The sequence below is a fragment of the Streptomyces sp. PA03-3a genome (assembly GCF_033792735.1).
GTDB lineage: Bacteria > Actinomycetota > Actinomycetes > Streptomycetales > Streptomycetaceae > Actinacidiphila.
Map to the genome: position 1 here is coordinate 1 of NZ_JARAVM010000049.1, position 44,823 is coordinate 44,823.

Annotated in this window: 31 protein-coding genes; 18 read left to right on the forward strand and 13 right to left on the reverse strand. The window is 71.6% G+C overall.

Annotated elements, in window-relative coordinates:
- Positions 1–250: 250 nt before the first annotated feature.
- From PV342_RS36745 to PV342_RS36760, 4 genes are all read left to right on the forward strand, one after another.
- Complete coding sequence (locus tag PV342_RS36745) at positions 251–892, forward strand: PadR family transcriptional regulator (protein ID WP_400807892.1); 642 nt, start codon at positions 251–253, stop codon at positions 890–892.
- 82 nt (positions 893–974) lie between these two features.
- The gene (locus PV342_RS36750; RefSeq protein WP_400807894.1) at positions 975–1,931 is read left to right on the forward strand and encodes an ATP-binding cassette domain-containing protein; all 957 of its coding nucleotides are present in this window, start codon (positions 975–977) and stop codon (positions 1,929–1,931) included.
- Positions 1,932–2,002: 71 nt separating this feature from the next.
- Positions 2,003–2,731 (forward strand): ABC transporter permease, encoded by a 729-nt coding sequence (locus PV342_RS36755; RefSeq protein WP_400807979.1) that lies wholly within the window; start codon positions 2,003–2,005, stop codon positions 2,729–2,731.
- Between the two features lie 607 nt (positions 2,732–3,338).
- A complete protein-coding gene (locus tag PV342_RS36760; protein ID WP_500320491.1) occupies positions 3,339–4,757 on the forward strand; it encodes an OFA family MFS transporter in 1,419 nt (472 codons plus the stop codon).
- A gap of 265 nt (positions 4,758–5,022) precedes the next feature.
- Here the strand turns inward: PV342_RS36760 and PV342_RS36765 are convergent, their stop codons facing one another.
- From PV342_RS36765 to PV342_RS36775, 3 genes are all read right to left on the reverse strand, one after another.
- Complete coding sequence (locus tag PV342_RS36765; RefSeq protein WP_396348534.1) at positions 5,023–5,718, reverse strand: GntR family transcriptional regulator; 696 nt, start codon at positions 5,716–5,718, stop codon at positions 5,023–5,025.
- 222 nt (positions 5,719–5,940) lie between these two features.
- Entirely contained in the window at positions 5,941–7,413 is a 1,473-nt protein-coding gene (gene pntB, locus PV342_RS36770; RefSeq protein WP_500320492.1) for a Re/Si-specific NAD(P)(+) transhydrogenase subunit beta, read from the reverse strand.
- A 6-nt stretch (positions 7,414–7,419) separates the two neighbouring features.
- Positions 7,420–8,967, reverse strand: coding sequence for a Re/Si-specific NAD(P)(+) transhydrogenase subunit alpha (locus PV342_RS36775; RefSeq protein WP_386986094.1), 1,548 nt, complete (start codon positions 8,965–8,967; stop codon positions 7,420–7,422).
- A 328-nt stretch (positions 8,968–9,295) separates the two neighbouring features.
- Between PV342_RS36775 and PV342_RS36780 the strand changes: the two genes are divergently transcribed.
- Both PV342_RS36780 and PV342_RS36785 read left to right on the forward strand, forming a co-directional pair.
- Complete coding sequence (locus PV342_RS36780) at positions 9,296–10,270, forward strand: 2-dehydropantoate 2-reductase (RefSeq protein WP_018562003.1); 975 nt, start codon at positions 9,296–9,298, stop codon at positions 10,268–10,270.
- A gap of 366 nt (positions 10,271–10,636) precedes the next feature.
- Entirely contained in the window at positions 10,637–11,569 is a 933-nt protein-coding gene (locus PV342_RS36785; protein ID WP_018562004.1) for a LysR family transcriptional regulator, read from the forward strand.
- On the opposite strand, the gene PV342_RS36790 is transcribed toward PV342_RS36785, so the two are convergent.
- On the reverse strand, positions 11,562–13,196 hold the full coding sequence (locus PV342_RS36790; protein WP_500320494.1) for a FadD7 family fatty acid--CoA ligase: 1,635 nt from the start codon (positions 13,194–13,196) through the stop codon (positions 11,562–11,564). The genes PV342_RS36785 and PV342_RS36790 overlap by 8 nt on opposite strands.
- 258 nt (positions 13,197–13,454) lie before the next feature.
- Here PV342_RS36790 and oxc point away from each other — a divergent pair, with 258 nt between their 5' ends.
- Complete coding sequence (gene oxc, locus PV342_RS36795) at positions 13,455–15,206, forward strand: oxalyl-CoA decarboxylase (protein ID WP_400807907.1); 1,752 nt, start codon at positions 13,455–13,457, stop codon at positions 15,204–15,206.
- 89 nt (positions 15,207–15,295) lie between these two features.
- The gene (gene frc / locus PV342_RS36800) at positions 15,296–16,552 is read left to right on the forward strand and encodes a formyl-CoA transferase (RefSeq protein ID WP_400807908.1); all 1,257 of its coding nucleotides are present in this window, start codon (positions 15,296–15,298) and stop codon (positions 16,550–16,552) included.
- 172 nt (positions 16,553–16,724) lie between these two features.
- Here frc and PV342_RS36805 read toward each other — a convergent pair whose 3' ends face one another.
- Positions 16,725–17,171 (reverse strand): PAS domain S-box protein, encoded by a 447-nt coding sequence (locus PV342_RS36805; protein ID WP_449707988.1) that lies wholly within the window; start codon positions 17,169–17,171, stop codon positions 16,725–16,727.
- An 802-nt stretch (positions 17,172–17,973) separates the two neighbouring features.
- Between PV342_RS36805 and PV342_RS36810 the strand changes: the two genes are divergently transcribed.
- Entirely contained in the window at positions 17,974–20,205 is a 2,232-nt protein-coding gene (locus PV342_RS36810) for a M4 family metallopeptidase (RefSeq protein WP_500320520.1), read from the forward strand.
- A gap of 137 nt (positions 20,206–20,342) precedes the next feature.
- Positions 20,343–22,778 carry a helicase-associated domain-containing protein gene (locus PV342_RS36815; protein ID WP_500320496.1) on the forward strand — a complete coding sequence of 812 codons (2,436 nt, stop codon included), beginning with the start codon at positions 20,343–20,345 and terminating at the stop codon, positions 22,776–22,778.
- An 18-nt stretch (positions 22,779–22,796) separates the two neighbouring features.
- Here PV342_RS36815 and PV342_RS36820 read toward each other — a convergent pair whose 3' ends face one another.
- The 4 genes from PV342_RS36820 to PV342_RS36835 form a co-directional block, all read right to left on the reverse strand.
- On the reverse strand, positions 22,797–23,234 hold the full coding sequence (locus PV342_RS36820; RefSeq protein ID WP_400807918.1) for a ribosomal maturation YjgA family protein: 438 nt from the start codon (positions 23,232–23,234) through the stop codon (positions 22,797–22,799).
- Positions 23,235–23,310: 76 nt separating this feature from the next.
- Positions 23,311–23,469, reverse strand: a complete 159-nt coding sequence (locus PV342_RS36825; protein WP_326571573.1) for a hypothetical protein — start codon at positions 23,467–23,469, stop codon at positions 23,311–23,313.
- 782 nt (positions 23,470–24,251) lie between these two features.
- Complete coding sequence (locus PV342_RS36830) at positions 24,252–24,578, reverse strand: hypothetical protein (protein ID WP_500320498.1); 327 nt, start codon at positions 24,576–24,578, stop codon at positions 24,252–24,254.
- 105 nt (positions 24,579–24,683) lie between these two features.
- Entirely contained in the window at positions 24,684–26,069 is a 1,386-nt protein-coding gene (locus PV342_RS36835; RefSeq protein WP_500320500.1) for an FAD-dependent oxidoreductase, read from the reverse strand.
- 73 nt (positions 26,070–26,142) lie between these two features.
- On the opposite strand from PV342_RS36835, the gene PV342_RS36840 reads away from it, so the two are divergent.
- The 8 genes from PV342_RS36840 to PV342_RS36875 all read left to right on the forward strand — a co-directional run bounded on the left by PV342_RS36840 (position 26,143) and on the right by PV342_RS36875 (position 36,868).
- Positions 26,143–27,066, forward strand: coding sequence for a cupin domain-containing protein (locus tag PV342_RS36840; protein ID WP_500320502.1), 924 nt, complete (start codon positions 26,143–26,145; stop codon positions 27,064–27,066).
- Positions 27,067–27,251: 185 nt separating this feature from the next.
- Positions 27,252–27,911 carry a nicotinamide riboside transporter PnuC gene (gene pnuC, locus PV342_RS36845; RefSeq protein WP_500320503.1) on the forward strand — a complete coding sequence of 220 codons (660 nt, stop codon included), beginning with the start codon at positions 27,252–27,254 and terminating at the stop codon, positions 27,909–27,911.
- Positions 27,908–29,011: an AAA family ATPase gene (locus PV342_RS36850; protein WP_500320505.1), complete on the forward strand. Its 1,104-nt coding sequence runs from the start codon at positions 27,908–27,910 to the stop codon at positions 29,009–29,011. The genes pnuC and PV342_RS36850 overlap by 4 nt, the downstream gene beginning before the upstream one ends.
- A 568-nt stretch (positions 29,012–29,579) precedes the next feature.
- Positions 29,580–30,050, forward strand: coding sequence for a hypothetical protein (locus PV342_RS36855; RefSeq protein ID WP_386998005.1), 471 nt, complete (start codon positions 29,580–29,582; stop codon positions 30,048–30,050).
- Positions 30,020–31,438, forward strand: coding sequence for a hypothetical protein (locus PV342_RS36860; RefSeq protein WP_400807937.1), 1,419 nt, complete (start codon positions 30,020–30,022; stop codon positions 31,436–31,438). Before PV342_RS36855 ends, PV342_RS36860 begins: the two co-directional genes overlap by 31 nt.
- On the forward strand, positions 31,435–32,886 hold the full coding sequence (locus PV342_RS36865) for a VWA domain-containing protein (protein WP_500320506.1): 1,452 nt from the start codon (positions 31,435–31,437) through the stop codon (positions 32,884–32,886). The genes PV342_RS36860 and PV342_RS36865 overlap by 4 nt, the downstream gene beginning before the upstream one ends.
- Before the next feature lie 80 nt (positions 32,887–32,966).
- Positions 32,967–34,085 (forward strand): ATP-binding protein, encoded by a 1,119-nt coding sequence (locus tag PV342_RS36870; RefSeq protein ID WP_500320508.1) that lies wholly within the window; start codon positions 32,967–32,969, stop codon positions 34,083–34,085.
- Positions 34,082–36,868, forward strand: coding sequence for a DUF5682 family protein (locus PV342_RS36875; RefSeq protein ID WP_500320510.1), 2,787 nt, complete (start codon positions 34,082–34,084; stop codon positions 36,866–36,868). Before PV342_RS36870 ends, PV342_RS36875 begins: the two co-directional genes overlap by 4 nt.
- A gap of 91 nt (positions 36,869–36,959) precedes the next feature.
- Here PV342_RS36875 and PV342_RS36880 read toward each other — a convergent pair whose 3' ends face one another.
- The 4 genes from PV342_RS36880 to PV342_RS36895 all read right to left on the reverse strand — a co-directional run bounded on the left by PV342_RS36880 (position 36,960) and on the right by PV342_RS36895 (position 44,469).
- Positions 36,960–38,072, reverse strand: coding sequence for a DEAD/DEAH box helicase (locus tag PV342_RS36880; protein WP_500320512.1), 1,113 nt, complete (start codon positions 38,070–38,072; stop codon positions 36,960–36,962).
- Positions 38,069–39,904: a DrmB family protein gene (gene drmB, locus PV342_RS36885; RefSeq protein ID WP_500320514.1), complete on the reverse strand. Its 1,836-nt coding sequence runs from the start codon at positions 39,902–39,904 to the stop codon at positions 38,069–38,071. The genes PV342_RS36880 and drmB overlap by 4 nt, the downstream gene beginning before the upstream one ends.
- Before the next feature lie 14 nt (positions 39,905–39,918).
- Positions 39,919–43,047, reverse strand: coding sequence for a helicase-related protein (locus tag PV342_RS36890; protein ID WP_500320516.1), 3,129 nt, complete (start codon positions 43,045–43,047; stop codon positions 39,919–39,921).
- Positions 43,048–43,116: 69 nt separating this feature from the next.
- Entirely contained in the window at positions 43,117–44,469 is a 1,353-nt protein-coding gene (locus PV342_RS36895) for a hypothetical protein (protein ID WP_500320518.1), read from the reverse strand.
- Positions 44,470–44,823: the final 354 nt, after the last annotated feature.

A 44,823-nucleotide genomic window follows, 5' to 3' on the forward strand; every position in this document is an offset into this window, starting at 1 on the left:
GGGAAGGGCCCACGTCCTCGACTGCGACGAGAACCGGCTGTCGCTTCTACACCTATGACGCTACCGACGAATAGCAGTGTAGATCTCAGTGGGCGCCGGAACACTAAAAAAAAAACGACGGGCACCGGCCGGCGGCGACGGCCGCCGGGGCGCCCGCAGCAACCCCGCGGGCTGACCGGACGAGGGACGGACGAGAGACGGGTGCGGGGCGCGTACGGCGCCCCGCACCCGTCCGCCTAACCTGGACGGCATGTCAGCGATCCGTCTCCTCGTCCTGGGCGCGGTCCGCCAGCACGGGCGGGCCCACGGCTACCAGGTGCGCAACGACCTGGAGTACTGGGGCGCGCACGAGTGGTCCAACGCCAAGCCCGGATCCATCTACCACGCCCTGAAGCAGATGGCGAAGCAGGGACTGCTGCGCGCCCACGAGATCGCCCCCTCGACGGCCGGCGGACCGCCCCGCACCGAGTACGAGATCACGGACAAGGGGACCGGGGAGTTCCTGCGCCTGCTGCACGAGTCGCTGGTCGCGTACGACCAGAAGATGGACATCCAGTCCGCGGCCATCGGCTTCATCGTCGACCTGCGCCGGGACGAGGCGCTGGGTCTGCTGCGGCAGCGGATCCGCGGGATCGAGGAGTGGCGGGCGGCTGTCACCGAGCACTACATCCCCGAGGACGGCCCCGCTCAGCTCGGGCACATCGGCGAGATCATGAACCTCTGGGTGCACACCGCCGACTCGGACGCGGCGTGGACCCGCGGGCTCATCGAGCGGATCGAGGGCGGCGCGTACACCTTCGCCGGGGAGGGCGAGCCGTTCGTGGGCGTGCTCGCGCAGGGCGAGGAGAACCCGTACGCGACAGGGGTGGCGCACCCCGGCGACGTGCGCTGAGCACATTTGACGCAGGGATTCCGCGCGCACTACCTTGCGCCGGTAGTCAAGTTTGACTAGACGACCCGGTAGAGGAGTGGCCGTGACCGGCACAGCGATCACCGTCGAAGGGGCACACAAGAAGTACCGCGGCAGACCGGCGCTGGACGGGCTGGACCTGGAGGTCGCGCGCGGCACCGTGCACGGGGTGCTCGGCCCGAACGGCGCGGGCAAGACGACCCTGGTCCGGATTCTGTCCACCCTGCTCCGGCCGGACCGCGGCCGTGTCGAGGTGGCCGGGCACGACGTGGTGACCCAGGCTCCGGCGGTACGGTTCCGGATCGGCCTGCTCGGGCAGCACGCGGCGCTCGACGAGCAGCTCGGCGGCCGTCAGAACCTGGAGATGTTCGCCCGCCTCCACCATCTCGGCGCCCGCCGGGCGCGCGAGCGCGCCGACGAGCTCCTGCTGCGCTTCGGCCTCGCGGACACCGGGCGCAAGGCGGTCGGGCAGTACAGCGGCGGCATGCGGCGCCGGCTCGACCTCGCCGCGTCCCTCGTCACCGATCCCGAGGTGCTGTTCCTCGACGAGCCGACGACCGGCCTCGACCCCCGCGGCCGGGCCGAGGTGTGGGCCTCCGTCCGCTCCCTGGCCGACGGCGGTACGACGGTCCTGCTCACCACGCAGTACCTGGAGGAGGCCGACCAGCTCGCCGACCGCATCTCGGTCGTCGACCACGGCCGGGTGATCGCCGACGGCACGGCGGACGAACTCAAGGCCCGCACGGGCGGCGACCGCATCGACGTGGTGCTGCGCGACGCCGGCCAACTGGCCGCGGCCGGGGCCCTGCTGCCCGCGTCCGGGGGCGAGGTCTCGGTGGACGCCGACCGGCGGCTGGTCAGCGCCCCGGTCGCCGACCGCATGGCGGCGCTCACGGGGGTGGTCCGCGCCCTGGAGTCGGCCGGCATCGAGGCGGAGGACATCGCCCTGCGCCGCCCGACCCTCGACGAGGTGTTCCTGCACCTGACCGGAAACGACCACCGCACGAAGGAGACCGCGTGAGCGCCGCGTACACCACCCGGGGCCCGGCCCGGCGCGGGCGGGGATCGTACGTCCTCGCCGACTGCTGGACCATGACCCGGCGCGAACTGGCCCACTGGGCCCGGCAGCCGGTCCAGGTGCTGGTCGGCCTCGTCTTCCCGGTGATGCTGCTGCTGATGTTCGGCTACCTCGTCGGCGGCGGTCGTGAGGTGACGGGCGACTACCTCGGCTATCTCGTGCCCGGCATGCTCGCCCTCACCATGGCCTTCGGCCTGGAGGGCACGATGCTCGCCGTCACCCAGGACCTCGACAAGGGCGTGATCGACCGCTTCCGCTCGATGCCGATGACCAACGGCGCGGTTCTCGTGGGCCGTTCGGCCGCCGACATGCTCCAGTCGGCCGCCGGCCTGGCCGTCCTGATCGGCGTCGGCCACGCGCTCGGCTGGCGCACCCACGGCGGGGCCGCCGCCTTCCTCGGCGCCGTGGGCCTCCTGCTGCTGTTCCGCTTCGCGATGCTGTGGATCGGCATCCAGCTGGCCCTGGTGGCGGGGAAGCCGGAACTGGTGCAGGCCGTGCAGATCCTGGTCTGGCCGGTCGGCTTCCTCTCCAACGCCTTCGCCACCCCCGAGGCCATGCCCGGCTGGCTGGGCACGGCCGTCCAGTGGAACCCGATGTCCCAGACGGCGACGGCGGTACGCGACCTGTTCGGCGGCCCCGGTGGCGAGCCCGGTCACGTCTGGGCGGCCGTGGCCTGGCCGTTGGCCCTGCTGGCGGTCTTCCTGCCGCTGGCGGTACGGAGGTTCGGGCGCCTGAGCGCGTAGCGGTTCCGGTCCCGGGGCGGCAGGCCCGCCCCGGGACCGTCCGGCACCGGACTTTGCGTGCTCGTGGCCTTCCTTGCCGGCCCTTTACCCGCGCCTCGCGCGTCCGGCCGCACGGAGGTATCAGGTGCCGCAGGCAACCATTCGGCGGGCAGCCGGACTTACCTCACCGACCAGCGACAACGCGCCCTGGAGCGGCTGGAGTCGGCCGTCCGGGCGGGTGCGGAGCGGGCCCCACCGGTTGGTAATGCACTGGTCAATCTTCCCGACATCCCCTGGACACCCCGAATCGACGGTCCATACCGTATGCAATCTCCAGTATGGAGAATCGCGCTGACCAGCTGAATGTTCGTCTCGACACCCCCTGAGCACGGCCGCTTCGGCGTGCCCGGGGTCGTACCACGTCGTACCACGCCGTACCACCGTGTCACCCGACTGCGCGCTGTCACGATCCGGGTCTGCCGCCCCGGACCTCAGCTGCCCGGACGGCGTACCACCGGGCCCGGCCATGCCGGGCCGAGCCGCAGGGATGGTCCGCTCCACCCCTCCGCATGAAGAGAAGGGCCCAGGGGGCGCACGCCAGGTTCTTTTCAGGCAAGGGAAGGCACCGATGTCAGCAACACAGCACGTGGTTCCCGGGCAGTACCGGGAGGTCAGCGACGCGAACGGTCGCGTCTACCGGGTCGGGGAGACCGACCGCTCCCTCCTGGGGAGGCCCCGGGCCTGGATGGTCTGGCTCCCCTGGATCGCGATGATGGGCGTCAGCGTCTACGAGTACGGCTACAGCTCCGCCGAGGCGGTGCTCGAGCACGCCCACGGATGGACCCTGACCGAGACGTTCTGGATCGCCAGCATCTGGGCGGTCTTCCAGGCGGGCGTCGCGTTCCCCGCAGGACGGCTGCGGGAGACCGGGGTCCTGCCGGCCAGGACGGCCATGCTCGCCGGAGCGGTCTTCTCCGGACTGGGTTTCCTGGCGCTCTCGCACCTGAGCAACCCCTACGTGGTGATCGCCGGTTACTCGGTGCTGGGCGGCACGGGCGCCGGCCTGGTGTACGCGACCTGCATCAACATGGTCGGCAAGTGGTACCCCGACAACAAGGGAGCCCGCACCGGGTTCGTGAACGGCGGCTTCGCCTACGGAACCCTGCCGCTGATCTTCGTCTTCAACTACTGGTTCCACCCGTCCAACTACAAGATGGTCCTCGACCTGATCGCGCTGGGCATGGTGCTGGTCGTCGCCTTCTGCGGCATGTTCTTCCGCGACCCGCCGAAGAGCTGGTGGCCGCACGACGTCGACCCCCTGAACCGGGGCGTCAGCGAGGACGCGCGCCGGGTGGCCAAGCGACTGGCCAAGAACCCGCCCGCCAAGGGCCAGTTCACCCCGATGGAGGCGATCAGGACCGGGCAGCTGCCGCTGATGTGGTTCGCCCTGGTCTGCATCGGCGGCGTGTCGCTCTTCGGCATCAACTTCCAGGTCCCGTTCGCCAAGAGTCTGGGCTTCGGCCCGCTGGTCGCGGCCTCCTCGGCGGGTGTGCTCGCCGTGGTCAACGGCGTCGGCCGGGCCATCGTGGGCTGGCTGTCGGACTACCTGGGCCGGCGTCAGACTCTGGGCCTGGTACTGGTGGTGGCGGGACTGGCGCAGTTCGGCGTGCTGTGGTCGGGCCAGGCGCACAACGAACCCCTGTTCCTGTTCTTCGCGTTCCTCAACGGCTTCGGCGGCGGGGCGTTCTACCCGCTGTTCGCCGCGCTCACCCCGGACTACTTCGGTGAGAACAACAACGCGCAGAACTACGGGCTCGTCTACAGCGCCAAGCTGGTCGGCGGTGTCGGCGGCGGCGGTGTGGCCGCCGGAGTGGTCGCCGCCTGGGGCTACGCCGGGGCGTACTACCTGGCCGGCGGCATCGCCTTCCTCTCCGCGCTGATCACGGTGTTCCTGCGGCAGCCCGGCGCCCCGCGCCGGAGCGGCGACGGGAGCCCGTCGGTCGAGGTGGGTGGCCGTACCCCCTCCCCCGCCGAGGCCACCACCTGACGGCTGCGGTACCGGGGCTCCGCGAGGAGCCCCCCACAGATCGTGCGCGGGCGAAGTCGCCCGGCCCGGGGCGGCGGCAGTCCCGGGCCAGGTGCCCGCGTCACGGAGGCGGGGCCGGCCGGTGGGGCGCGCCCCCTGGTCCGTCCGGCCCCGCCCGTCCCTCCTTCGCCGTGTCCTCCCGTTGATCCCGTTCCTCCCTCCCCCGAAGACGGTCCGGGTGCCCGCCCCAGGCACCCGGACCGTCGCCCGTTCCCGGCGGCGGGCCTCAGGCCCGCCCGGCGTCGACGGCGGCGGCGATCTGCCGGCAGTAGAAGTCGGTGGTGTTGCGGGTGTGGCGGCGCATCAGTTCCTCGGAACGCTCCGCGTCGCCCAGTGCGATGGCCTCGATGATCGTGGCGTGCTCGTTCCACGCGTCCCGGCCGCGGGGCCGGGCGATGGGCATGTAGTACCAGCGCACCCGCCGGTCGACCTGGAGGATCAGCTCGGCGAGGACCTGGTTGCGGGACAGTTCGGTGATGAAGCCGTGCAGCGCGGCGTTGGCCTCGACGATGCCGCGGGCGTCGTCCGCTGCGAGGGCGGTGATGCCCGCGTCCTGCAGGTGCCAGAGCCGGGCCACGTCCGCGCCCGTGGCGTGCAGCGCGGCGCCGTGCGCGGAGTGGGTCTCCAGCACGGCGCGCACGCTGAGCAGTTGGGTGGCCTCCTCCTGGGTGGGGGAGTGGACGAAGGCGCCCTGGGCGGGGCGCAGGTCGACCCATCCGTCGGTCTGCAGACGCTGCAGGGCCTCCCGCACCGGCTGGCGGCTGACGCCCAGGTGGTCGGCGAGTTCGGCCTCGACCAGGTGCTGACCCGGTCTGAGGGTGCCGTTGATGATCAGTTCGATCAGGGCCTCGTAGACGGCCTGGCGCAATGGTGCCGGCCGGGTGACCCGGACGGCGGCGGCCGCGGTACGTGTCTCGCGCATGAGCCCCCCTGTCGGCTGAGTTCTTTGCACAGTGCCAAGAATACAGATTTCGGTATGCAATGCAGGGCGCAGGGTTGGACACGGCTTTGCGGGACACGGCCGTCCGCGTGCGGATGCGTGCGGATGCGTGCGGATGCGCGCGGGCGCCGGCGCCGGTCGCACAGCGGACGGGGCGGGGGAAGCCGTGCTTCCCCCGCCCCACCGCCGCGGGCGGAACCACCGTCAGGCAGGCGCGGGCTGCTGGTCGGTGCGCACGCCGCGCGACGCCGCGGAACCGGTTTCCGGCGTGCTCAGCGAGCGCAGGATGGCGTCCACGCTCTCCTTGGCGTCGCCGAAGAGCATGCGGCTGTTCTCGCGGAAGAACAGCGGGTTCTGCACCCCCGCGTACCCCGAGGACATGGACCTCTTGAAGACGACGACGTTCTCCGCCTCCCACACCCGCAGCACCGGCATGCCGGCGATCGGGCTGGCCGGGTCCTCCTCCGCCGCCGGGTTGACGGTGTCGTTGGCGCCGATGACCAGCACCACCGTGGTGTCGCCGAAGTCGTCGTTGATCTCGTCCATCTCGAGCACGACGTCGTACGGAACCCTGGCCTCGGCCAGCAGCACGTTCATGTGCCCGGGCAGCCGGCCGGCCACCGGGTGGACGCCGAAGCGCACCCGCACCCCGCGCCGGCGCAGTGCCTGGGTCAGCTCCGCCACCGGGTGCTGCGCCTGCGCCACCGCCATGCCGTAGCCGGGGGTGATGATCACCGACGTGGCGTTCTCCAGCAGTTCGGCCGTCTCGTCCGCGGAGGTCTCGCGGTGCTCGCCCTGCTCGACGTCGCCGCTCGACGGCGCCGGTGCGCCGAAGCCGCCGGCGATCACCGACAGGAAGGAACGGTTCATCGCCTTGCACATGATGTACGACAGGTAGGCGCCGGAGGAGCCGACCAGCGCGCCGGTGACGATGAGCAGGTTGTTGTTGAGCAGGAAGCCCGCCGCGGCCGCGGCCCAGCCCGAGTAGCTGTTGAGCATCGAGACGACGACCGGCATGTCGCCGCCGCCGATCGACACGACCAGGTGCCAGCCGAGCGCGAGCGCCAGGACGGTGACGGCGATCATCAGACCGAGGTCCGGGCTCACCGTGAACCACACCGTGAGGGCGACGAAGGCGACCAGCGCCCCCACGTTGAGGGCGTTCTTCCCCGGCAGCGTCAGCGGACGGGACTTGATCCGCGCCGACAGCTTCAGGAAGGCGACGATGGAGCCGGTGAAGGTGACCGCGCCGATGAAGATGCCGATGAACACCTCGGCGTGGTGGATGCCGAGAAGGTCGGCGGCGACCCGGGTCTGCGCGTCGCCGTGCGCCTCCACCTCGTAGTAGCTGTTCCAGCCGACCAGCACCGCCGCCAGGCCCACGAGGCTGTGCAGCACGGCGATGAGCTCGGGCATCTGGGTCATCTCCACCCGGCGCGCCCGCCACAGGCCGACGGCGCCGCCGACGGCCGTGGCGGCGACGATCAGTACGACCGCGCTGCCGGGGATGTCCTGCGCCGCGGCGACGACGGTGGCGACCAGCGCCAGCGCCATGCCGCCGATGCCGTACGCCACTCCGGCGCGGGAGGTGCGGTGTTGCGAGAGTCCGGCCAGGCTGAAGATGAACAGCAGCGCGGCGACGATGTCGGCGGCCTGTGCGGCCGTGGTTGCGTTCATCGATCCTCAGCCCTTCGAGAACATGCCGAGCATGCGGCGGGTGACGGCGAATCCGCCGAAGATGTTCACGGTGGTCAGCATGATCGCCACGACCGACATCACGGTGACGGCCGGTCCGGCGTGGCCTATCTGCAGCAGCGCTCCGACCACCACGATCCCCGAGATGGCGTTGGTGACCGACATCAGCGGGGTGTGCAGGGCGTGGTGGACCTTTCCGATCACGTAGTAACCGATGACGACGGCCAGCGCGAACACCGTGAAGTTGCCCACGAGCTGGGCCGGGGAGAAGGCGATCAACAAGAACATCGCGAGCATGCCCGCGGCGATCAGTCCGTAGCGCGCGGCCGGGGTCAGGCGGGGCTCCTTCGGCGCGGGCGCGGTCGCCGCCGGCGCGGGGGTCTGCCCGGCGGCGGGTGCCGCCGTCACCTGGACGGGCGGTGGCGGCCAGGTCTTCTCGCCCTCCCGCACCACCGTGACGGCCCGCTGCACGACGTCGTCGAAGTCGAGCGTCAGCCGCCCGTCCTTGCCGGGCGTCAGCAGCTTGAGGAGGTTGACGAGGTTCGTCCCGTACAGCTGGGAGGCCTGCGCGGGCAGCCGGCCCGCCAGGTCGGTGTAGCCGATGATCGTCACGTCGTTGTCGGTGACGATGGCCTTCCCGCTGACCGTGCCCTCGACGTTGCCGCCCTGCGCGGCGGCCATGTCGACGATGACGCTGCCGGGCCTCATCGAGGCCACGTCGGCCGCCGTGATCAGCCGGGGGGCCGGGCGGCCGGGTATCAGCGCGGTGGTGATGATGATGTCGACGTCCGCGGCCTGCTCGCTGTAGATCTCGGCGGCACGCCGGTCGTACTCCTCGGAGGTCGCCTTGGCGTAGCCGTCGGCGCTCGCCTCCTGGACCACCTCGACGGCGAGGAACTCCCCGCCCAGGGAGCGGACCTGGTCGGCGACCTCGGCCCGCGGGTCGGTGGCGCGTACCACCGCGCCGAGGCTGCCGGCCGCGCCGATCGCGGCGAGGCCCGCCACGCCCGCGCCGGCCACCAGGACCTTCGCCGGCGGCACCTTGCCCGCCGCGGTGACCTGCCCGGTGAAGAAGCGCCCGAAGACATGGGCCGCCTCGATGACCGCCCGGTACCCGGCGATGTTCGCCATCGAGCTGAGCACGTCCATCGACTGGGCCCGGGAGATGCGCGGGACGGCGTCCAGCGCCAGCACGGTGATGGGCCGTGCCGCCAGTTCCTCGACGAGTTCGGGGCTGTGGGCCGGAGCGATCAGCCCGATCAGGGTCGCTCCTTCGCGCAGCTTCCCGATCTCCTCGTGCGAGGGTGCGTTGACCTTGAGGACCACGTCCGCCTGCCAGGCGTCGCCGATCCGCGCGCCCGCTTCGGCGTAGGCCTCGTCGGGGAAGCCGGAGGCGGCTCCCGCCTCCGGCTCCACGACGACCTCGTAGCCGAGGCCGAGGAGCCGGCGGACGCTGTCCGGTGTGGCCGCCACCCGTGTCTCCCCGGCGGTGGACTCGGTGACGACACCGATCTGCTGAGGGGGTGAATCCGACATCGCTCTCCTTTTCCGTCGCTTCCGACCGATGTCCCGGCTCGTCGGCCGAGCCGTTGTCGGCACTGCGTGTTCCCCGGCCTCGTGGTGCGGCCGTGCGGGCCCGGGACCGCGTGTGCGGCGAAGCGTTCCCCTGCTTCGTGCTCGGTCAACCTGTCGGGAGCGGGTGTGACCCGGTTCATGACCCAGCGGGGCGCCGGAGACCTCTGACGCGGCGCCGGCCGGGATCATGTCCCGTTCGGGGCGCGCGACTTTCCGTGATGGGGACTGTACATCCCCAGAGGGTACTGCATACAGTATTCATTCCCCCTTCGAATGGAGAGGAGTCGCCGTGAAAATCGCAGTCCTCGGAGCCGGTGCGATCGGCGCTTACGTGGGCGCGGCACTGCACCGTGGTGGCGCCGACGTGCACCTGATCGCCCGGGGTGAGCATCTTCAGGCGATACGGGCCGACGGAGTCCGGGTGAACAGCCCGCGCGGTGACTTCGTGGCCAAGCCGCACGCCACGGACGACCCGGAGGAGATCGGCCCCGTCGACTACGTCTTCCTGGGCCTGAAGGCACACTCCTACGCGACCTCCGGTCCGCTGATCTCCCCGCTGCTCGGTGAGAAGACCGCGGTGGTGGCCGGTCAGAACGGCATCCCCTGGTGGTACTTCCACAAGCTGACCGGCCCCTACGAGGGGCGGCGGATCGAGGCCGTCGACCCCGGCGGTGCCACCAGCGAGGTACTGGCACCCGAACGCGCCATCGGCTGCGTCGTCTACCCCGCGACGGTCATCGAGGCCCCCGGTGTCATCCGGCACCTGGAGGGCACCCGGTTCTCCATCGGAGAGCCGGGCGGCGGCGTGTCCGACCGGTGCACGGAACTGAGCGAGGCCATGATCGCCGGCGGTCTCAAGTGCCCGGTGGAGCCGAACCTGCGCGACGACATCTGGATCAAGCTGATGGGCAACGTCGCGTTCAACCCGATCAGCGCCCTCACCAGGGCGACCATGGTCGACATCTGCAAGCACCCGCACACCAGGCGGCTGGTGACCCTGCTCATGGAGGAGACCCTCGACATCGCGGCCAGGGTCGGCAGCACCCCCGACATCTCGATCGAGAAGCGGCTTCGGGGCGCCGAGGGGGTGGGACACCACAAGACCTCGATGCTCCAGGACCTCGAGGCCGGCAAGCAATTGGAACTCGACGCCATCGTGACGGCCGTCGTGGAGATGGCCGACATCTCCGGCGCCGAAGCCCCCAACCTGCGGGCGGTCCACGCCGCCACCGACCTGCTGGCCCGCGGCGTCACCGCCGCATAGAAGAAACGCGCCACCGCGCGGAGACCGGTTCCCGCCCGGCCCGGCCCGCGCTCACCCATCCCGACAGACCCGCGGCTCGCCGGCCCACCGCCGGACGGCCGCTGCACCACCTCCGGGGTCCGGTCCCGTCGCGGCGGCGACGTGACCGGGCTCCGGGCAGGGGCCCGCGCCGGCTTCGCGGGCACGAACGAGGGCCGCGATCCGGCTCGGTAGGCTTTGCCCGGTCACACCGCAACCAGCTCGTCCGCCGTCGGCCGTCCGGGGACGTTCGCCACCCCGGGAGCGCCGAACCGCCGGCACCGACGGCGTTGCGACTCCAGCAGGAAGTGCCGGCGGGGCCGCGGCCCAGGCAGAGAGGAGTCGTTCATGCTGTTCCGTCAGCTGGAGTACTTCGTGGCGGTGGCCAGGGAGCGGCACTTCGCCCGGGCGGCGGAGTCCTGCTACGTCTCGCAGCCCGCGCTCTCGGCGGCGATAGCCAAGCTCGAGCGGGAGCTGAACGTCACGCTGATCAACCGCGGCCACAACTACCAGGGCCTGACCCCCGAGGGCGAACGGCTGGTGGTATGGGCCAAGCGGATCCTCGCCGAGCAGGAGGCCTTCAAGGCCGAGGTGGCCGCCGTCCAGTCGGGCATCACCGGCACCCTGCGGCTGGGCACCGAACCCACCGCGTCCACCACCCTCGTCCTGCCCGTCGCCGCGTTCTGCGCGGCGCACCCGCTGGCCAAGGTCCAGGTCCGCTCCCGGCTGTCGACCACCGAACTCCACCGCCAGCTGCTCGCCTTCGAACTGGACGCCGCGATCGCGCACTTCGCCCCGCACGACCGCGAGAGCCTGCAGATGATGCCGCTGTACGAGGAGCGGTACATGCTCCTCGCCTCCAGCGACCAGCTGCTGCCGCAGACCGACACCATGAAGTGGGCGGACGCGGCCACGATGCCGCTCGCGCTGCTGACCCCCGACATGAGGATCCGGCAGGTCATCGACGACGCGTTCGCCGAGAGCGGGGTCGTGGTGACCCCGCAGGTCGAGACGGACTCGGTGGCCGCCCTGTACGCCAGCGTGGGCGCCGGCGCGTGCGCGAGCATCGTCCCGCACACCTGGCTGCGGGCGATGCCGCCGCTCGGCAGGATGCGGGCCGTCCGCCTGGTCGAACCCGACGCCAGGGCGCGGGTGTCGGTCGCCATCCACGCGGCGACCCCGGGTTCGGTCGCCGCGCGGGCCTTCATGAACGCCGCCGCCGGGCTGTCGCTGGACGAGTTCTTCGACCAGCCGCTGCCGGCGGAGCACCGCGTCAGATGAGCCCCGGCCACACGGGGTCCTGTGCGTACAGCAGGTCCACCGCGGCCCGGTCCAGCCCGCCCTTCGCCGTGTGCGGGAGCGAGGTGACGATCCGGATCCGGTCGGGGACCTCGAAGGGGGCCAGGCGGCCGCGGCAGTACCGCCGCACCTCCTCGGCGCCGGGCGCCTCCGATCCGGGCCCCTCGGCCGGGGAGAGGACCACGGCGGCGCCGACCCGCTGCCCGTACGTCGCGTCGGGCACGGCGAACACCGCGGCCTCGGCCACCCCGGGACACCCGGCGAGGACGTCCTCGACGTGCTCGGGCGAGACCTTCTCGCCGCCGCGGATGATGATGTTCTTCAGGCGCCCGGTGAGGAACAGGTGGCCGTCCTCGTCGAGCGCGCCCAGGTCGCCGGTGCGGAACCAGCCGTCGACGAAGCCGTACGCGGTCTCGCCCGGGTTGCCGAGGTAGCCGCGGGCCACCGTCGGCCCGTGCACCCACACCTCGCCCTCGCCGCCGGGCGGGCAGGGCTTTCCGTCCGGGTCCAGCACCCGCAGCTCGACACCGGCCGGCCGGCCGACCGAACCGTGCTTGAGCGGCCCGTGCTGCGGCAGCGGCTCGCTCGTCGCCTGGTGCGCGGACTCCGTCATGCCGTACGCCGACAGCAGCGGCGCGCCGAGGGTGCGCTCCAGCGCCCGCTGGGTGGCCGTGTTCAGGGGCGCGCTGGAGCTGCGCAGGAACCTCAGCGCCGGCGCCTGCGGGCCCGTGAGGTCCGTCGCCGCCCGCTCCAGGAGGATCTCGTGGATGGTCGGCACCGCGGTGAACCACGTGGCACCCGCCGCGCGCATGTCGTCCCAGAAGGTGTGCGCCGAGAACCGCCCGCGCGCGGGCAGCAGGACGCAGCCCCCGCTCGCCAGCGTCGACAGCAGGGCGGCGAACAACCCGTGCCCGTGGAAGAACGGCATCGCCGCGACCGTGGCGTCGTCCGGGCCCAGCTCGTACACGGCGCACACACCGCGTACCGCGGCGGCCACCGCGCCGTGCGTCAGCGGGACCATCTTCGCCCGGTCGGTCGTCCCCGCGGTGAACAGCACCAGGGCGTCCTGCGCGGTGAGTTCGCCGGCCGCGCCCCCCGCGGCGGCCGGCGCGCCCGCGCCCGTGTCCAGCGCGGCCGTCGCCGTCCCTGCGGGGGAGAGGTCCACCCGCAGCGTCCAGGCCGGGACACCGGGCCCCACGGCCGCCGGCGGGGCGCCGCCCGCGGCCGGGCCCAGCAGGACGGCCCGTACCCCCAGCGCCTCCAGCCCGGCCGTCATCCGCGGCTCGGGCAGCGCGGGGTCGACGGGCGCCACCACCAGCCCGGCGCGCGCCCCGCCCAGCAACGCCGCCACGAACTCGACGGTGTTGGCGCTGACGAGACCGACCGCGTCCCCGGGGCGCAGCCCCGCGGCGGTCAGGCGCGCGGCCACCGCGTCGGCCAGCTCGTCCAGGGCGCGGTAGGAGACCCGCGCGCGGTCGGCGCCCGTGATCAGCGCCGGTGCCTGGGGACGTCCCCGGGCGGGCGGGTCCAGGAGATCGGTGAGGCCCGTCAGCGCGGGCGGCCGGTAACGGCCGGGGTCGCGCACGGATGCTGCGGCCGGAACGGCCATGGCCGCACCTCCTCGCGCCGGGAATGTCTGATGAACCGTCCTCAGCGAGACTGCGCGGGGCGCCGAGCACCCGTCCAATACGCACTGGCGAACGGTCGATAGCGGGGGTCTATCAACCCACCTCAACGCCCCTGTGGCGTGCGTCGATAAACGCCGTCTATCGGCTGGTCGCCGATAGGTCTTGGACGCGGGCGAGCGGGCTGCGGATGGTGAGAGCAGCAGCCGCACGCATGACTTGCCCAAGGAGGACCTCGGACCATGACCGCCCCCTCACCACTGGAGACCGCGGCGAACGCCGACGCACCGGCCGAGCTCACCGACGGGTACCACCTGGTCGTCGACGCGCTCAAGATGAACGACGTCGACACCATCTACGGGGTGGTCGGCATCCCGATCACGGATCTGGCACGGCTCGCCCAGGCGCAGGGCATCCGCTACGTCGGCTTCCGCCACGAGAGCAACGCCGGACACGCGGCGGCCGCGGCCGGCTACCTCACCAAGAAGCCGGGCATCTGCCTGACCGTATCGGCCCCCGGCTTCCTCAACGGCCTGGTGGCGCTCGCGAACGCCACCACCAACTGCTTCCCGATGGTGCAGATCTCCGGCTCCAGCGAGCGCCACCTCGTCGACCTCAAGCAGGGCGACTACGAGGAGATGGACCAGCTCGCCGCCGCGCAGCCGTTCTGCAAGGCCGCGTACCGCATCAGCCGGGTCGAGGACATCGGCCGCGGTATCGCCCGCGCCCTGCGCACCGCAGTCTCCGGGCGCCCCGGCGGTGTCTATCTCGATATCCCCGCCGCGGTGCTCGGCTCCATCATGGACGCGCAGGACGGCGCGAAGACGCTGAGCCGTCTCGTCGACCCCGCCCCGCGCCAGCTGCCCGCCCCCGAGTCCGTGGACCGGGCGATCGAGCTGCTGGCCGGCGCGCAGCGGCCGCTGATCGTCCTCGGCAAGGGCGCGGCGTACGCGCAGGCGGACGCGCAGATCCGCGAGTTCGTCGAGTCCACCGGGATTCCCTACGTGCCGATGTCGATGGCGAAGGGCCTGCTGCCCGACGACCACCCGCAGTCGGCGGCCACCGCCCGCTCGCTGGCGCTGAAGAAGGCCGACGTCGTGATGCTGGTCGGCGCCCGCCTGAACTGGCTGCTGAACCACGGCGAGGCACCGCAGTGGAACCCCGACGCGAAGTTCGTGCAGATCGACATCGAGGCGAAGGAGATGGACAGCAACCAGCCCATCGCCGCCCCGCTCGTCGGTGACATCGAGTCGGTCGTCGAGGCCCTCATCGAGCGCAGCAAGCCGGGCCAGATCGCGGCCCCCGCCGCCTGGCGCGAGGAGCTGGGCGCCCGCTCGGCGCAGAACGTCGCCAAGATGGCCGAGCGCCTGAAGGCCGACCCGCACCCGATGCAGTTCATGGGCGCCCTGAAGGCCGTGCGCGACGTCATCCGCGAGCGGCCCGAGGTCTACCTCGTCAACGAGGGCGCCAACGCCCTGGACATCGCGCGCAACGTCATCGACATGCACGTGCCGCGGCACCGCCTCGACAGCGGCACATGGGGCGTCATGGGCATCGGCATGGGCTACGCGATCGCCGCCGCCGTCGAGAGCGGTCAGCCGGTCGTGGCCGTGGAGGGCGACAGCGCCTTCGGCTTCAGCGGGATGGAGATCGAGACGATCTGCCGCTACAACCTGCCCGTCGTCACGGTCATCATGAACAACGGCGGTGTCTACCGCGGCGACGACGTCAACCCCTACGACGACGCCCCGTCGCCGACGACGCTGATGTCCGCGGCCCGCCACGACGTGATGTTCGAGGCGTTCGGCGGCAAGGGCTACCGCGCGACCACCCCCGCCGAGGTCACCGCCGCCCTCACCGAGGCCCTCGCCTCGGGCGGCCCCGCCCTCATCGACTGCGTGATCGACCCCTCGGCGGGCACCGAGAGCGGGCACATCGCCCACCTCAACCCCAAGGGCATCACCGTCGGCAACATCACGCCGGCCAAGAAGTGACCGCCCCGTAGGCGACGCACCGCACCCCGAAGCACCGTTCCCCAGCACTGCCCACCCGCGCACCGCGAACAGACAAGAAGGAAGCCACCATGAGTGAAAAGCCGCTCGCCGGGATCAAGGTGATCGACTTCACCGGGGTCCAGGCCGGCCCCGCGTGCACCCAGATGCTCGCCTGGTTCGGCGCCGACGTCATCAAGGTCGAGCGTCCCCAGGGCGGCGACGTGACCCGCAACCAGCTCCGCGACGACCCCGACCTCGACGCGCTGTACTTCACGATGCTCAACAGCAACAAGCGCTCGCTGGCGATCAACACCAAGACCCCCGAGGGCAAGGAGGTCATGGAGAAGCTGATCCGCGAGGCGGACATCCTGGTCGAGAACTTCGCGCCGGGCGCCATGGACCGCATGGGCCTGGGCTGGGAGCACATCCACGAACTCAACCCGCGCCTGATCTTCGGCTCGGTCAAGGGCTTCAACGACGACTCGTCCTGGAACGACCTCAAGGTGTACGAGAACGTCGCCCAGGCCGCCGGCGGCGCCGCGTCCACCACCGGCTTCTGGGACGGCCCGCCGACCATCAGCGGCTCCGCCCTCGGCGACAGCAACACCGGCATGCACCTGATGATCGGCCTGCTCACGGCGATCATCCACCGCAACGCGACCGGTGTGGGCCAGAAGGTGTCGGTGTCCATGCAGGACGCCGTCCTCAACCTGACCCGCGTCAAGCTCCGCGACCAGCAGCGCCTGGAGAAGGTCGGCTACCTGGAGGAGTACCCGCAGTACCCGAACGGCGAGTTCGGCGACGCGGTGCCCCGCGGCGGCAACGCCGGCGGCGGCGGCCAGCCGGGCTGGATCCTGAAGTGCAAGGGCTGGGAGACCGACCCCAACGCCTACATCTACTTCACGGTCCAGGAGCAGAACTGGAAGCGCACCGCCGAGGCCATCGGCCGGCCCGAGTGGGTCGACGACCCGGAGTACACGACCGCCAGGGCCCGTCAGCCGCACATCTTCGAGATCTTCGCCGAGATCGAGAAGTGGCTGGCCGACAAGACCAAGTACGAGGCCGTCGACATCCTGCGCAAGTGGGAGGTGCCCTGCGCGCCCGTGCTCAGCATGAAGGAGCTCGCGGAGGACCCCGACATGCGCAAGAGCGGCACCATCGTCGAGGTCGAGCAGAAGGGCCGCGGCACCTACCTGACGGTCGGCAGCCCGATCAAGTTCTCCAACTTCAAGCCGGAGATCAAGGGCGCCCCGCTGCTCGGCGAGCACGGCAGCGAGGTCCTCGCGGACCTGGGGTACGACGCGAACGAGATCGCGGCCCTGCGCGACAAGCAGATCATCGTCTGACCAGGCCGTCGGCCCGGACAGTCTGACGGGTGCTCCGCGCGATCCGTGCGCGCGGGGCACCCGTGCCGCCGTACGAGCGGGCCCCGCGCCCGCGTACGGCGAAGCCCCCCGTGTCGTCCCGGCACGGGGGGCTTCTGCGTCGTCGCTCTTCGGCGTTCCTCGTGGTGGGGGGTCAGGCCGTCGTCGACTGCTCCGCCTTGGCGGCCGCCACCTTCTGGTACAGCTCCTTCTCGCGGGCCCGCCGCGCGGTGACGTCCCGGATCACCGCCCCGACGTAACCCGGCTGCCCTTCGGCGTCGTTCAGCAGCACCACGCTGAACTCGATCGACAGCTTCCGGCCGCCGGCGCCCACGGCGGGGACGTTGAGCAGGTCGTCGTCCCCGTACTTGGTGGTGCCGCTGGCCATGGACTTCTCGAAGCCGTCCCAGTGACGCTGTTGGTGCCGCTCGGGAATGATCACATCCAGGCTGCGGCCCATGACCTCGGCGGCCGGGAACCCGAAGATCCGCTCCGAACCGTGGTTCCAGTAGCGGATGAGTCCCTCGCGGTCGATGACGACCACGCCGTCGGGTGCCTGCGCCGTCATGGCCAGCACTACCTCGGGGTCCAGGTCTTCCATGTCTCCTCCGGCCGTCGGCGGTTGTATACAGGTGGACAGCATACAGTCGTCATATCGGAGACGGCAGGGCCCCGGATGACGTGCCGTCATCGCCCGGAGGCGGCCGGAAGTGCCGGGTTCGGCGGTGAGATTGGCCGGATCCGAGCGGGCCGCCTCGTGGTCCGACGGCGCTCACCTCCCATGTGGGCTCGCTCGGCGACCCGGTAGTGAGGGCGTCATCGCGGGGGCCCTCTCCGCGCCGCCTGTTCGGCGGCGGCCCTGCCTGCCGCCGGTCCGGGAGGGCGGGAGCGGCCGCCGGGGCGGAGTTGTCGCCGACCCGGCCGGCATGCCGCTGACCAGCGGAGGTGCGCTACCCGTGCACCTGCGGCGCCCGTGTCGTACGGGCCTTGCGGCGCGCGCCGGGCGACTTCCTGAGCGTCCGGGCGGAGAGCGCCGGCCCCCGCGACGCGCCGCCCCGAGGCCTATCTGACGACATGTCATCACCACATCGGGCAGCCCCTGACCAGGCAGGTGCTTGATTTGTGACACCCCCGCGCACGCCGCACCGGATTCCGGACAATGATCTCCGCACTCCGTGACAGCGGATTCCGGCCACTGCGACCATCTGGGCTGTGTTCGGTGTTCGGGCCACTTCAGGGGGCGAGGGCGGTTCCGACGCGGCCACCCCCCTCACCCATGCCCGTGTCGCCCCCACTCATGAGGAGTCGCAGGAGTGTCCAGCGCTTTCCGCTCCACCCGAGCCGCGTCGTCCGCGGCCCGTCCGTCAGGGCGCAGACGCGCCGTGGCGACCGCCACCGTCACCATGGCCACGCTCGTCGCGTCCGTCCTGGCGCTCCCCACCGCGGGCGCGCAGGAGAGCCCGCGGGGGACCGCGACGGCCGGCGCGTCCGGCACGTCCGGCGCGCGAAGCGTCGCGCTCAGCCCCGCGCAGCGCGGGCAGTTGCTCAGGGCCGCGGCCGGCACGAGCGCCGGTACGGCCGAGTCGCTGAAGCTGGGTGACGAGGAGAAGCTGATACCGAGGGACGTCGTCAAGGACGCCGACGGCACCGTGCACACGCGGTACGAGCGCACCTTCGCCGGTCTCCCCGTCCTCGGCGGCGACCTGGTGGTGCACGAGCGGGCCGGCACCCGGACGGTCACCAAGGCGTCCGCCGCGCGGCTCACGGTCCCGACGACCGAACCCGCGCTCGCGGCGGCGCAAGCACGGAAGTCGGCCCTGGACATCGCCGGCCGGGAGGAGACCCGCAAGGCCGCGGTCGACGGTGTTCCGCGCCTGGTGGTCTGGATGGCGTCCGGCAAGCCGACGCTGGCCTGGGAGTCCGTCGTCACCGGCGTCCAGAAGGACGGCACTCCCAGCCGCCTGCGGGTGGTCACCGACGCGAAGAGCGGCAAGCAGCTCTCGAGCGTGGAGCAGATCCACGCGGGTACGGGCACCGGCCAGCACAACGGCACCGTGCGGATCGGCACGACGCGCAATGGCGACGTCTACGAGCTGGTCGACGGCGAGCGCGGCGGCAACGCGGCGTACGACTACGACACCCGCGAGGTCATGACGGACGCCGACGACGTCTGGGGAGACGGCACACCGGCCGACCGCCAGACGGCCGCCGTGGACGCGGCCTACGGCGCCCAGCAGACCTGGGACTTCTTCCGGTCCCGCTACGGCCGCTCCGGCATCGCGGGCGACGGCGTCGGAGCGCGCTCGTACGTCCACGTCGGCGACCGGTACGTCAACGCGTACTGGGACGACGAGTGCTTCTGCATGAACTACGGCGACGGCGAGGACAACGCCCGTCCGCTGACGGCCCTGGACGTCGCCGGCCACGAGATGACGCACGGCATCACCTCGGCCACCGCGGGCCTGATCTACAGCGGCGAGTCCGGCGGCCTCAACGAGGCCACCAGCGACATCATGGGCACCGCGGTGGAGTTCTTCACCAACAGCCCCAAGGACGTGCCGGACTACCTCATCGCCGAGAAGGTCGACGTCTACGGCACCGGCGTGCCGCTGCGCTACATGGACCAGCCGTCCAAGGACGACGTGGGCTACGGCGCCTCCCAGGACTACTGGACCACCGGCACCAAGTACCTGGACCCGCACCAGAGCTCGGGCCCGGCGAACCACTTCTTCTACCTGCTCTCCGAGGGCAGCGGCAAGAAGACGATCAACGGCGTCCGCTACGACAGCCCGACCGCCGACGGCAAGGCCGTCTCCGGCATCGGCCGCGAGTCGGCCACGGACATCTGGTACCGCGCGCTGACCGTCTACATGACCAGCACGACGGACTTCGCGGGCGCGCGCACCGCCACGCTCCAGGCCGCGGCCGACCTCTACGGCATGGGCAGCGGGAAGTACGAGGCGGTCGGCAACGCCTGGGCCGCCGTCAAGGTCGGCCACCGCTTCGTCGACCACATCGCGGTCGACAGCACCGACCCGCGGCGGACGGCGACCGGCCAGCAGGTCACCTGGCAGATCCAGGCGCAGAGCTCCCGCCCGGGCGCCCTCACCTACTCCGCCAAGGGCCTCCCGCGCGGTATGTCGATCAACGCCGCGACCGGCCTGGTCTCCGGGACCCCGGTCAAGGGCGGTGAGTTCCGGCCCGCGATCACGGTCAAGGACGCGGCGGGCAACTGCCGTACCGTCCACTACCAGTGGACCGTACTGGCCTCCGGCGGCGACATCTTCGTCAACCCGAACCGGTACGACATCCCCAACTGGGCGGTGATCGAGAGCCCGCTGACGGTCAGCGGCCGCAAGGGCGACGCCCCCGCCGACCTCAAGGTGACGGTCGACCTCTACGCCGTCCACGTCGGCTTCTACGTGATCGACCTGGTCAGCGAGGACGGCCGGGTGATCCCGGTGAAGGGCTGGTCGCAGGGCCCCGTTGCGATCCCGGAACTGCACCAGACGTTCACCGTCGACGCCTCCGCGATCCCGGCGAACGGCACCTGGAAGCTGCGGGTCAGGGACAACACCCCCGGCAACTTCATCGTGCTCCCCGGCTACCTCGACACCTGGCGCCTGGGTTTCTGAGCCCGTCCCCGCGGGGCGCGGCCCCACGGCACGGCGGCAGGCTGTGCCGTGGGGCGGCGCCCGTTCGTTCACCCGCCCGGGCCTGAGATTGTCCCGGGCCTCATCGGGGTCGACTCGCCTTGTTCTAGGCTCGCAGGGTGAATGCGCGCACCGCCCTGGAGAAGTGGCTCGCCGGACTCACCGCCGAGCGCCTGACCGTACTGCTGGAAGAGCGCGAACTGCCGCGTGCCGCCGGCTACACGCCGCTCACCACGTTCCGGCAACTCTCGGAGCACCTCCTCACCGACGACTCCGTGGACCGGGCCGTCGCCGCGGGGACGGGAGGCGACGCGCAGCTGCTGGCGTGCGTGGCGGCCCGGGCGCTGGAGACGTACGGGCCGGTGCCCGCGGCCGAGCAGCAGGCGTACGCCTGGCGCCCCGCGCCGCCGCCGGTGGACCCCTACACCCGGCTGGTGCCCGAGGCGGAGGTGCTGGACTGGCTCGGACAGGGCGGCACGCCGCGCGAGTCGATCGTTCGGGCACTGGAACGGCTGCGGGACCGGGCTCTGCTGCTCCCCGCTCCGCGCGGCCAGTTGGCGCTGCCGTCGATCCTGCACGCGTCGGCGGCCCGCATGGACGGCTACGGCAGGCCGGCCGACCTGCTGCTCACGCAGGCCTACAACGCGCCGGAGATCAAACGGATCGCCGCCGCCCTCGGCATCGAGCAGCGCACCCGCGCGGACGCGCAGACGGCGATCGGCGCCGTGCTCCAGGACCCCGGCCGGGTCCGGGAACTGGTGGCGACCGCCCCGGCGGCGTCCCACGAGCTGCTCGAGCACATGCTGCAGGGACCGCCCCTGCTGCGCACCCACTGCTTCGTCTCCCGGTCCGGCGGCTACGGCGGGCCGGACCGCAAGTACACGTTCCGGGAGGGCGGCAGCGGCGACGAGGGCACCGACTGGCTCGCGGAACACGGCATGGTCGTGCCGGTGGGCACCGATCTGGTGGAACTGCCCTACGAGGTGGGCCACGCGCTGCGCGGGGAGCAGCCCCCGCCCGCGCCGAGCCTGGACCCGGAACCGCTGACGTGCGTCGCGCCGCTGCCCCGCGACTGGGCGGGCCGGGGCGCGGTGGCGGCAGGGGCCGCCGCATGGCGCGCGGAACTGGTGCTGCGCGAACTGGCCGCGCACCCCGTGGCCGTGCGGAAGGCGGGCGGCATTGCGGTGCGCGACACCAGGAGGCTCGCCAAGGCGGCCGGGACGAGCGAGGAACACACCCGGTTGTGGCTCGACCTTGCGGTGAACGCGGGCCTCGCCGCCCCCCTGACCGACGAGGAGAAACCCGCCGCTCGCGGCAGGGGACGCCGGCGACCCGCCGCTCCGCCGCAGCCGGCGCGGCTGCTGCCCAGCGAACGCTACGACGCCTGGGCCGCGGCCACCCCCGCCGGGAAGCTGCTGCCGCTCGTGGCCGCCTGGGCCGTCGTCCCCGAGGTGTTCACGTACTGGCCGGAGGAGGACGAGACCCCGGTCGCGCTGATCAGCCCCCAGGACCCGTACGCGGTGCCGCTGCGGCACGGCGTGCTGCAGGCGCTGGCCACGGTGCCGGACGGGTACGGGCTGACCGCCGGGGACGACGGACACGGCGAACTCCTCGAAGGGGCCGTCTGGTTCCGGCCGACGCTGATGGCGCCCTACGACGACGAGGACCTGGAAGGGCGGCTCGAGGCCACGCTGGCCGAGGCGGAACTGCTCGGCCTGGTGGCCCACGGCGCGCTCACCGAAGTCGGCCGGGCGGTCGCCGGCCTCCTGGACGCCGGGGCCGCACGCCACTATCCGGCCGTGCCCGGCGCGGACGCCGACCCGGCGGCAGGCGGCGCCGACCGGCTGGGGGAGGGCCTGGCCGAACGCCCGGCCCTGGCGAAGGCGGTGGCCGCGCTGCGTGAAGCCCTGCGCTCGACGCTGCCCGCGCCCAGCACCGAGGCCCGGTTCCAGGCCGACTCCACGGCGACGGTCACCGGCACCCCCGCCCCGGAGTTGGCGGCGCTGCTGTCCGCGGTCGGCGACATCGAGTCCGAGGGGCACGCCGTGGTCTGGCGCATCACGCCCGCCTCGCTGCGCCGGGCCTTCGACGCGGGGTGGGACGCCGACGAGATCCTCGATCGCCTGACCGCCGTGGCGCACCAAGGCACGGAACTGCCGCAGCCGCTGACGTACACGGTCAAGGACGTCGCCCGCAGCCACGGGCGGCTGCGCGTGGTGCGTTCGGCGTGCTGCATCCGCTCCGAGGACACGGCCCTGATCGAGGAGGTCGCCCGGGCGCGCGGTCTGGCCAAACTGGGCCTGCGGAAGATCGCGCCGACGGTGCTGATCTCCACGGCGGCGCCGGACGAGACGCTTGCCGCTCTGCGCGCGGCCGGCTACGCCCCCGCCCTGGAGGCGGAGACCGGCACCACCGTGCTGGAACGTGTACCGGAGGAACGCTCGCGGCCGATGGTGGTCACGCTCGACCAGGCACATCCGCAGTACGGCGAGCCGGTGCGCGGAGTCCCCTCCTCGGCGCGGGAGATGGCGGCTCGGCTTGTGGAGGGGCGCTGAGCGGTCGGCCGGAGGGTGTCACCCGCGCACGGAAGGCCGTCGTGCGGGGAAGGAGCGCATCGCGGCGTGAAGGAGCCCGCCCACGGCGGCGCCGACGGCGTACCAGAGCAGGTCCGGCGCGTTGAAGGTGGAACCGAGCACGAGGCGGGCGATGCCGCTGCGCCGGGAGAACTCGGCCGGGATGTCGCTGAGCTGCAGGAACTCGACGGCGCAACTGAACACCAGGGCGCTCACGGCGGCCGTCAGAGGCGTGACCCGCGGGGCCAGCAGGACGACGAGCGCGAGGACCAGCACGGTGTACAGCGCGTCGCCGCCGTACTTGGCGACGTCCCCCTCCGCCACCGCCCTGAGCGCCAGCCCCGCGCCGACGGTCAGAACCGAGGCCATGGCCGCGACCGGACGGGTGGCCGGTACCGGGTCGGCGGTGCGTTCACGGGTTCGGAAGGGGAGGGGCACGTGGGCATTGTGCCGGATGTGTGCTGTGCGCCGTGCGCAGCGGGCGTGCCGCTGCGCAGGCTCGTGCTCCGGGTGCTCACCGGTCCTTCGGCGAGAGGAAGGAACGGACGAGCCGGCGGATCAGCTCCGCCGCGATCAGGGCCGGCAGCGTCGGTACCGCGATGTGGACGTCGATCCGGATACGCGGGGCGAGCACGCATCCCAGGACCAGCGCGACCAGGACGGCGACGATCACTGTGGGCAGACGGACACCGTGACTTCTCGGACGGGATTCTTCGGTGGGTGAGTGTCGTGTGTGCGTGTCAGGCGGCACGCCGAGGGACCTCCTATGCTCGTTGCCACTCGCTCGGCCCCGGGAAACTCACCGTGGGTTGCAGCCCGACGGCGAGGGGCCTCCATGTGCAGAGTGGAGGCCCCGTCGGGCGCGGTCCACCCGGAATACGGAATCGGTCCGGAGTGCGAGGGGAGCGTGCGCGAAATCCGGACAACCATGGCACGCGGATTTCCGTGAGGCCGCCCCGTAACGCCTGGTCACAGCCCCGGACAGCTGAAGGATGAATGTGTTGCGGCCATTCTTGGGGCGGCATCGCATCGCAAAGGTATTGCCTTTACGATGCCGAACTGCTGCCATAGTCCTCGAGACCACGACGAAATCCGGTTCGCCGGATCTTATCCCGTGCAGCGCCCGGGTCGGGTGCCCCTGGGGTATGGGTGGTCTCTTTGGCTGACCCCGGCCGTTGCCACTCGCACCAGGGGACAGGGCCGGGTTCTGTTGCAGCGGAGTCGGCCCGATCGTGCCGACGCCGCGCACGCGTCGCGTGCGCGCGCCGGTGGCCTCACGTACCCCGCCCGGCCGCCGCAGTTCACCCTGCCGGACGGGACGGGACGCGCCCTCGAGTCCGCTGCTCGAATCCCGGTGCCTGGCGGTCAGTCGGTGGTCGAGCGGGTCGTGGTGTTGCCGCGGTGGGTCGCGTCCGGGCAGGGCCCGTCAGCTGAGAGGGATCCCGCGCACGCCGCTCATCCGGCGTTCAGCACGGCAGGGACGTTGACCTCCCGGTGGATGGCTTCGTACATGCTGTAGCCGCTGTATCCCTTCATCTCGAGGGCTTCGCGGGCCTGGTCGTCCGGCAGTCCCTTGTCCCGCGCGTCCCGTGCCAGGCCGGTCAGCTCCTCGAGGTAGGCGATCGAGTGCAGGATGTCCGCACGGCGCATGGTGCGGCCGTGGCCCGGCACGATCAGGGTGTCATCGTCGAGGATGTCGTAGAGGCGCCGGTAGGTGACGAGTGCCTCGTCCGCCCGCCCCTCCAGCAGCCACGGGAAAGCCGGGGGCGGCGCCTGCAGCATGTTCCCGACGACGGCGCGCGATCCGCTCGCCGATGGCACGTGAAGCGCGTCGCGGCGTGCGATGGGGGTCTGACAGCACACCGTGCCCGGGCGGGGCCGGGCCGGTCAGGGCAGGACCTTGTCGAAGACCTCGTTGAGGGCCTCGGTCGAGCTCGGGTGGGTGTAGATCGCGTCGCGCAGCTGCGTGGCCGTGATGTGGTGCCGCATCGCCAGCGCGACGGTGTTGATGATCTCCTGCGCGTCGATGCTGAGCAGGGCGGCCCCGAGGATCAGATCGGTGTCCGGGTCCACGATGAACTTCATGACGCCGCGTGTCTCCTCGACCGTGTAGGCGCGGGGCATGGCCACGATGTCCGCGACCTTCTCCCGCGAGACCTTGACGTCCAGCCCCTGCGCGCGTGCCTGGCTCTCGGTGAGTCCCACCGTGGCGAGCGGGGGAGTGATGAACAAGGTGTGGGGCACTGCCCTGCGGTCGCCCGTGGAGCGCTTGCCCTCACCCAGGAGCTGGTCCAGCACGATGCGTGCGTCGTCCAGCGAGATGTAGGTGAACTGCTCGCCGCCGTTGACGTCGCCGAGTGCGTAGATGTGCGGCTGGCTGCTGCGCAGGTACTCGTCGACCACGATCGCGCCGCTCGGCGCGGTGCGGACGCCGGCGGCGTCGAGCCGCAGGCCGTCCGTGACGGGACGGCGTCCGGTGGCGGGCAGCAGCGCGGAGGCCTCGACGGTGGGGGTCCACCCGTCCTTCTCGTAGACGACGGTCGAGACGGCGCCGCCGTCACGCACCTCGGTGACGTTCGCGCCGGTGACGACGCGGATGCCGTCGCCGGTGAGGATCTCCTCGACGGCCCCGGCGATGTCCTCGTCCTCCCGCGGCAGGAGCCGGTCGGCTGCTTCGAGGACCGTCACCTCGCTGCCGAAGCGCCGGTAGATCCCCGCGAACTCCAGGCCGAGATATCCGCCTCCCAGGACCACGAGACGTTCGGGCAGGTTCTGCGTGCGGGTGAGCTCCGTGCTGGACACCAGGTGGGAACTGCCCGCGAGGCCGGGGACCGGCGGGATCACCGGCTCCGACCCGGTGTTGACCAGGATCGTGGGGGCGGTGACGGTGATGACGTCCGGTCCCTGGCCGACGGCGACGGTGTGCGGATCGACGAACCGGGCCGTGCCGGTGATGACCGTCGCGGTGTCCCTGCCGTTGAGGGCCTCGAAGTTGCCGGCGCGGAAGGCGCTGGTCAGTGCCCGGACTCCGGCGATCGAGTGGGCGAAGAACTCCTGGGCGTCGTCCTTCAGGCGCTTGGTGCCGGCGTAGCGGACGAGCATCTTCGTCGGAACGCAGCCGACGTTCGGGCAGGTCCCGCCGTACATGTTCTCGGACCGCTCGACCAGGACCACGCGTCGGCCGGCCTCGGCGAGCGCGTGAGCGGCGGTCTTGCCTCCCTTGCCGAAGCCGATGACCAGGACGTCCGCGGTGAGTGCTGTGGTGATCTCCATGCGTCGAGTCTGCGACCCGGCCACTGGTGCACATAGACTCGAGCGTCTCACCGTCCTGCCCGAAAGTCTCACCGTGGACTCAGTCAGCCGACTGCTGCGTCTGGCCCGGCTCAGGGCCGACCTCGACAAGCGCTGCCTGCTCGGAGCCGGTACCAGGATGGACGTGCCGGCTCACGGCGAGCTGGAGGCGCCCTTCCACGTGCTGCTGGAAGGCACCTGCCGGCTGCAGGTGGGCACGGTCCTGCTCGACCTGCGTCCCGGAGACGTGGTGATGATCCCGAGCGGCACCCCGCACCGGGTGATCACCGACGGCGAGGGACGCCAGGTCGGGACGGCGGAGACGGCCGGCGACGTCTTCGCGACCACGCGCAGCGAGCACGGCGCGGAGCCCGTCATCGACCTGTTCTGCGGGCACTACACCTTCGACGCCGGTACGGGCGCACTGCTGTTCGCGAGCCTGCCCGACCCTGTGCACGTCTCCTTCGGGCAGTCGGCTGAGAGCGACGAGGTGCTGCGCATGCTCAGCGCCCTGATGCGCGGTGAGGCGCGACGTGAGGGCGAGGGCACCGCGGCGATCCTCTCCGCCCTGTGCACCGTGCTGCTGGCGATGGTGCTGCGCACCGCGCGGGGCGACGCCACACGGACCACGCTGTGGACCGCGGCGGCCGACGGCCGCATCGCGGCGGCCGTCGAAGGCATGCTCGACGACCCCGGAGCCGACTGGACGATCGAACGCCTCAGCCGCACGGCCGCCATGTCCCGCGCCACCTTCCTGCGCCACTTCACCCGGGAGACGGGGACGACCGTGGGCGTCTTCCTCACCCGGGCGCGGCTGATGGCGGCAGCGGAACTGCTCACGACCACCGATGCCACCGTCACGTCCGTCGCCGGCCAGGTCGGCTACTACTCCGAGTCCGCGTTCTCACGGGCCTTCCGGGCCCACCTCGGCACGACGCCGGCCCGCTTCCGGCGCGACAGCTCGCCGCGCGGGGTGTGACGGGTCGGACGTGATCGTGCGGGCTGCCCGGGGTCCGGGCCCCGGGGCTTGAGGCCCGAGGCCCGAGGCCTGAGGCCTGAGGCCTGAGGCCCGAGGGCCGTCCCGTGCCCCGCGCCGCGGTAATTCCCTTGCCTCGCCGCATCCTCCCCGTTATCGTCAAGGTGACATTTACAGGAGGTCGCCGCGTGGCTCTCGCGGACTTGCTCGCCCCTCTCCAGCAACCGCTGTTCACCCTGTTGGACACCCCCGTCAGCTGGGTGGAGGTCCTCGGATTCGGCAGCGGAGCGCTCTGCGTATGGCTCGTGGCCCGCCGGCACATCGCCAACTGGCCCGTCGGCATCGCCAACAACCTCTTCTTCATCCTGCTGTTCGGCGGCGCCGGGCTCTACGCCGACGCCGCCCTGCAGGTCGTCTACGTGGTGCTCGCGGTGTACGGCTGGTGGTCATGGGCCGCCGGGGGAACGGCCGCCGGACGGCTCGCCGTCAGCCGCACGGACCGGCGCACCTGGGCGGTGCTGGCCCCGGCGACCGCAGTCGCCACGGTGCTCCTGGCCGTCCTGCTGGACCGGGTCACCGACTCCACCGTGCCCTTCTGGGACGCGCTCACCACCGCGCTGTCGCTGGCCGCCACCTACGGCCAGTGCCGGAAGAAGATCGAGTCCTGGTACCTCTGGATCGCCGCCGACCTCGTCTACATCCCGCTCTACGCCTACAAGGGCCTCTACCTCACCTCGCTCCTCTACGCCGGCTTCCTGCTGCTGTGCCTGGCAGGCCTGCGCGGCTGGCGGGCCGAGGCGGCATCCCGTACGGACGGCCCGGCCGCCCGGGTGGAGGTCGTGGCGTGAGCGAGTTCGACCACGGGCTGGTTCTCGGCAAGTTCTACCCGCCGCACGCCGGCCACCACCACCTCGTCCGCAGCGCCGCCGCGCGGTGCCGCAGACTCACCGTGCTGGTCTGTGCCTCCGCCGTGGAGTCCGTCCCGCTCGCCGAACGCGTCGCCTGGATGCGCGAGGTGCATCCGGAGGCGGGCGTCGACGTCGTCGGCGCCGTGGACGACATACCCGTCGACTACACCGACCCCGCCGTCTGGGACGCCCACATGGCGATCTTCCAGGCCGCCGTCCCGGATCCCGTCGACGCCGTCTTCACCTCGGAGCCGTACGGGCAGGAACTCGCCCGCCGCTTCGGCGCGGTGCCGGTGACGGTGGACCTGCGCCGCACGGCACACCCCGTGTCCGGCACCGCCGTCCGCCAGGACCCCGTCGCCTGCTGGCACCACCTGGCCGCACCGGTACGGGCGGCCCTGGCCCGCCGCGTCGTGGTCGTCGGCGCGGAGTCGACCGGCACCACCACCATGGCCCGCGCCCTCGCGGAGCACTACCGGGCGCGCGGCGGGGTGTGGGAGGCGACGCGCTGGGTGCCCGAGTACGGGCGCACCTTCAGCGAGGAGAAGTACGCGCGGCTGCTGGAGACCCGGCCGGACGCCACGTTCGACGAAGTCACCTGGGACTCGGACGAGTTCGAGGTCATCGCCGAGCGCCAGCTCGCCGAGGAGGACGCCGCCGCACGGACCGGGTCACCGGTCCTGTTCTGCGACACCGACGCCATGGCCACGACCATCTGGCACGAGCGCTACATGGGCGGCCGCAACCCCCGGGTGGTGGCCGTCGCGGCCCGGGGCAGGCAGCACCTGTGGCTGCTCACCGACGACGCCGGGGTGCCGTTCGAGGACGACGGGCTGCGCGACGGCGAGCACCTGCGCTCCTGGATGACCGGCCGCTTCCGCACCGAACTCGACCGCCGCGGCCTGCCGTACGTGGTGCTCACCGGCCCGCACGAGCAGCGGCTGCGGAAGGCCGTGGCGGCCGTCGACGCGCTGCTGGCCCGCGGCTGGGGGTTCACCGCCCCGCTGCCGGAACGGGGCGGGTTGACCTCGCCGCGGTGACGCGGGCGGCCGCCGGCACGGCGTGCACCGGGCGGGTCCGTAACCGAAGCGGGAAGGGCCGCACGGTCTACGTGCGCTCGGCGCCGCCCGCCGCGTCGTCGATGCCCTTGGGCGGCGGACGCCACCGACCCGCGCGGCCAGAGGCCCCGCGCCCAGCGGTCCGCCCGCAGCCGCGCGCCGAGCGGCGCAGACCGCCGCGTTGTCGAGGCCATGGGCGGCAGACGCCACCGACCCGCGCGGCCAGAGGCCCCGCGCCCAGCGGCCCGCCCGCAGCCGCGCGCCGAGCGGCGCAGACCGCCGCGCCCGCGTCGCGGAGCGCCGACGCCGATGGCACATCGACGCCGGCGGCCTCGGCTCCGAGGCTGTCGCCCGGGCCGGACGGCAGGGTCCGTCGTGTCCGCCCCGGCAGCCTCCTTACGTGCCCCTGACCTGCGGTTGTGGATCGCCGGACGGCGTTGTCAGTGATCGCGGATATGTTCGTTGACGTCCCGCCGATGTGGCGCGGAATACCCCCTGCTGCACAGGAGATGGCGTGTTGTCAGATTGGGAGAAATCGAGCACGGCCCGGGTGACGGCACCCGCGCGGCCGCGCAAGCTCGCCAAGGTTCCGTTCGTCGAATTGGCCGACGGACGCCTGCAGGGCGTGGTGTCCAGCGGCTCGGACATCGAGCGGGTCTACGTCTCGTCGGTCGCCGCCGGCACCTACGCCTACACCTGCAGCACCAACAACAACCGGCCCTGCGGCGGCGCCCGGGGCGGCTTCTGCAACCACATACGGGCCCTGATCGTCGAGGCCGTGCTGCAGTACGGCGCCGAGCGCGTCTCCCGCTACGTCAAGGCGGAGAGCGCGAGCGGCGAGCCGGACGCGCAGAGCATCACGGCCGCCATGACGAGCGCGCGCCCGTCGCCGGGGGACAAGCAGGCCGCCGCGCCGGTCTTCAGCCGGTTCCTGCGCCACCTCGCCTACCTGGAACTGGCCCCCACCACGGCCCCGCTGCCGGAGATGCAGTGGTTCCCGCCGACCAGGGCGGTGGCGTGATGCGCGTTGACCTGCTCACGGAAGCCCTCCCCGGGCTGGACGAGGCCCTGGCGGCCGTCGACGCCTTCGACGCCACACTCGTCGGCGGACTGCTGCGCCCGCAGCCCGCCCAGACCGCCGGGCTGACCGAACTCGTCCACGCCGTCGCGGGCACCCCGCTGGCCGCGCGGGTCGCCGAGGCGGCCGAGAAGGCGGCGGCCGGCGCCGCGAGCGAGGACCACCTGGTCGTCCTCGCCGCCGCCCGCACCGCGCTGCTCGGAGCCGCCCACGACGCGCTGACGGCGCGGATCCGGGAGGCGACCGGCCGGCCCGGCGGCGACGAGAGCGTCCCGGAGCCCGAGGGCGCGCAGGCTGCGAACGTGCGGGCCGCCGCCCGCTCCTGGCTGTCCGACCTGGCCCGCTCCGGATGGCAGGGCATCGACCACGACCTGGTGTCGGGCGCGGCGCAGATCGTGTCCGCGATGCTGCCCGACCGGGCGCTGCGCCGCCTGGCCACCCTCCTCGACGGCTTCGCCGCCGAACTCGCCGCCTCGTGCCCCGGCGCCACCATGGAGCGGTTCCCCGTACGCCGCTGGGCCGACCTGTGGTCGCGCGGGATGCTGTTGACGCTGCCCGGCGCGGGCGGGCCGCCCGCCGCCGGGACGGCGACCGGCCGCCTCCTGCCCCTGGGGGTCGACCTGCAGGAGCACGCCACCGCCGTACAGGCCCAGGTCCACGCCGTGTTCGAGCCCGCGGACGGCATGGCGGCCCGCCTGGTGCGCGCCAGCGTGTCGGTGCCCAAGCCGGACACCGTCGTCGGCGCCGGACTGTGGCAGCTGCTCCGCCCGCACATGTCGCTGCTGGCGGCCGTCAGCGATGGCCGCTCCATGGACCTCACCGGCATGCCGGTCACCGCCGAGGGCGACCTGCTGTGGAACGACGCGCAGGCGCACGCCGGCGAACCCGCCGACGCCTTCGCCACCGCCCGCGTGGCGCTGCCCACCGCCGCGGACCCGGTCGTCGCACCCCTGGACCGCCACCCGGCGCGCGTCGCCGTACCGGTCTTCCTGGAGGGCTACGCCGCCGCGACCGACGACGGCGAGGTGACGTTCACCGCCGCCGGACAGACCCTCGCCGTCGACACCGACCGCGTCCCGGCCGCCGGGCCGCTCACCCCCGAGGCGATCGCGGCGTCGGGCGCCTGCATCGCGCTGCTGCGCTGGGACGACGGCACGTACCGGGTCCAGCCGCTGGCCGTCGAGACGACGGTGCGGAAGAAGGCCGTCACCGTCCACGCCGGGGAATGGGCGGGCGGGACGACTGACAAGAACGGGGTCAAGGCCGAGAAGGCCGCCACCGACGCGGTGGCCGTTCTGCGGGAGCGCGCGGGAAGGCTGCTGCGGAAGTGACCGAACAGACCACCGACCAGATCACCGGGGACATCGAGGGCAGCGACGGGCCTCCCGCCGCCGACCCCCACGACAACCGCCGCCAGGTCCTGTACTGGCGCCTGCTCGCCCGGCTCTTCGACCCCGAGGAGCAGGCCACCCTGGAGTCGGCGAGCCTCGCCGTCGTCGAGGACATCGGGCTGCCGCCCGCGCTGCTGGACCCGCAGGCCTCGGTCGACTCCATCGTGCAGCGCCACCCGGATCTGGCCGCAGAGTTCGACGGCCTGATGGCGCCCGAACCCGAACCCGAGGACGGCGCACGCGACCGCGCCGCCGAAGTCCGCCGCGCCGCGCTGGTGTCGAAGGTCCTGCTCAACGTCTTCGCGTCCGGCTCCGGCACCGTCACCGCCGGGCAGCTGGCGCGGTGGCAGTCCGACGCCGGCTGGCTGGAACGCGCGCTGGGCTGCCGCCCCGGCGAGCTGCGCGGCGGCCGCGCCGGGGGACGTACGGCAGGACCCGGCGTCAGCCCGACCGGCACGGGCATCGGGGGCACCACGCCCGACCTCAGCCGGCTGATCCCGGCGATCGGCCCCGAACTCGGCTCGATCGAGGCCGACCTCGTCAAGCGGATGCACCTGCGTGAAGTGCTTGCCGACCCCAAGCTCGCCTCGCAGCTGACCCCGAGCATGTCCCTGATCGAGCAGCTCCTGCGGGACAAGAACAACCTCTCGGGCGTCGCCCTGGCCAACGCCAAGTCCCTGATCCGGCGCTTCGTCGACGAGGTCGCCGAAGTGCTCCGCACGCAGGTCGAGAAGGCCACGGTCGGCGCGGTCGACCGCTCGATCCCGCCCAAGCGGGTGTTCCGCAACCTCGACCTCGACCGCACCATCTGGAAGAACCTCACCAACTGGAGCCCGGAGGAACAGCGGCTGTACGTCGACCGCCTCTACTACCGGCACACCGCGCGCAAGACGACGCCCCAGCGCCTGATCGTCGTCGTGGACCAGTCGGGCTCGATGGTCGACTCCATGGTGAACTGCACCATCCTCGCCTCGATCTTCGCGGGGCTGCCCAAGGTGGACGTCCACCTGATCGCCTATGACACGCAGGCGCTCGACCTCACGCCCTGGGTCCACGACCCCTTCGAGACGCTGCTGCGCACCAAGCTCGGCGGCGGCACGGACGGCACCGTCGCCATGGCGCTCGCGCAGCCGAAGGTCGCCGAGCCCCGCAACACCGTCGTGGTGTGGATCTCCGACTTCTACGAATGGCGGACCGAGCCGCTGTTCGAGAGCATGGCCGCCCTCCACCGCTCGGGTGTCAAGTTCATCCCGGTCGGGTCGGTGACCAGTTCCGGCCGCGGCAGCGTCAACCCGTGGTTCCGGGAGCGCTTCAAGGATCTCGGCACGCCGGTGATCTCCGGCCACATACGCAAGCTCGTCAACGAGCTGAAGACGTTCCTCGCCTGAGCGCCCCAGGCAGTCCAAGGCACCGCAAGACAACACCAGGCAACCAGAGCAGCAACCCCACCACGCCCGAAAGGCCCCTCATGTCCGACCTGTTGCGCGCCCCCGCCGAGACCAAGTACGCCGAGGAACTCGACTGGCTGGAGTCGGTCGACGACCACCCCAAGCCCTTCTCCTGGCGACTGTCGCCCAAGATGGTGCGGCTGTTCATCCTGGGCTCCGAGCCCTCCGACGGCCTGGACCGCGAGATCTCGCAGAAGTGGTTCGGCGACCGCAGCTTCGTCGAGCGCTCCATCGTCACCCTCGCCTCCGACCGCGGCCTGCTCCTGATCGGCGACCCCGGCACGGGCAAGAGCTGGCTGGCCGAGCTGCTGTCCGCCGCAATCTCCCGCAACTCCACGCTCGTCGTCCAGGGCACCGCCGGCACCACCGAGGACCACATCAAGTACTCCTGGAACGTGTCCATGGTCATCGCCAAGGGCCAGTCGCGGGAGTCGATGATCCCCTCGCCGATCATGACCGCGATGGAGACCGGCGCGATCGGCCGCTTCGAGGAGCTCACCCGCTCCACCAGCGACGTCCAGGACGCGCTGATCTCCATCCTCTCCGAGAAGTACATCTCCGTCCCCGAACTGGACGGCGACAGCGACAACATCGTCTTCGCCAAGCCCGGCTTCTCCATCATCGCCACCGCCAACAGCCGCGACCGAGGGGTCAACGACCTGTCTTCCGCACTCAAGCGCCGCTTCAACTTCGTCCGCATCCCCGTCGTGACGAACAAGAAGAGCGAGGCGGAGATCGTCCGCTTCCGCACCGAGGAACTGCTGCGCCGCCACCAGATAGAGCTGGACGTACCGCCGACCCTCCTCGACGTGCTGCTGCAGAGCTTCGCCGACCTGCGCGCCTCAGCGGCCGCCGCTGGCAGCGACGACGAGAAGCTGGAGTCCGCGCTGTCCACCGCCGAGCAGATCGGCGTGCTGGAGGACTCCATCCTGCACAGCAACTTCTTCGGCGAGCGTGCCCTGACAGCCCGCACTCTGGCGTCCTCGCTCGTCGGCTCGCTGGCCCGGCGCGAGCCCGAGGACCTGGCGATCCTCAACAAGTACCTGCACGGCGTCGTCGAGCCGCGCAGCAAGGACGAGGGCGGCGCCTGGCCCGAGTTCCTGGAGGGCGGCCGCGACGCGATCGCCACCCTGTCATGAGCGGCACCCACGAGGGCACCTTCGAGGCGCTGCGCAGCCAGCTCCGCGAAGCGGCCACGACGTTCGCCGACGGGCCCGACGCTCTGGAGGGCATCCTGCTCGGCATGGTCGACGACGTCGACCGCGCGGTGCGCGAGCCGCTGGAGGTCTTCCCGGTCTGCCACCACTCGCCCGCCTCGGCGGTCGCCATGGCGCGCCGCCTGCGGGAGAAGCAGCCGAAGGTCGTGTACCTGGAGCTGTGCGAGGACATGACGCCGCTGCTCACCGAGCTGCGCAACTGCCGGCTGCCGGTGGCCGTCCAGGCGTACGCGGGCGAAGTCGACGGCTTTCCCGCTGACTGGGCGCCGCTGTCGGTGGTCGCCCCGATCACCGAGGCCTCGGCGGAGTACCAGGCCATCGCCTACGCGCTGGACACCCCGGGCGTGGAACTCGTCCTGGTCGACCGCTCGTCCGACCACGTCTTCCAGTGGGACGCCCGCGCCGAGCGGACCGACGCGCCGGACGACCCGGACGCGCCGCCCGCCGAGGAGGAGGCCGCGCTGCACGGCGACGCGGTCGGCGTGGAGATCGGCGACCTGCGGCCGCGCTTCGCCGAACTGGAGGAGCACCTGCTCCGCCACGGCCGGGTGCGGCACTGGTCGGAGTGGTGGCACCAGTACGTCGAGCTGCCGCTCGGCGACGCCGACCACGACACGTACCGCCAGGTCATGTTCCTCATCGGCAGCCTCTTCCGGCGCCTCGCACCTGGCGACCCGCACCGGGTGCGCGTGGACGAGGACCGCGAGCGCCACATGTGGACCCGGATGCGCGAGCACCTGGCAGCCACCGGCACCGACCCGGCGGACTGCGTCTACGTCTGCGGCGCCTTCCACGCCGCGAGCCGGGTCGCCGAGTTCGGCGTGGAGGGCACCGATACGTTCGAGATCAGCCCGCGCAGCGCCACCAAGTGGCTGCACGGCCTTATCCCGTCCAGCCACGCGGCGATAGAGGCGCAGTTCGGCCTGGCCGCGGGCTCGGTGTCGATCGCGGCGACGCAGTGGACGAAGAACCTCAAGCGGACGCGGGTCAAGCCGTACCGCCTGACGGGCCAGGCGGGCGCGAAGAAGACAACGCCCGCCAAAACCTTGCCACCCGCCCCTCAGGCTGTGGCGGCCGACCAGCTGACCGGCTTCCTGCAGCGCCCGCCGGTCCTGGACCAGCTGGACGAGGCTGAACTGCTCGGCTGGTCGGTGGACATCGTGCGCGCCGCCCGGCGCAACGGCTACCTCGCCTCGACGGCCGACGCGATCGCCGTGTTCGAGACGTCGATCCTGCTGGCGGGGATGCGGGACCGGGCCAAGCCCACGCCGTACGATTTCCAGGACGCGGCGGTCACGTGCATCGAGAAGGACGCGGTGCCCGGTCGGCGCGACGTGCGCCGGATCGTCGAGATCATGATGGGCGGCGACCGGATCGGCCAGGTCGGCTACGACGCCCTGCCGCCCCTTGCCCGCGACGTCCACGACCGCCTCGCACCCCTGAACCTCAAGCTCCAGCAGCGCGGAGTGCAGCGCGCCCTGCTCGACATCGCCGGCAGGCCGGAACTCGGCCCGTGCTCCGACGTGCTGTGGATGCTCCGCCGCCTGATGCCCGAGGGCACCGCCCGCCCCATCATGGGCGAACAGAAGCTCGGCGAACGCCCCATCCAGGAGTCCTGGGACCTGGCCCTCGGCACGCACCAGCGCGCCCTGATCGAGCTCGGCTACGAGGGCGTCAGCATCGAGCAGGTCCTGGAACAGCGCCTGCGCCGCCGGGCGTACGACCCGAAGGCCACCGCGGCGACGGTCCTGGAGGCCGTCGAGGACGCGACGCTGTACCTGAACAGCCGCCGCCTCGCCGACGAGCTGGGCACCCGCGCGCTGGAGGTGCTGTCGGCCGAGCGCACGGTGGACGGCGCACCAGAGGTGCTGCGCCGGGTACGACGGCTCCTCGCCTACTACCGCACGAGCGAACCGACGCTGCCGTCGTGGATCGAGTCCTTCACCAAGACGGGATACGCGCACTACTGCACGCTGCTGCCGACGGCGTTCACCGACGAGGACGCCACGGTGCGCCAGGTGGCGGCGATGCTGGGCTTCCTGTTCAGCATGGAGTCCCTGGCGCTGTCCCTGGGCTGCGACCGTAACCAGCTGGAACTGGCGGTGGCGCAGTCGCACCCGCAGGACCCGTCGAAGACGGCCCTGCTGTGGGCGGCCCAGGTCCACCTGGGCACCATGACCCGCACGGAGCTGCGGTTCAAGTGCGACGACCTGCTGGCCAACCCGATGGTGGTCCCCGCGTACCCGCGCTACCTCAGCGGTCTCCTCCACGCCCTGGAACCGGTCCCGGGCCTGGCGGACGTCGTGGTGGAAGCCGTCTCGAAGGCGTTCGGCCGCCTGCCAGACCAGGTCCTATTGCCGTGGCTCCCGACCCTGATCACGAGCCTGCGCGCCGGGGGTTCGGAGTTGACCCCCCTTCTGATCCGCGAGGCGAGCCGTATGTTCCCGGGCCGCCTAGCAGCCCTGGACGCGTGGATCCCGCCGTGGAAGGCCGAGCTGGCGCCGCCGGTCCTGGCGCCCCGCAAGCAATTCGCCCGCGGCGCCACCCTCCTCACCGCCCACCCGGCAACGACCGACGCACTGGCCCACCTCCTGGGCTGCGACGACCCCTGGCTCACGGCGGACCCGGAGCCAGCGGGCGCGGGCCTGCTCGACCGGTACCCCGACACCGCGGTGGCACTGGAGGCCCTGCTGGCCAAGGCGTGATCGCGGTGTCGTGTGGACCGGCGAGCTAGGGCAGGTTCCGCCGCCGGTCCACACCTATGCATGCTGCTTTCGCCAAGCTTTCGATTCAGAGCTATCCACGTATCAGCAGGTGACGAGAGGTCTCCGCTACCAGCGGCGGTTCGCCTTGGCCCTCGTAGGCCAGGTGAAGTTCGTGGCGTGCACGGGTGGCCAGGACGTAGTACGCCATGCGCAGAGCGGCTGACGTGGGGTCGCTACCCGCATCCGCGTGGGTGTCGGGCACCACGACGGTGTCGAAGCCGAGGCCCTTCACGCTCGCTCGGTTCACAATGACGATGCCAGCGCGGTCGAGGTCGAGGTTTCGGTAGCGTCCCTGTGTCGCCTGGCCCGTGTACATCTGCGGTTTCAGGCGGGGAGAGCGCCGTTCGAGGCGCGCCAGCAGGTCGAACTGGTCGCGTGTGGAGCGCAGGACGACGCCGACGCTGCGGCCGGGTTGGTGTTCGGTCAGCCCGATGACCAGGTCGACGAGGACGCCCGGTCCCGGCAGTGCGTGCAGCCGTGGAGGCGGACCCTCACGGTCCGGAAGGGGCGGGGGGACGAGGCCGGTGTGGAAGTGCGCCGCGAGTTCCGCGATCTGCCTGGTGTTGCGGTGGTTGCCGTCCAGCTCCTGGCGTGCGCCGTCACCGAGCCCCGCGCCGATCTCCGCAACCGTGGAGTGGGAATCGGTCAGGCGCTGGCATTCGTCCGCGTACACCGTCACCTGCGCGCCGAGCACTCGGCAGAACCGGTAGAACTCGGGCGGCAGATCCTGCCCCTCGTCCACAACGACGGAGAGTGCGGGCTCCTGCGAACTCAACGCGGCCTGCTGGTAGAACGTGCTCCACTCGTACCAGCCGTTCTCCCCGCGCTCCGGGTCACGGCCCGCACGCTGCCGGTACCACTGGGCCAGCCAAGAGTGAGCGGTCGCCACGTCGACGCCGTCCGTAGCGGGGCCGAGAGCGGAGACGAGAGGGCTGATCGACTGCCTCAGGAGATTGGAGCGGGTCAGTAGCACAGTGGGTCGCCCCGTGAGGGCGAGCATGACGGCACGCTGTGCGGCCAGCACACTCTTCCCACTGCCGGGAGGCCCGCTGACGATATGGTTGCCGTCGAAGGGCAGCCCCTCGAGCGAGGCCCGCTGGTCGGCGGTGAGGTCCAAGTATGTGATGATCGTCAACGCGGTCACTCCATCGCGGCCGCGGCGGCCGAACGAGCCTCCGCGACGATCGGCTCGAAGTATCCGGGCACGTGTTCGCCACCCACCACGAGTGCGCGGTCAAGCAGGGTGTTACCCGTTTCGCAACTCGTCTCGGGCAGCAGGGCGCAGGCGTGGCACGCGGCCCGGTTGAGGTTGTCGAAGCCCTGCCCGGTGTGCTCCGCGCACAGAGGGTCGGCCGAACACCACGCCGAGGCCTCCGCCATCCGCAGCAAGGTCTCCGCCAGACGGGGCGCCTCGCCCTGCTGCACGAGCCCACCGAGGGTGCCCTCCGCATCCCCGGCGGCGGTGTAGACGAGGACGCCGTACTGGCCGCTCTCCGGTCGGCCGTAGACCCGCTCCCGAAGGCTTGCCGTCGAGTAGCCGGACTCGAATGACAACTGACGGATCAATAGATGGGCCAGGGTATGCAGAAGGACGAATCGCGGGGAGAGCTGTTCGCCCGTCACCCGCGTCAGGCGGTCGGCCTGGAACGAGCGCTCGAGGTCCTCGCGCATGCCCACCACCCGTGCGACCACGCGCTCGTCCTGTTCCCACTCGCGCAAAGCGTTCCCGTCCAGGGTCAGGAACACACCCTCGCCGAACACCTCGACCGCCGGCAGCCAGCGCAATCGCCGTGCGGTGTCCGCCGGCACGAACGTCGAGGTGGGGGAGACCCGCCGGAAGCCTTGGAGCGCCCGGACCTCCCGCAGCCGATCCGCCAGGACGACTCTGCCGACGCGCCGTCGCAGTCCGGCCCACGGCTCGGGCTCGTCCTGCCTTAGCCCGAGGTCCGTCTCGCGGATGGCGAAGTCCGCTGTGGCCGGGGGTGGGGGTGCCATGAAGGCGGCCCATTCCTCCCGGCTCAGGTCCGGATCCGCCGGTTCCTCGGGTGCGACGCCGGAGGAACCGACCGCGACAGGCGCAGGGGCGCCTGTCTCCTCCGTGATCAGCGCATCCAGGAGAGCGTCGTCCGCACCGGACTCGGTCTTGATCATGTCGCGTAGGACGTCTGCTGCGGGTCCTGCGGGGACACGGCACAAAGGGATCCACATGTCGTGGTTGCGGACCCGCTCGGCAAGAGTGTCATCCGCCAGGCCTGCCGGGACGTTCGTTTGGGGAATGTCGAGCGCGGAGCTGACGACGGGGTAGTACAGGTTTCCGGCCGTCCGTTGGACGATCTGTACGGGCTTCGTGCAGTCCGTGGCTTCGACTCGCCGCTGCCACGGATTGCGCCCGGAGCAGCGGAGCCCGTGCGTGCCCAGTACGTCCAGGAGGTCGCGCGTGGCGCCGCAACCCTTGGCCGTGCACTCGACCGACAGGGCCTCGAGTCCTGTGGCACGCTCGGAGACCTTGAACCGCAACTGGTCACGGGAAGTACAGGCGCGCCGTTCGGTCGCATCGCGGCGGGAATGAGCCCAGAACCACCAGTCGACGTCCCCCAGATGTCCACTCGCACAGATCTGAACGAACCGCATCGGAACCAGCTGCCGTACGGGAGAGCAGCTGCGGCAGCGTGGAGGCGTGCCCGGCTTCTCGTCCGCGACGCGCCAGCGGATCATCCGGCGGCACGCCCCGCAGAACAACCAGGCCGGAAAGCGGATGTAAGGGGCCCCCGGGGCGTCCTGGAAGTCGAACCGGTCGTCGGGCGCGGGCGGTGCCGCGTAGAAGCCACTCACTCGGAGCTGCGATGCCAGCCGGGGCGATTCGATCTTCTGGCGCTTCCTCGGCCAGTCGCCGATACCCGTCGCCACGAACGACTCGCCCTGGATGTCGAACACGGCGCCGACACCGAAAGGAAGAACCGTCTGGGCCTGGCGCACGCGCAGTCGCCTGCTCACAGGTCAGCTCCCTTCACCGTCACCTGGCACTCGCGGTCCACGTTCCGCATCGAATGCGGGGTCTCCCACAGACCGCCGTGCTGCTCGAAGTTCTTCAGCAGATTCATCTGTCCCTTGCCCTGACTGCGGTAGTACAGCTCCCTGCCCTCCTTGCGGGCGTCGAGAGCGTGCTGCTGCCATTGGCCCAGCAGTGCGTCCAGCTCGTCCCGTACGGCCTCCGCCACCCGTGGGTCGCCGGCCGAGGCGCGGTCGGAGAGCTCCTCGGCGATGGCGGCGGCAGCCGGCAACCGGTCGAGGATGTCCCCCGCCTGGTTCTCGGCGGACAGCCCGAGGCCGTGGCGTGCGAGGATGACCAGAGCCGCGTGCAGCGCGCGGCGACGCGACGGGGCGGACCACGGGGTGACGCTTGTCGGCTCGACATGCCGGTACAGCGACCCGTGATAGGCGTCGAACGTCTCGTAGTGCGAACGGTCCCTGGCGCGCGTGGCATTGAAGAAGGTCACGACCAGACCCGGCACCGAGTGGCGGCCGACACGGCTCGTCGCCTGGATGTACTCGGCCGTCGTCTTCGGCTGCCCCAGCATCAGCATCAGCGCCAGCCGTTTGACGTCGACACCCACCGACAGCATGTTGGTGCAGGGCAGGAACGACACGGCGTCGGAGGCGTCGTACGGCTTTTCCAGGCGGTCGAGGAGCAAGGGCTGCTCGGCGCGGGGCAGGTTGCTCGTGAGTTCCTGCACCTGCTGGTCGGGCAACTCGCGGGTGCCGCGCCCGCTGTCGAGACCGGCGAGCTGCGCCGGGATGTCGTCGGCCGCGGCCGTGACCGTACGGCCCAGCTCGCGCAGGCTGTGGTGGTAGGCGACCAGCGTCCAGTACGCGTCCCGGCTCTCCTCCGGCAGTTCGAAGGCCGCCTGCAGCATCGCAGCCGCGGTGGCGACGGAGGCGCGACCGGCTGTGTGGCCCTGTGCCATCACACCGACGTAACGACGCCCTGGGCGGGAGGTGTCCGGCTCCGCGAAATACGAGTGGCGGGCGTCGAGGCCGGCGGGCGGGAACAGTTGGACGTCACGTCCGTACAACCCGCGCACCTGCTCGCCGGAGCGCCGAATCGTCGCAGTGGAGGCGACCACCTTGGGGCCGACGCCGGCCCGGGTGCACAGGCCGAGGACCGCCGACTCGTACAGGCCCACCGTTGTGCCCAGAGGCCCGGTGAGCAGATGCAGCTCGTCCTGGATGACCAGCGACGGCGGCCGGTGGCCCCCCGCGCTTCCGAACAGCCTCCCGGCCCGCGCCTCCCAGGCGAGACGGGCGAACTTGTCGACCGTGCCCAGGACGAAAGTGGGCGGGCGGTCGTAGAGGTGCTCGTCGACGACCGACACGGGCAGCTCGTCGTGGAACAGGCACTCGTCGCGCGGACAGTAGAAGGTGAACGAGTCGGTCTCCGCGCGCACCCCGTAGTCCCCGATGTCGGGTGACTTGTGGCTCGGCAGTATCCGCGTCCCGCACCACGGGCAGCGGTCGAGGATGAACACGTCGTCCGGCTTCGCCGCGTCCCGGACCTCGCCGAACTTCTTGTGCGCCTCGTCGTAGGTGTTCGGGGACGTCGCCATACCGACCCACAGGCCGATGGAGAACGGCTCCTCGCCGAGACGAGAGGGGTCATCGCGGCGCAGCTTCTCGAGGGCGCAGACGGTAGTGGCGGCACGCTGGAACTGCTGCGTGGTCAGCAGGCTGAGGGTGTAGCGGCTGAGGACCGCCGTGCCCCCACCGTCCGGCTGCCGTCGGCGCAGCACCATCACGAACGCGGCGAGCAGGAGGTAGGCCTCTGTTTTGCCGCCGCCTGTGGGGAACCAGATGAGGTCGACCACCTCGTGGTCCGGGTGCGCCGGGTCAGCGACGCCCTTCAACGACAGCAGGAAGAATGCCAGCTGGAAGGGCCGCCACGCCGCGTCCGGATCCGGGGCGGGTTCGGTGGACATCGCGTCGCGACGCGCTCGTCGTTCGCCGGCCTGGTCGCGGGCCGAGTGACGCATCTGGAGTGCCATGGCCAGGTTGGCGGTCCGGAACGCGGCGAGCAGCTCCGGACGGTCCTGATCACAGAGCGTGCGCACACCGGACTCGATCCGGTTCACGACGGCTTCGATGCGCGCCAGGACGCGGTCTGCGGCGTCGCGCCCCCAGGCGGGAACGGCGACACGACGCTGCGCCTCGTACCACTTGCGGTATCCGGCAGCGAAGTCGAGCAATTCCTCGCGCAGCCGATCCCGCGGCAGATCGGGGTCGGCGAGGTGGAGCACGCGCAGAACCGGGAGTCCCACCGGGCCTGACGCCTTGGTCGCGGGTACTTCCGACTCGGGCATGACCGACGCCCTGGCCCCGACGAGTCGGTCGCCGTCGCGGACCTCGACCACCGCGCAGCCGTGGCCGACGGCATGAGTGACGACATGGCGGTACTGCAGTCGGAGCTCTTGCTCCTCCGGGTCCCGGCTGGTCAGGCGCACACTCGGATAGGGCCGGATCTCGCCGCCCACGGGACGCGCCTCGAGCCCCACCTGGAACAACATCCGGTCCCACTGCGTCGGCCGACCACCTCCGGCGTTGACGGACGCGACACGGCCGGTGTGTGCCGTGTTGACCAGCGCGACGGTGACCAGGTTGCCGGAGCCGAAGCGACGGCGGCGCAGACGGATCTCGGCCCGTCCGTCGAGCACCGTCTTCCGGTCCTCGCCGCTTCCGAGCCTGACGGTCTCCTCGGGAAGGGGGACACGCCGCCAGCGCCGGCCGCGCTCGCCCTGCAGCGTCTCGTAGCGCGCGGCGCCACAGGTCACCTCGACGGCCGAGGCGTCGGTGTAGAAGCTGAGGCCGAGTGACGACGGCAACCACGCGTTGGACTCGGGTATGGGGTCCGCGGCAGGTGCGGTGTCCTCGGCCTCTCCCTCGGTGCCGAGGCCCTCCAGTTCCTCGGCGTTCTCGGTAAGGCGTCGCTGAAGATCGGCGTCCTGGGGGTAGAGCGTTCCCATCAGGTACTGCCGGTCGGGCGGTGCGTCGAGCACCTCCTCGTCGCCCTGAGCGGGACCGACCAGTTGGCGGCGCAGGTAGCCGACGAGTTCGTCGCGCGGGGTCACTTCTCGGTTCTCCACATCGTCGTCTTCGAAAGGGCCGATCCGCCGCTGGGGCGTGGGCGGCCCGGTGTGTCAGCGGCGCTGCCACCAGTGGCGCGGGTCCGCGCCCCGCGGTTCGGCAGGTGGTGCCGGGACGGCGGGGCGAAGGTGCGGGAGGTGCCGTTCGAGTTCCGCGATGCGGGCGTTCGCGGCTCGCTGCACTTCGGCGACACGCTGCTCGGCCCACCGCTCGACGGCCGCGACGCGTTGCGCCGCCATGTGTTCCACTGCGTGTACGGCCTCCGTCCGCTCGACGAGCGCCGCCTCGGCCTGCCGCAGCCGTTCTTCCAGAGCCCTCGTCCTCCCGTCCGACGCCTCGGCGGCACTTCGCATCCGGAGCTCGCATTCCTCCTGCACGCGTTGCAGCTCGCGCTGCGCGCTCTCGGATGCGGCACGGGTGGCCGCGGCCTCAGCCTCGTGCACTCGTTCATCGGCCGCCTCATGTGCCTCGCGCACGAGCCGTTCGGCATCACGGCGCATCGCATCGACTTGCTGCGCGGCCTCGGCCCTGGCGCGATTACGCTCTTCAGCCCTGGCCGCTGAGACTCGTTGCACGAGCGCGGACTCCAACTCCGCGATGCGTCGGGCGGCCTCGGCCGACTGCTCCTGGGCCTCCGCTCCCGCCCGGGAGCGTTCCTCCACCCCTGCCCATGCGTTCCGGTCCGCGACCTCGGCTTCCCGCTCCCGGACACGGTGTTCCAGCTCGGTGGCCGGAGCGTGCTCCGCCGCTGGGGCGTTGTCTACAGAGGGTGCTATGAAGGGCGTGTCCGATTCCTTGCTTGTCGCCTGGGTCGGGTCACTCGCCGTGTCTTCGGAATCGTCCTGCGTCACAGTGATGGCCACCGACCCCGCATCCATCACGCTGGTCGAGAGGAACTTCTTGAGCGCCTGTGCCAAGGCGAGACGCGCCTCTGGCTTGACCAACGGGTTTCGTGACAGATAGCGACGAGGCGACTCACCGAGCAGGACTGCGGACGCGGAGCCGAAGAAGTCCTCCGGACGCAGCCGCTGTCCCTTGAGGGCGTCCAGTACGGTGACGAGCGCATCGAGCGCTTGAACGACAGGACGGTCGGCCAGTCGAAGGCCGTCTGCCACTTCGGCGACGGTTAGAGCGGCTCGGGGACCGAGTAGCTCGGCCAAGAACGTGTGACCGAGGGCCATGTGAACATACTGAGCGGACCACCGCACACTCCGGTCGAGAGTCGCCGACAGGTTGACGGCCTCATCCCATCTGCCGGTCAGGTGCCGGGCGTGCGACAGTTCGGATCCGCCGACTCCGTGGTCTTCGGCCGGTGGCGGGGACGGTACGGAATCCTGCGCAAAGTCTCCCGACACCAACGTGGCCTCCTCGTGCCGGACCGTGGGCGGCGGGTCCGTCGGTTCCATACCCGAATTCTCAAACTCAGAGGGTGACGGCAATGGCTCCGGCCGGTGCGGCACAACGTCGTCGGCCGGGGCGACATCTGCGGCCGGGTCCACCTCCGTGACGAGCTCGGCAGTTCTCTGCGCGGCGGCCGGCTCCGAAGACGGAGCGGCGACCCCGGCCGGTTGGGTGAGGACGATCTCGCGCCTCACGGCCCTCGCCGCGGCCCCGCGGCGAGGCTTACGTGGCACGACGCGTTCAGGGGTCTCCCAGATCATGCCTAGGTGTATTGCCCCGTGAGGTTAGGAACGCGGCTGGCGGGTGGTTGGCCCTTCAGCGCGGTGTGTCCGCGGTGGTGATTGTAGGTGTGCAGCCAG

Coding starts and splice junctions, on each gene's coding strand:
- PV342_RS36745 (WP_400807892.1), top strand. CDS start 251: ATGTCAGCGATCCGTCTCCTCGTCCTGGGCGCGGTCCGCCAGCACGGG.
- PV342_RS36755 (WP_400807979.1), top strand. CDS start 2,003: ATGACCCGGCGCGAACTGGCCCACTGGGCCCGGCAGCCGGTCCAGGTG.
- PV342_RS36760 (WP_500320491.1), top strand. CDS start 3,339: ATGTCAGCAACACAGCACGTGGTTCCCGGGCAGTACCGGGAGGTCAGC.
- PV342_RS36765 (WP_396348534.1), bottom strand. CDS start 5,718: ATGCGCGAGACACGTACCGCGGCCGCCGCCGTCCGGGTCACCCGGCCG.
- pntB (WP_500320492.1), bottom strand. CDS start 7,413: ATGAACGCAACCACGGCCGCACAGGCCGCCGACATCGTCGCCGCGCTG.
- PV342_RS36775 (WP_386986094.1), bottom strand. CDS start 8,967: ATGTCGGATTCACCCCCTCAGCAGATCGGTGTCGTCACCGAGTCCACC.
- PV342_RS36785 (WP_018562004.1), top strand. CDS start 10,637: ATGCTGTTCCGTCAGCTGGAGTACTTCGTGGCGGTGGCCAGGGAGCGG.
- PV342_RS36790 (WP_500320494.1), bottom strand. CDS start 13,196: ATGGCCGTTCCGGCCGCAGCATCCGTGCGCGACCCCGGCCGTTACCGG.
- oxc (WP_400807907.1), top strand. CDS start 13,455: ATGACCGCCCCCTCACCACTGGAGACCGCGGCGAACGCCGACGCACCG.
- frc (WP_400807908.1), top strand. CDS start 15,296: ATGAGTGAAAAGCCGCTCGCCGGGATCAAGGTGATCGACTTCACCGGG.
- PV342_RS36805 (WP_449707988.1), bottom strand. CDS start 17,171: ATGGAAGACCTGGACCCCGAGGTAGTGCTGGCCATGACGGCGCAGGCA.
- PV342_RS36810 (WP_500320520.1), top strand. CDS start 17,974: ATGGCCACGCTCGTCGCGTCCGTCCTGGCGCTCCCCACCGCGGGCGCG.
- PV342_RS36830 (WP_500320498.1), bottom strand. CDS start 24,578: ATGCTGCAGGCGCCGCCCCCGGCTTTCCCGTGGCTGCTGGAGGGGCGG.
- PV342_RS36835 (WP_500320500.1), bottom strand. CDS start 26,069: ATGGAGATCACCACAGCACTCACCGCGGACGTCCTGGTCATCGGCTTC.
- PV342_RS36870 (WP_500320508.1), top strand. CDS start 32,967: ATGTCCGACCTGTTGCGCGCCCCCGCCGAGACCAAGTACGCCGAGGAA.
- PV342_RS36875 (WP_500320510.1), top strand. CDS start 34,082: ATGAGCGGCACCCACGAGGGCACCTTCGAGGCGCTGCGCAGCCAGCTC.
- PV342_RS36895 (WP_500320518.1), bottom strand. CDS start 44,469: ATGGAACCGACGGACCCGCCGCCCACGGTCCGGCACGAGGAGGCCACG.